The sequence below is a fragment of the Micromonospora sediminicola genome (assembly GCF_900089585.1).
GTDB lineage: Bacteria > Actinomycetota > Actinomycetes > Mycobacteriales > Micromonosporaceae > Micromonospora > Micromonospora sediminicola.
Genome location: NZ_FLRH01000003.1, coordinates 1,556,772 through 1,614,134 on the forward strand (window position 1 = coordinate 1,556,772; position 57,363 = coordinate 1,614,134).

General features: G+C 73.4%; 51 protein-coding genes, 1 tRNA gene and 1 pseudogene (2 of these 53 running past the window's edge). 40 read left to right on the plus strand and 13 right to left on the minus strand.

The features are described from left to right. Together GA0070622_RS07930 and fabG are read left to right on the plus strand one after the other, a co-directional pair. A protein-coding gene (locus GA0070622_RS07930; RefSeq protein ID WP_091571076.1) for an alpha-amylase family protein crosses the window boundary here: on the plus strand, positions 1-1,307 show its 3' portion. 346 nt of this gene lie to the left of the window's left edge; 1,307 of the gene's 1,653 nt are visible here — the last part of the coding sequence; its start codon lies beyond the left edge, outside the window; it ends in the stop codon at positions 1,305-1,307. A gap of 57 nt (positions 1,308-1,364) precedes the next feature. Next, a complete protein-coding gene (gene fabG, locus GA0070622_RS07935; RefSeq protein WP_091571079.1) occupies positions 1,365-2,123 on the plus strand; it encodes a 3-oxoacyl-ACP reductase FabG in 759 nt (252 codons plus the stop codon). Between the two features lie 22 nt (positions 2,124-2,145). Here fabG and GA0070622_RS07940 read toward each other — a convergent pair whose 3' ends face one another. Continuing rightward, on the minus strand, positions 2,146-2,562 hold the full coding sequence (locus GA0070622_RS07940; RefSeq protein ID WP_091571083.1) for a hypothetical protein: 417 nt from the start codon (positions 2,560-2,562) through the stop codon (positions 2,146-2,148). Further along, entirely contained in the window at positions 2,555-2,950 is a 396-nt protein-coding gene (locus GA0070622_RS07945; protein WP_091571086.1) for a hypothetical protein, read from the minus strand. Before GA0070622_RS07945 ends, GA0070622_RS07940 begins: the two co-directional genes overlap by 8 nt. A gap of 150 nt (positions 2,951-3,100) precedes the next feature. Between GA0070622_RS07945 and GA0070622_RS07950 the strand changes: the two genes are divergently transcribed. The 7 genes and pseudogenes from GA0070622_RS07950 to GA0070622_RS07975 all read left to right on the plus strand — a co-directional run bounded on the left by GA0070622_RS07950 (position 3,101) and on the right by GA0070622_RS07975 (position 9,174). Next, positions 3,101-3,997 (plus strand): Gfo/Idh/MocA family protein, encoded by an 897-nt coding sequence (locus GA0070622_RS07950; RefSeq protein ID WP_091571089.1) that lies wholly within the window; start codon positions 3,101-3,103, stop codon positions 3,995-3,997. A 44-nt stretch (positions 3,998-4,041) separates the two neighbouring features. Continuing rightward, positions 4,042-4,164: a hypothetical protein gene (locus GA0070622_RS33430; RefSeq protein WP_255292749.1), complete on the plus strand. Its 123-nt coding sequence runs from the start codon at positions 4,042-4,044 to the stop codon at positions 4,162-4,164. Positions 4,165-4,517: 353 nt separating this feature from the next. Further along, positions 4,518-5,303, plus strand: a pseudogene (gene erm / locus GA0070622_RS07955) (ErmE/ErmH/ErmO/ErmR family 23S rRNA (adenine(2058)-N(6))-methyltransferase); the annotation flags it as partial. Between the two features lie 100 nt (positions 5,304-5,403). Next, positions 5,404-6,033 carry an ECF RNA polymerase sigma factor SigK gene (sigK, locus tag GA0070622_RS07960; RefSeq protein WP_091571097.1) on the plus strand — a complete coding sequence of 210 codons (630 nt, stop codon included), beginning with the start codon at positions 5,404-5,406 and terminating at the stop codon, positions 6,031-6,033. Beyond that, positions 6,030-6,767: an anti-sigma factor gene (locus GA0070622_RS07965; protein ID WP_091571101.1), complete on the plus strand. Its 738-nt coding sequence runs from the start codon at positions 6,030-6,032 to the stop codon at positions 6,765-6,767. The genes sigK and GA0070622_RS07965 overlap by 4 nt, the downstream gene beginning before the upstream one ends. Before the next feature lie 86 nt (positions 6,768-6,853). Then, positions 6,854-7,489 (plus strand): fasciclin domain-containing protein, encoded by a 636-nt coding sequence (locus GA0070622_RS07970; protein ID WP_091571105.1) that lies wholly within the window; start codon positions 6,854-6,856, stop codon positions 7,487-7,489. 29 nt (positions 7,490-7,518) lie between these two features. After that, on the plus strand, positions 7,519-9,174 hold the full coding sequence (locus GA0070622_RS07975; protein WP_091571110.1) for a molybdopterin-dependent oxidoreductase: 1,656 nt from the start codon (positions 7,519-7,521) through the stop codon (positions 9,172-9,174). A gap of 15 nt (positions 9,175-9,189) precedes the next feature. Here GA0070622_RS07975 and GA0070622_RS07980 read toward each other — a convergent pair whose 3' ends face one another. After that, on the minus strand, positions 9,190-9,384 hold the full coding sequence (locus GA0070622_RS07980) for a DUF2795 domain-containing protein (RefSeq protein WP_091571113.1): 195 nt from the start codon (positions 9,382-9,384) through the stop codon (positions 9,190-9,192). A 79-nt stretch (positions 9,385-9,463) separates the two neighbouring features. Here GA0070622_RS07980 and GA0070622_RS07985 point away from each other — a divergent pair, with 79 nt between their 5' ends. Further along, positions 9,464-10,720 (plus strand): erythromycin esterase family protein, encoded by a 1,257-nt coding sequence (locus tag GA0070622_RS07985; protein WP_091571117.1) that lies wholly within the window; start codon positions 9,464-9,466, stop codon positions 10,718-10,720. 60 nt (positions 10,721-10,780) lie between these two features. On the opposite strand, the gene GA0070622_RS07990 is transcribed toward GA0070622_RS07985, so the two are convergent. From GA0070622_RS07990 to GA0070622_RS08000, 3 genes are all read right to left on the minus strand, one after another. Beyond that, positions 10,781-12,964, minus strand: a complete 2,184-nt coding sequence (locus GA0070622_RS07990; RefSeq protein ID WP_091571122.1) for an MMPL family transporter — start codon at positions 12,962-12,964, stop codon at positions 10,781-10,783. Between the two features lie 34 nt (positions 12,965-12,998). After that, a complete protein-coding gene (locus GA0070622_RS07995) occupies positions 12,999-13,544 on the minus strand; it encodes a TetR/AcrR family transcriptional regulator (protein WP_091577006.1) in 546 nt (181 codons plus the stop codon). Between the two features lie 91 nt (positions 13,545-13,635). After that, the gene (locus GA0070622_RS08000; RefSeq protein WP_218060569.1) at positions 13,636-14,229 is read right to left on the minus strand and encodes a PadR family transcriptional regulator; all 594 of its coding nucleotides are present in this window, start codon (positions 14,227-14,229) and stop codon (positions 13,636-13,638) included. A 55-nt stretch (positions 14,230-14,284) separates the two neighbouring features. Here GA0070622_RS08000 and GA0070622_RS08005 point away from each other — a divergent pair, with 55 nt between their 5' ends. Continuing rightward, entirely contained in the window at positions 14,285-15,463 is a 1,179-nt protein-coding gene (locus GA0070622_RS08005) for an FAD-dependent oxidoreductase (protein WP_091571126.1), read from the plus strand. Between the two features lies 1 nt (position 15,464). Here GA0070622_RS08005 and GA0070622_RS08010 read toward each other — a convergent pair whose 3' ends face one another. Then, the gene (locus GA0070622_RS08010; protein WP_091571130.1) at positions 15,465-15,866 is read right to left on the minus strand and encodes a winged helix-turn-helix transcriptional regulator; all 402 of its coding nucleotides are present in this window, start codon (positions 15,864-15,866) and stop codon (positions 15,465-15,467) included. 107 nt (positions 15,867-15,973) lie between these two features. On the opposite strand from GA0070622_RS08010, the gene GA0070622_RS08015 reads away from it, so the two are divergent. Then, positions 15,974-16,453, plus strand: a complete 480-nt coding sequence (locus GA0070622_RS08015) for a cupin domain-containing protein (RefSeq protein ID WP_091571134.1) — start codon at positions 15,974-15,976, stop codon at positions 16,451-16,453. A 56-nt stretch (positions 16,454-16,509) separates the two neighbouring features. Beyond that, positions 16,510-17,469, plus strand: a complete 960-nt coding sequence (gene ligD, locus GA0070622_RS08020; RefSeq protein WP_091571139.1) for a non-homologous end-joining DNA ligase — start codon at positions 16,510-16,512, stop codon at positions 17,467-17,469. Positions 17,470-17,514: 45 nt separating this feature from the next. Here ligD and GA0070622_RS08025 read toward each other — a convergent pair. Both GA0070622_RS08025 and GA0070622_RS08030 read right to left on the minus strand, forming a co-directional pair. Further along, positions 17,515-17,589: transfer RNA gene (locus GA0070622_RS08025), tRNA-Arg, on the minus strand. 74 nt (positions 17,590-17,663) lie between these two features. After that, positions 17,664-18,359, minus strand: coding sequence for a winged helix-turn-helix domain-containing protein (locus GA0070622_RS08030; protein ID WP_091571142.1), 696 nt, complete (start codon positions 18,357-18,359; stop codon positions 17,664-17,666). 1,052 nt (positions 18,360-19,411) lie between these two features. Between GA0070622_RS08030 and GA0070622_RS08035 the strand changes: the two genes are divergently transcribed. Next, on the plus strand, positions 19,412-19,963 hold the full coding sequence (locus GA0070622_RS08035) for a hypothetical protein (RefSeq protein ID WP_091571146.1): 552 nt from the start codon (positions 19,412-19,414) through the stop codon (positions 19,961-19,963). Between the two features lie 48 nt (positions 19,964-20,011). Here the strand turns inward: GA0070622_RS08035 and GA0070622_RS08040 are convergent, their stop codons facing one another. Beyond that, positions 20,012-20,686 (minus strand): DUF305 domain-containing protein, encoded by a 675-nt coding sequence (locus GA0070622_RS08040; RefSeq protein WP_091571150.1) that lies wholly within the window; start codon positions 20,684-20,686, stop codon positions 20,012-20,014. A 10-nt stretch (positions 20,687-20,696) separates the two neighbouring features. Then, the gene (locus tag GA0070622_RS08045) at positions 20,697-21,533 is read right to left on the minus strand and encodes a thioredoxin-like domain-containing protein (protein ID WP_091571154.1); all 837 of its coding nucleotides are present in this window, start codon (positions 21,531-21,533) and stop codon (positions 20,697-20,699) included. 99 nt (positions 21,534-21,632) lie between these two features. Between GA0070622_RS08045 and argS the strand changes: the two genes are divergently transcribed. From argS to prfA, 12 genes are all read left to right on the plus strand, one after another. Then, positions 21,633-23,297, plus strand: a complete 1,665-nt coding sequence (gene argS, locus GA0070622_RS08055; protein ID WP_091571157.1) for an arginine--tRNA ligase — start codon at positions 21,633-21,635, stop codon at positions 23,295-23,297. 6 nt (positions 23,298-23,303) lie between these two features. After that, entirely contained in the window at positions 23,304-24,689 is a 1,386-nt protein-coding gene (gene lysA, locus GA0070622_RS08060) for a diaminopimelate decarboxylase (protein WP_091571162.1), read from the plus strand. Continuing rightward, positions 24,686-25,990 carry a homoserine dehydrogenase gene (locus GA0070622_RS08065; protein WP_091571166.1) on the plus strand — a complete coding sequence of 435 codons (1,305 nt, stop codon included), beginning with the start codon at positions 24,686-24,688 and terminating at the stop codon, positions 25,988-25,990. Before lysA ends, GA0070622_RS08065 begins: the two co-directional genes overlap by 4 nt. Positions 25,991-26,105: 115 nt before the next feature. After that, positions 26,106-27,155, plus strand: a complete 1,050-nt coding sequence (gene thrC / locus GA0070622_RS08070) for a threonine synthase (RefSeq protein ID WP_091571171.1) — start codon at positions 26,106-26,108, stop codon at positions 27,153-27,155. A 153-nt stretch (positions 27,156-27,308) separates the two neighbouring features. Next, positions 27,309-30,563 (plus strand): efflux RND transporter permease subunit, encoded by a 3,255-nt coding sequence (locus GA0070622_RS08075; RefSeq protein ID WP_091571175.1) that lies wholly within the window; start codon positions 27,309-27,311, stop codon positions 30,561-30,563. Positions 30,564-30,702: 139 nt separating this feature from the next. Next, on the plus strand, positions 30,703-31,524 hold the full coding sequence (locus GA0070622_RS08080; protein WP_091571179.1) for a polysaccharide deacetylase family protein: 822 nt from the start codon (positions 30,703-30,705) through the stop codon (positions 31,522-31,524). 9 nt (positions 31,525-31,533) lie between these two features. Further along, on the plus strand, positions 31,534-32,778 hold the full coding sequence (locus GA0070622_RS08085) for an MFS transporter (RefSeq protein WP_091571184.1): 1,245 nt from the start codon (positions 31,534-31,536) through the stop codon (positions 32,776-32,778). Between the two features lie 63 nt (positions 32,779-32,841). Continuing rightward, positions 32,842-33,744 carry a homoserine kinase gene (gene thrB, locus GA0070622_RS08090; protein WP_091571187.1) on the plus strand — a complete coding sequence of 301 codons (903 nt, stop codon included), beginning with the start codon at positions 32,842-32,844 and terminating at the stop codon, positions 33,742-33,744. A 340-nt stretch (positions 33,745-34,084) separates the two neighbouring features. Next, positions 34,085-36,169, plus strand: a complete 2,085-nt coding sequence (gene rho / locus GA0070622_RS08095) for a transcription termination factor Rho (RefSeq protein ID WP_091571191.1) — start codon at positions 34,085-34,087, stop codon at positions 36,167-36,169. Positions 36,170-36,308: 139 nt separating this feature from the next. After that, positions 36,309-39,746: a phosphodiester glycosidase family protein gene (locus tag GA0070622_RS08100; RefSeq protein ID WP_091571194.1), complete on the plus strand. Its 3,438-nt coding sequence runs from the start codon at positions 36,309-36,311 to the stop codon at positions 39,744-39,746. Positions 39,747-40,097: 351 nt separating this feature from the next. Then, positions 40,098-40,322 (plus strand): 50S ribosomal protein L31, encoded by a 225-nt coding sequence (gene rpmE, locus GA0070622_RS08105; RefSeq protein ID WP_013288272.1) that lies wholly within the window; start codon positions 40,098-40,100, stop codon positions 40,320-40,322. Between the two features lie 90 nt (positions 40,323-40,412). Further along, positions 40,413-41,501 (plus strand): peptide chain release factor 1, encoded by a 1,089-nt coding sequence (gene prfA / locus GA0070622_RS08110; RefSeq protein ID WP_091571198.1) that lies wholly within the window; start codon positions 40,413-40,415, stop codon positions 41,499-41,501. A gap of 75 nt (positions 41,502-41,576) precedes the next feature. Here prfA and GA0070622_RS08115 read toward each other — a convergent pair whose 3' ends face one another. Next, the gene (locus GA0070622_RS08115) at positions 41,577-43,130 is read right to left on the minus strand and encodes a GGDEF domain-containing protein (protein ID WP_091571201.1); all 1,554 of its coding nucleotides are present in this window, start codon (positions 43,128-43,130) and stop codon (positions 41,577-41,579) included. Positions 43,131-43,203: 73 nt separating this feature from the next. Here GA0070622_RS08115 and prmC point away from each other — a divergent pair, with 73 nt between their 5' ends. The 4 genes from prmC to GA0070622_RS08135 all read left to right on the plus strand — a co-directional run bounded on the left by prmC (position 43,204) and on the right by GA0070622_RS08135 (position 47,631). After that, positions 43,204-44,151 carry a peptide chain release factor N(5)-glutamine methyltransferase gene (prmC, locus tag GA0070622_RS08120; RefSeq protein ID WP_176710431.1) on the plus strand — a complete coding sequence of 316 codons (948 nt, stop codon included), beginning with the start codon at positions 43,204-43,206 and terminating at the stop codon, positions 44,149-44,151. Next, on the plus strand, positions 44,151-44,795 hold the full coding sequence (locus GA0070622_RS08125; protein WP_091577011.1) for an L-threonylcarbamoyladenylate synthase: 645 nt from the start codon (positions 44,151-44,153) through the stop codon (positions 44,793-44,795). Before prmC ends, GA0070622_RS08125 begins: the two co-directional genes overlap by 1 nt. After that, entirely contained in the window at positions 44,796-45,407 is a 612-nt protein-coding gene (locus tag GA0070622_RS08130; protein ID WP_091571210.1) for an arsenate reductase/protein-tyrosine-phosphatase family protein, read from the plus strand. Between the two features lie 112 nt (positions 45,408-45,519). After that, positions 45,520-47,631: a transglycosylase domain-containing protein gene (locus tag GA0070622_RS08135; RefSeq protein WP_091571214.1), complete on the plus strand. Its 2,112-nt coding sequence runs from the start codon at positions 45,520-45,522 to the stop codon at positions 47,629-47,631. Positions 47,632-47,729: 98 nt separating this feature from the next. On the opposite strand, the gene GA0070622_RS08140 is transcribed toward GA0070622_RS08135, so the two are convergent. Next, entirely contained in the window at positions 47,730-49,196 is a 1,467-nt protein-coding gene (locus tag GA0070622_RS08140) for an SDR family oxidoreductase (RefSeq protein ID WP_091571217.1), read from the minus strand. A 35-nt stretch (positions 49,197-49,231) separates the two neighbouring features. On the opposite strand from GA0070622_RS08140, the gene GA0070622_RS08145 reads away from it, so the two are divergent. From GA0070622_RS08145 to atpD, 10 genes are all read left to right on the plus strand, one after another. Then, positions 49,232-50,521, plus strand: coding sequence for a serine hydroxymethyltransferase (locus tag GA0070622_RS08145; RefSeq protein WP_176710432.1), 1,290 nt, complete (start codon positions 49,232-49,234; stop codon positions 50,519-50,521). After that, positions 50,514-50,945: a hypothetical protein gene (locus GA0070622_RS08150; RefSeq protein ID WP_091571225.1), complete on the plus strand. Its 432-nt coding sequence runs from the start codon at positions 50,514-50,516 to the stop codon at positions 50,943-50,945. Before GA0070622_RS08145 ends, GA0070622_RS08150 begins: the two co-directional genes overlap by 8 nt. A gap of 174 nt (positions 50,946-51,119) precedes the next feature. Further along, positions 51,120-51,356, plus strand: coding sequence for an AtpZ/AtpI family protein (locus tag GA0070622_RS08155; protein WP_091577014.1), 237 nt, complete (start codon positions 51,120-51,122; stop codon positions 51,354-51,356). An 11-nt stretch (positions 51,357-51,367) separates the two neighbouring features. Next, complete coding sequence (gene atpB, locus GA0070622_RS08160; RefSeq protein ID WP_091571229.1) at positions 51,368-52,165, plus strand: F0F1 ATP synthase subunit A; 798 nt, start codon at positions 51,368-51,370, stop codon at positions 52,163-52,165. A gap of 70 nt (positions 52,166-52,235) precedes the next feature. Beyond that, on the plus strand, positions 52,236-52,469 hold the full coding sequence (locus GA0070622_RS08165; RefSeq protein ID WP_091571232.1) for an ATP synthase F0 subunit C: 234 nt from the start codon (positions 52,236-52,238) through the stop codon (positions 52,467-52,469). A 30-nt stretch (positions 52,470-52,499) separates the two neighbouring features. Continuing rightward, positions 52,500-53,039, plus strand: coding sequence for a F0F1 ATP synthase subunit B (locus GA0070622_RS08170; protein ID WP_091571235.1), 540 nt, complete (start codon positions 52,500-52,502; stop codon positions 53,037-53,039). After that, complete coding sequence (locus tag GA0070622_RS08175) at positions 53,039-53,860, plus strand: F0F1 ATP synthase subunit delta (RefSeq protein ID WP_091571239.1); 822 nt, start codon at positions 53,039-53,041, stop codon at positions 53,858-53,860. The genes GA0070622_RS08170 and GA0070622_RS08175 overlap by 1 nt, the downstream gene beginning before the upstream one ends. An 85-nt stretch (positions 53,861-53,945) precedes the next feature. After that, a complete protein-coding gene (gene atpA / locus GA0070622_RS08180; RefSeq protein ID WP_091571243.1) occupies positions 53,946-55,598 on the plus strand; it encodes a F0F1 ATP synthase subunit alpha in 1,653 nt (550 codons plus the stop codon). Between the two features lie 4 nt (positions 55,599-55,602). Beyond that, positions 55,603-56,532 (plus strand): F0F1 ATP synthase subunit gamma, encoded by a 930-nt coding sequence (locus tag GA0070622_RS08185; RefSeq protein ID WP_091571246.1) that lies wholly within the window; start codon positions 55,603-55,605, stop codon positions 56,530-56,532. Beyond that, positions 56,532-57,363, plus strand: the 5' portion of a protein-coding gene (atpD, locus tag GA0070622_RS08190; RefSeq protein ID WP_091571250.1) for a F0F1 ATP synthase subunit beta. 614 nt of this gene lie beyond the right edge of the window; the window shows 832 of its 1,446 coding nt (coding positions 1-832); the start codon lies at positions 56,532-56,534; its stop codon lies off the right edge, out of view. The genes GA0070622_RS08185 and atpD overlap by 1 nt, the downstream gene beginning before the upstream one ends.

A 57,363-nucleotide genomic window follows, 5' to 3' on the forward strand; every position in this document is an offset into this window, starting at 1 on the left:
CCTCACCGGACTCGCCCTACCGCGACTGGTACGTCTGGGCCGACCACGAGCCGGACGACCGGCACCAGGGCATGGTGTTCCCGGGCGAGCAGCACGAGACGTGGACCTACGACCGCACCGCCAAGGCCTGGTACTACCACCGCTTCTACAAGTTCCAGCCGGACCTCAACATCGAGAACCCGAAGGTCCGCGCGGAGATCAAGAAGATCACCTCGTTCTGGCTCCAGCTCGGCGTCTCCGGCTTCCGGATGGACGCCGTGCCGTTCATCATCGAGAAGACCGAGCCGGGCAACCCGAACGCGCCCAAGGACTTCGACTTCCTCACCGACCTGCGTCAGCACGTGCAGTGGCGCCGGGGTGACGCGGTCCTGCTGGCCGAGGCGAACGTCGAGCCGGACCAGTTGCCGGTCTACTTCGGCGACGGCAGCGGCTCGGGCAACCGGATCCACATGCTCTTCGACTTCATGCTCAACGGCCGGCTGATGCTCGCCCTCGCCCGGGAGGACCCGGAGGCGATCATCGACGCGCTGCGCGACACCCCGAAGCTGCCCACCGGCGGCCAGTGGGCGACGTTCCTGCGCAACCACGACGAGATCGACCTGTCCCGCCTCACCGCCGACCAGCGCAAGGACGTGCTGGCGAAGTTCGGGCCGGACGAGAACATGCAGCTCTACGGCCGGGGCATCCGCCGCCGCCTCGCCCCGATGCTCGGCAACGACCGGCGGCACATCGAACTGGCGTACGCGCTCCAGTTCTCGCTGCGCGGCACGCCGGTGCTGCGCTACGGCGAGGAGATCGGAATGGGGGAGGACCTGGCACTGGACGGCCGGGACGCGATCCGCACCCCGATGCAGTGGTCGTACAAGGAGAACGCCGGCTTCTCCACCGCCGAGCCGGAGAAGCTGGTCCGCCCGGTGATCGACAAGGGGGACTTCGGCTACCAGCAGGTCAACGTCACCGTCCAGCGCAAGGACCCGCGTTCGCTGCTGGGCTGGTTCGAGCGGATGATCCGCACGCTGCGGGAGGCGCCGGAGATCGGCTCCGGCAGCACCGCCCACATCGACGTGCCGATGCCGCCCGGCGTGCTCGCGCACCGCGCCGACGGGCGTACCGGGACCATGGTCTTCCTGCACAACCTCGGCACCGAGGACGTGGAGATCGACCTGAGCACGCTGGCCCCGGAGGCGGACCTGCCGATCGACGTGCTGACCGACCGCAACTACGAGGACGTCGGCAAGCTCGACCGGCTCAAGCTCGCCGGCCACGGCTACCGCTGGATCCGGCTCTGTCGGGGCCGGGACCTCTGATCGCGGCGCGCGCGGGTTAGGCTCCTTCGATCGACCCCAAGTTACCGGGAGGTAATCATGTCGGAGGAGCCCCGCGTCGCCATCGTGACCGGAGCCGCGCGCGGCATCGGCGCGGCCACCGCCCGCCGGCTGGCGGCCGACGGCATGGCTGTCGCCGTGGTCGACATCGACGAGTCCGCCACCAAGGAGACCGTTGACGCCATCGGCTCGGCCGGTGGCCGGGCCCTCGGCGTCGGCGCCGACGTCTCCGACCGGGCCCAGGTCGAGGCCGCCGTGGAACGGATCGCCGCCGAACTGGGCGCCCCGACCGTGCTCGTCAACAACGCCGGCGTGCTCCGGGACAACCTGCTGTTCAAGATGACCGACGTCGACTGGGACACGGTCATGGGCGTGCACCTGCGCGGCGCCTTCCTGTTCAGCCAGGCCGCGCAGAAGCACATGGTCGAGCGCAAGTGGGGCCGGATCGTCAACCTCTCCAGCACCTCGGCGCTGGGCAACCGGGGGCAGGCGAACTACTCGGCCGCCAAGGCCGGCCTCCAGGGCTTCACCAAGACGCTGGCGATCGAGCTGGGTCCGTTCGGGGTGACCGTCAACGCCGTCGCGCCGGGCTTCATCGTCACCGACATGACCGCGGCCACGGCAGCACGGATGAAGGTCGACTTCGAGGCGCTCCAGCAGCACGCCGCCGCCGAGATCCCGGTACGCCGTCCCGGCCGTCCGGAGGACGTCGCGCACACCATCTCGTTCCTGGCCAGCGAGGGCGCGTCGTTCGTCTCCGGCCAGGTCATCTACGTCGCCGGCGGCCCGAAGGACTGACCGCTGCCCGGCGCGGCCCCGCTCAGGCGGGGTCGCGCCGGGTGCGCCAGAGCCAGAACAGGCCGAGCGCCGGCAGCACCAGCGGGATGTAGCCGTAGCCGCTGCCGAAGTCCGACCACACCGTCTCGTCCGGGAACAGCTCGGGGTCGGCGATGCTCAGCACGCCGACCGCGAGGACCCCGACCAGCTCGACCGAGCAGCAGGCCAGCGCCACCCGGCGGCCGGCGTGCCCGGCGCGGGCCAGCCCGACCGCCGCCACGATGTAGATCAGCGCGGCCAGCGCGGAGAGCAGGTACGCCACCGGCGCCTCGTCGAACTTCGTGGCGATCTGCAGCCCGGCCCGTGAGGTCGCGGCGATGGCGAACAGGATGTAGACCGCGATCAGCAGCCGGCCCGGCCCCCGGTTGGTGGCGCGTTCCGGCGCCCGGGTCTCAGCCACCGACGACCTCCCAGGTCTGCTGCAGCCGGACCACGACGACCGGCGTCACCAGGCAGATCGCGCAGACGATCGCGGAGCCCCACCGGGTCGGCTCCATCCGGGCCAGCACCCAGGCCAGCGGCGGCAGGCAGACCAGCGTCACCAGATAGCCGAAGAACGCGCCCGGCTCGCCCGGCCGGTCGCCCCCGCCGAGCGCGACGAGCGCCACCACGGTCAGCGCGAGCAGCGCCACCTCCAGCACGGCCAGGCCGATGAACTGGAGCCGGTCCGGCGGCTGTCGGCGCACGGCGGCCACCAGGGCCCAGACCGCGACCACCAGCGAGAGCACGATCGGGATCGTGGCGAGGATCCCGTCCACCGGCGAGGCGGAGGCCGCGGCGCTGGTCATCGACGCTGTGTCGTTCACCGGCCCAGTCTACTAATCCGTGTAGTAGCGGCTCTCCCGCCGGGTCGGGGCGCGCCGGGCGGGTCGGGCGACTAGCGTGGATCACGGCCCCGGGCGTACGCCGGGGGCCGACGACGACGGCAGGGGGTCGGGGTGCGGTTCGGGTTGTTCGGCACCGGTCACTGGGCGGCGGAGACGCACGCCGCGGCCATCGACGCGCATCCGCGGGCGCGACTGGCCGGCGTGTGGGGGCGCAACCCGGCGAAGGCGGAGGAGCTGGCCACCCGGCACGGCGTGCCGGCCTTCACCGAGGTCGACGCGTTGCTCGACGCCTGCGACGCGGTCGCCGTGGCGCTCCCGCCCGACGTGCAGGCCGACATCGCCGTCCGGGCCGCCACCGCCGGGCGGCACCTGCTGCTGGACAAGCCGCTCGCGCTCGGCCTGGCCGACGCCGACCGGGTGGTCGCCGCCGCCCAGGCGTCGGGGGTGGCCTCGGTGGTCTTCTTCACCCAGCGCTTCCACCCGAACGTCACCGGCTTCCTCGCCTCGACCGCCGCCGCCGGCGGCTGGCAGCACGCGCGGGCCACCATGTTCGCCTCGATCTACCAGCCCGGGAACCCGTACGGCGACTCGCAGTGGCGGCGGGACCGGGGTGCGCTCTGGGACATCGGCCCGCACGCGCTGTCGCTGATCCTGCCGGTGCTCGGTCGGGTCACCCGGGTCGCCGCGATGGACGGGCCGAGTGGTCTGGTGCACCTGCTGCTCACCCACGACGGCGGCGCGACCAGCTCGCTCTCGCTCACCCTGGACGCGCCGGCCGAGGCGGTCGCCCGGGACTTCGTCTTCTTCGGCGAGAACGGCACCGAGACCGTCCCGCCCGGTGACGGCAGCGTGCTCCAGGCGTTCGGCACCGCGCTGGACCAGCTGCTGGAGGAGGTCGACGCGGGCACCCGGGACCACCGCTGCGACGTGCGCTTCGGTCGCGAGGTGGTGGCGGTGCTCGACGCGGCGGAGACCGCCCGGGCCCAGGGCCGCACGGTCGACCTCTGAAAATCCCGTCGCGGGCGGGACGACCCGCCGTTAGCCTGGCCGGCATGTTCACGCATGCCCTGATCGACGTGGCCGCCGCGCCGGCCGCGTGGGGGCTCCTCCTGGTCGCCCGCCCGCGGGTCCGGCGCCCGGCCCTGGCCGGCCGGGACGCCCACCGCCGCGCCTGACCCCACCACCGGCCCCCCGAGCCCTCCCCGGCTCGGGCACCTGCCGGTCCCGCCACCTCGGCGAGGTGGCGGCGTCAGGCCCGTCCGATCGCGCCACCTCGCCGAGGTGACGGCGTCAGGCGGTCACGGACCACCCCACCTCGCCGAGCTGGCGTGGTGGTCCGGCCGGTCCGCGTCCCGACCACTCTCCAGGGTCGTCCGAGTCCCGATCCGCTCGGACCGCCCGACCGATCCACGCCGGCTCGACCTGAGCCGACGGCCTCCGGCACGTCCGCGAGGCCCGCCAGCTCCGACGTGGACACCCGCGCAGCGGTCCGTACCCGTCGCCGTCCGGCGACAGACAGGACGAACCCGTGGCGCCCCGCCGACCCACCGCACGCGACCGGTCCCGTCGCGTACTGTCCCAGAACTTCCTCGCCGACCCGGCCGCCGTCGCGCGGATGGTCCGGGCGGTCCGGCCCGAACCGGACGACCTGCTGCTGGAGGTGGGCGCCGGACGTGGACAGCTGACCCGGCCGCTCGCCGCGCGCTGCGGCCGGCTGGTCGCCTACGAGGTCGACCCGACCGTGCTGCCGGAACTGGCGGCGACCTGCGCGCCGCTGCCGCACGTCGAGATCCGGGCGGCCGACTTCCTGGCCGCGTCCCCGCCCGACCAGCCGTTCTCGGTCGCCGGCAACATCCCCTGGTCACTGACCGCGGCGGTGGTCCGGTGGTGTCTCGCCGCGCCCGGACTGCGGGCCGCGACCCTGCTCACCCAGCTCGACTACGCCCGCAAGCGCGCCGGTGACCACGGCCGGTGGAGCCGGCTGACGGTGTCCACCTGGCCGGAGCACCACTGGCGGCTGGCCGGGCGGGTACCTCGGAACGCGTTCCGGCCGGTGCCGGCCGTGGACGGTGGCATCCTGCGCCTGGAGCGCCGCACCGTGCCGCTGCTCGCGCCGGACGCGCTGCCCGCGTACCGGCGGATGGTGGAGCTGGGGTTCGGCGGCGTCGGCGGCTCGCTCGCGGCGTCGCTGCGCACCGCTCATCCCGGCCGTCGGGTGGACGGGGCGCTGCGCGCCGCCCGGGTCGCGCCGGACACCCCGGTCGGGCTGGTCTGGCCCGAGCAGTGGTTGGTGCTGTTCCGGCTGCTGCACGCGAGCGACAGCGGCCGGAGCGGGAAACCCCGCCCATCCGGGACGGCCCCGGCTCCGAATGCCTACCGTGCTGGCAGACGGAGCGGACGGAAGGCGGGACCGGATGACCCACGGCGACAGCGCCGGTGACGTGCCGGGGCGGTCGAGGCTGCACGCGCTGTCCCCGGCCGCCCCGGACCCGGGGGTCGAGGCCGACGACCTGTTGCGGGCGGTGGCGCGCGGCGACGAGGCCGCGTTCGAACGGCTCTACGGCATCGTCTCGCCCCGGGTCTACGGCCTGGCCCGGCGGGTGCTGCGGGATCCGGCCCAGGCCGAGGAGGTGGCCCAGGAGGTGCTGGTGGAGGTGTGGCGCACCGCCGCGCGCTTCGACCCGGCCCGGGGCTCGGCGACCGCCTGGGTCCTCACCATCGCCCACCGCCGCGCGGTGGACCGGGTGCGGTCGGAACAGGCGGGTGCCGAACGCGCCCGTCGGGTCGCCGCCGGTTCCCGGGAGACGCCGTACGACGAGGTGGCCGAGGAGGCGGCGGCGCGGCTGGAGCGGCAGCAGGTGCGGCGCTGCCTGGACGTGCTGACCGAGGTGCAGCGCGAGGCGATCACGCTGGCCTACTACGGCGGACACAGCTACCGCGAGGTGGCCGGCCTGCTGGATGCCGCGCTGCCGACCGTCAAGACCCGCATGCGGGACGGGCTGATCCGTCTCCGCGACTGCCTGGGAGTGGAGCTGAGCCGATGACCGACATCCACGCGCTCGCTGGGGCGTACGTGCTCGACGCGGTGGACGACGTCGAGCGGGCCGCGTTCACCCGGCACCTGGAGAACTGCGAGAGCTGCGCGCTGGAACTGGCCGAACTGCGCGAGACGGTCGCGCGGCTGGCCGACCCGACCTGGTCGGTGCCGCCGCCCACGTTGCGCGCGGCGGTGCTGGCGGAGATCCGGCGCACCCCGCAGGAGCGGCCCGGCCGGGCGGGTCGCGCGGAGCCGCCCCGGGCCGGGACCTGGCGGCGCCGGCTGGCCGTCGCGGCCGCCGCCGTGCTGCTGGCCGGCGGCGCGGGCGCGGCCACCTGGGTGGCCCAGGAGCAGCGGGTACGCGACGCGCGCACCGAGGCCGGCGCGGCCCGGGACGAGGCGGGCCGGATCCGGGCGGTGCTGGCCGCCCCGGACGCGGTCGTCCGCGGCGCCACCGCGCCGGCCGGTGGCCGGGTGGCAGTGGTCGCGTCGGCGAGCCGGGACGAGGGGGTGGCGCTGCTGGAGGGGCTGGCAGCGCCGGCGCCGGGGCGGGCCTACCAGCTCTGGCTGATCGAGGGCGCCACCGCCACCTCGGCCGGGGTGCTGCCGTCCGGGCAGGGCGCCGGCACCCGGCTGCTGGTGGGCGTACGCGGCAAGGGGTCCTTCGGGGTGACCGAGGAGCCGGCGGGCGGGTCGACGCGGCCGAGCACGACGCCGCTGGTGGCGTTCGCGCTCACCTGATCTTTTCCGTACCGGACCCATCCGCGCGGCGATCCGCGCCGAATCCCTTCCAGACCGACAGTTCACCACTTGAAGGGATTCACCCGATGCGCCCTGTGAAGCTCACCGCCGTCGCCCTCGCCGCCATGCTCGGCCTCGGACTCGCCGCCTGCGGCGGGGACGGCGAGGACAGCGGCGCCGCCGCGCCGGCCGGCAGCGCCCCGATGAGTTCCGCGCCGGCCAGCAGCGCCCCGGCGATGGCCGACGGTCAGTTCGGACCCGGCTGTGCCGCGGTGCCGACCGACGCGTCGAACCCCGGCAGTTTCGCGGCCATGGCCAAGGTGCCGGTGGCGACCGCGGCGTCCGGCAACCCGGTGCTGAGCACGCTGGTCACCGCCGTCAAGCAGGCCGGACTGGTCGACTCGCTGAACAGCGCCCCCGGGGTGACGGTCTTCGCGCCGACCAACGACGCCTTCGGCAAGCTGCCCAAGGCCGATCTGGACAAGGTCCTCGCCGACAAGAAGATGCTCACCGACGTGCTGACCTACCACGTGGTGGAGGGGCGACTCAGCCCGGACCAGCTCGCCGGCACGCACAAGACGCTCCAGGGCGGCGAGGTGACGGTCGCCGGCAGCGGTACCGAGTTCACCGTGAACGGCGCCTCGACGGTCGTCTGCGGCAACGTGCAGACCGCCAACGCCACCGTCTACATCGTCGACTCCGTGCTGATGCCGAAGTCCTGACCCGGACCGGCCGGTGAGGGGAGGAACCGATGATCCGCCGCACCTCGGCGGCCGCCGGGACGGGGCTGCTCGCGGCGGCCGCCGGGGTGGCGGTCGCGGAACTGCTCGCCACCGCCGTCCGGCCACAGGCGGCACCCCTGGTCGCGGTCGGCGGCGCCGTCGTGGACGGCGCGCCGACCCCGGTCAAGGAGTGGGCGGTGCGCACCCTCGGCACCTACGACAAGCCGCTGCTCCTGGGCGGGATCGCGGTGGCGGTGATCGTGCTGGCCGCGCTGACCGGCGTCGCCGCCCGCCGTCGCCCGACGCTGGGCCTGCTCGGTCCGGCGGTGCTCGGGATCGCCGGCGCCGCCGCCGCCCTGAGCCGCCCCGACGCCCGCCCGGCCGACGCCCTGCCGGCCCTGGCCGGCGCCGCCGTGGCCGCCGCCCTCCTGCGCTGGCTGCCGCTGCCCGGCCTGCCGGCCGCCCCGGGCGCCGCACCCGACCCCGTGGGGGTGGGCCGGGCGGCGTCCGGGGCCGACGCGTCCGGTGCGGGCGCGTCCGGGGCCGACGCGTCCGGGGCCGACGCGGCCGGTTCGGGCGCGGCCGGTTCGGACCCGACCGGTGCGGGCGCGGTCCGTTCCCGCCGCCGGGCGGCGACGCGGCGGGCGGTGCTGCGCAACTCCGCGCTGGTGGCGGTCGGGACCGCCCTGGCCGGGGCCGGCACGGTCGCGCTGCGCCGGCTGAACCTGGCCGACGCCACCCGCGCCCGGGACGCCGTCCGGCTACCCGCCCCGGCCTCGCCGGCCCGTCCGCTGCCCGCCGGGGTGGGGCCGGGGTTCCGCACCCCGACCGCGGACTTCTACCGGGTGGACACCGCGCTGACCGTGCCGCGGCTGGACGTGGACGCCTGGCGACTGCGGCTGCACGGAATGGTGGAGCGGCCGGTCGAGCTGACCTTCGCCGACCTGCTCGACCGAGGGCTGATCGAGCGCGACGTCACGCTGAGCTGTGTGTCCAACGAGGTCGGTGGCCCGTACGTGGGGACCACCCGGTGGCTCGGCGCGCCGCTGGCCCCGCTGCTGCGCGCCGCCGGCATCCGGGCCGGCGCGGACCAGCTGGTGGCCCGCTCCGACGAGGGGATGACCATCGGTACGCCGATCGCCACCCTCCTCGACGGACGGGACGCCATGCTCGCGGTGGGCATGGACGGCGCACCGCTGCCGTTCGCGCACGGCTTCCCGGTCCGGATGCTCACCCCCGGCCTGTACGGCTACGCCGGGGCGTGCAAATGGGTCACCGAGCTGGAGGTGACCACCTTCGACGCGTTCGACGCGTACTGGGTGCGGCGGGGCTGGGCCCGGGAGGCGCCGGTGAAGACGGCGTCGCGGATCGACCGGCCCGCGCCGTTCGCCCGACTTCCCGCCGGTCCGGTAACTGTGGCCGGCGTGGCGTGGGCCCAGCACCGGGGCATCGCGGCGGTGGAGGTCTCGGTGGACGACGGCCCGTGGCGGACGGCGGAGCTGCTGCCCACCGCCTCCTCCGACACCTGGGTCCAGTGGCGGTTCGCCTGGTCCGCCCCGGCCGGCCCGCACCGCCTGCGGGTACGCGCCACCGACGGCACCGGCGCGCCGCAGCCCGAGGACCGCCGCCCACCGTTCCCCGACGGCGCCACCGGCCACCACACCGTCGCGGTCACGGTGCGGTGAGAGGCGGGCTCCCGCTCAACGGGTCACGACGACGAGCGCCTCGCCCAGCTCCGCCGGCGTGCCGAACTCCTCGGCCGGCAGCGTCCGCAGCGTCTGGAGCGTCTCGGTGCTGGCGCCGTTCTCCTGGGCCCACCGGACCAGGTCCTCCCGGGAGACCGGGTAGTCGAGCCCGGCCAGGAACTCCTGCAACTGCGCGCCGCTGACGGTCATGCCGCGCGGCTACCCGCTGGGCGGGGTGGCATGCCCCGGGACGCCGGTTTGCCCCGACCGGTCCCGGGTAGCCGCGGGCATGCTGGTACAGCGGCTCGGCGCGCCGAGCGACTTCGACCCGTTGCTGGAACGCGTCCGGGACGCCCGCATCGTGATGATCGGCGAGGCGACGCACGGCACCTACGACTACTACCGGTTGCGGGAGCAGGTGACCCGGCGCCTCATCGCCGAGCAGGGGTTCGACTTCGTGGCGGTGGAGGGGGACTGGCCGGACTGCGACCGGGTGCACCGGTCCGTGGTGGGTGCGCCGGGCGGACTGGCCGACCCGCTGGTCGCGCTGGAACGGTTCGAACGCTGGCCCACCTGGATGTGGGCGAACGCCGAGGTGGCCCGCTTCTGCCGCTGGCTGCGGGCCTGGAACCTGGAGCGGTCGGAGGGGGAACGGGCGGGATTCCACGGCCTCGACGTCTACTCCCTCTGGGAATCGATGCAGGCCATCTTCGACTACCTGGGCGAGGAGGACCCGGCGTCGCTGGAGGCGGCCCAGGAGGCCTACCGCTGCTTCGAGCCGTACGGCAAGCAGGTCGAGGAGTACGGGATGGCCAGCCGGTTCGTCTCCGCACGCTGCGAGGAGGAGGTGGTCCGGCTGCTGGCGCGTACCCGGGAACAGGCCGCCGCGGACGGCCCGGACCGCTTCTCGGCCTGGCAGAACGCGGAGGTGGTGGCCGGCGCGGAGCGCTACTACCGGGCCATGGTCGGCGGCGGGCCGGAGTCGTGGAACGTCCGGGACATCCACATGGCGGACACGCTGGACCGGCTGCTCGACCGCTACGGCCCGGACGCGCGCGGCGTCGTCTGGGCCCACAACACGCACGTCGGGGACGCCCGGGCCACCGAGATGGCGGCGGACGGCATGGTGAACATCGGTCAGCTCGCGCGGGAACGGCACGGCCGGGACGCGGTGGCGCTGATCGGCTTCGGCAGCTACCGGGGCACCGTGGTCGCCGCCCCGCGCTGGGGTTCGCCGGCCGAGACGATGGTGGTGCCGCCGGCCCGCGAGGGGTCGGTCGAGCGCCGGCTGCACGAGCTGATGCCGGACCGGGCGGTGCTGGTCTTCGGCGGGGAGGACCAGCCGGAGTGGGTGACCGGCGAGGTCGACCACCGGGCCATCGGCGTGGTGTACGACCCGAGCTTCGAGTCCTGGGGCAACTACGTGCCGACCCGGCTCGGTGAGCGGTACGACGCGTTCGTCTGGTGCGACGAGACGACCGCGCTGCACCCGCTGCCGGCGCTGGTGACGCCGGGCGAGATGGAGACGTACCCGGCCGGTGTGTGAGGTGGGGCGTTAGGAGGGGCCCCCTGTTATGCGCCAGGCGTTAACAGGGGGCCCCTCCTTTCACCTCACCTCGGCGGGCTCGCGCTCGGCGAGGTGGGCGCGCAGGCCCTCGCCCTCGACGTCCACGTTGGGCAGGATCCGGTTCAGCCAGCGCGGCAGCCACCAGGCGGCGTTGTTCAGCAGCGACATGACCGCCGGGACGATGGTCATCCGGACCACGAACGCGTCGATGGCGACGCCGATCGCGAGCGCGAAGCCCATCGACTTGATGATCGGGTCCTCCAGGAAGACGAAGCCGCCGAACACCGAGATCATGATGAGCGCGGCGGCGGTGACCACCCGGGCGCCGTGCCCCATCCCGTTGATGGTGGCCTGGCGCGCGGTGTCGCCGTGCACGTAGTCCTCGCGCATCCGCGAGACCAGGAAGACCTCGTAGTCCATGGCCAGGCCGAACAGGATGCCGATGAGCAGGATCGGCAGGAAGCTGACCAGCGGGGCCGGGGTGTCCAGACCGACCAGGTCGGCCAGGTGGCCCTGCTGGAACACCGCGACCGTGATGCCGAACGTGGCCGCCACGGTGAGCAGGAAGCCCAGCGCCGCCTTCACCGGCACCAGGATCGACCGGAACACCAGCATCAGCAGCAGCACGGACAGGCCCACCACCAGCAGCAGGTAGACCGGCAGCGCGTCGGAGAGCTTCTCCGACACGTCGATGCCGATCGCGGTGACGCCGGTGAGCAGCACCTCCGCGTTCTGGATGCCGCCGACCTGCTCGCGGATGTCGTGCACGACCGTCTCGGTCGCCTCGTCGGTCGGCCCGGTCTTCGGGATCACGCCCAGCAGCGCGGTACGGCCGGACGGGTCGAGCTGCGGCGGGGCCACCGCCAGCACCCCGTCGGTCTTCTGGATCAGCGCGGTGACCTGCGGCACGGCCGCCTGGGTGGCCTGCGGGGAGTCGGCCGTCACGACGACCGCGAGCCGGCCGGTGAAGCCGGGGCCGAAGCCCTCCTGGATCAGGTCGTTGCTGACCCGGGCCGGGGTGCCCTCGGCGGCGGCGGACGCGTCCGGCAGGGCCAGGCGCATGTCCTGGGCGGGGATCGCGAGCAGCCCGAGGCCGAGCAGGCCGACCAGGATCACCGGGATGCGGAACCGGGTCACCCAGTGCGCCCAGCGGAACCCGAAGCCGGACCGGTCCTCCGAGCCGGTGCCCGGATCCGCGACCGCCTCCCGGTTGCGCAGCTTGCGCGGCAGCACCTTGCGGCCGGCGAAGCCGAGCAGCGCCGGGGCCAGGGTGATCGCCACCAGCACGGCCACGGTGACGGTGCCGGCGGCGGCCAGGCCCATCACGGTGAGGAACGGGATGCCCACCACGGCCAGGCCGGCCAGGGCCACCACGACGGTCGCGCCGGCGAAGACCACGGCGGAGCCGGCGGTGCCGACCGCCCGGCCGACGGCCTCCTCGGGGGAGAGCCCGTCGAGCAGGTTCTGCCGGTGCCGGGAGGTGATGAAGAGCGAGTAGTCGATGCCCACCGCGAGGCCGAGCATCAACGCCAGGATCGGGGCGGTGCTGGTCAGCTCGACCGCGCCGCTGAGCGCGAACAGGCCGGCCATGCCGACGCCGACGCCGATCAGCGCGTTCAGCATGGTCATCCCGGCCGCGACCAGCGAGCCGAACGTAATGATCAGGACGACCGCCGCGACCAGCACGCCGATGGCCTCCGTCGAGCCGACCTCCGGCTCGGCGTTGAGCACCTCGCCACCGGGGGCGACCTGCCAGCCCTGCGCCTCGGCCTGCGCGCCGACCTTCTCGTACGCGTCGCGCTGCTCGGCCGTGACGTCGTCCGCCCGGCCGGCGAACTGCACCTGGATCAGCGCATACCGGCCGTCGGGCGTGAGCGCCCGGGCCTGGTACGGGTCGACCGCGCCGACCACGCCGGGCAGCGTGGCCGCCTCCTGGGTGAGCTGTCCGACCACCGCCTGACCGGCCGGGGTGGTGAGCGCGCCGTCCTGGGGCGCCTTCACCGCGATGGTGCCGGTCGCGCCGCTGGCCGCGGGGAAGCGGTCGGCGAGCAGGTCGATCGCCTTCTGCGACTCGGTGCCCGGCATGGTGAAGTTGCTCGCCGTCGGGCCCTTCAGCGTGGCCGCGGCCAGGCCGAGACCGACGAGTACGACGAGCCAGACGACGGCGACGAGTCGCCGTCGGCGCAGGGATGCCCGGCCGAGCCGGTACAGCAGGGTCGCCATGGACCTTCCTTCGTCCTCGGGTTGGACAGTGCAATCAGGTGGTGGGTTCGAGCGCGCGGTGCGCCACGGCGAGCAGCGCGGGTCGCAGCTCCTCGTCGGGGATGTCCAGGAACTCGCCGCAGGTCTCGGCGATGCCGGCGAGGACGACCAGCGCGGCGACCCGGGCCGCCGGCCGGTCGGAGAAGCCGGCGAAGGCGGCGACCAGCCGTTCGGAGATCTGCTGGATGTGCGCGAACGCCGGCTGCTGGAGCAGGTCCGGGAACTCGCCCCGGAGCAGCGCGATCTCCCGGCGGAAGCGGACCGCCAGGTCGACGAAGCCCTCCGCGGCGACCCGCTGGGCGTCCGCGCCGGTGCGCCCGGCGAGGCGGGCGTCGAGTTCCTCCAGCATCACGATGGCCGGGGCCATCAGCTCGCAGAGCAGGGCGTCCTTGCTGGCGAAGTGATAGAGCACGGTGGCCTTGGAGCAGCCCACCTCGCGGGCGATGTCCTGCAACGAGGTGCCCTTGTAGCCGGTGACGGCGAACCGACGGGCCGCCGCGGTGAGCAGCTCGTCGTGGGTGGCGGGGGTCGCGCGTGCCATGTCCTCCAGCATGCCTGACCGATCGGTCAGCACCTGACCGATCGGTCAGACGGAAGACGTGGTCTTCGCCACAGCGCCGCGTCGCCGCAGGTCAGGTGGCCGGCGCTCCGGTCCGGTCGGCGAGCCAGTCGCCCGACCAGGTGAGCGCGCCCGACCGCAGGTCGGCCACCAGGCCGCGTACCCAGTCCCGTTCGGTGCGGAGCAGGGCGAGCTGGTACTCGTCCTCGACCAGGAAGAGTCGGGGCAGGTCGACCGCGCCCAGCGCCGCCTCGCGTTCGCGCAGCCGCGCCTCGATCGCGTCGGCCCGCTGGTCGAGCCGCCGGGCCGCCTCCTCCGGCGGCAGGATGGGCAGGAAGGACAGCGCGGCGGGGAACTCGGGGAACTCCCGCGCGGGGGTGGCGAGCGCCTCGGCGAGCCAGGCGTCGAGGGCGCGGCGACCGGCCGGGGTGAGCGCGTACACGGTCCGTTCCGGCCGGCCCTCCGCGCGCGTCGTCTCCGCCACCCGGATCAGCTCGTCCCGGCGCAGCCGCTCGATGGCCTGGTAGATGCTGTTGCGCTGCGCGACGTTGACCACGTCCTGCTTCTCCCGCTCCCGGACGAGCTGCTGCATCCGGTACGCGTGCATCGGCTCCTCGACCAGGAGGGCCAGCACCATCATCGCCAGCGGCGAGCGACGAGCCGTCATGTGCCCACCCTAGGTGACCCTGTTCTCTGTTAGTCATTCTATGTATAGTCATCACATGACTAAAGCGCTCGTCGTCGGTGCGGGACTGGCCGGTCCCGTCGCCGCCATGGCACTCCTGCGCGCCGGGATCGACGCGGTCGTCCACGAGGCGTACGAGCGGGACGCCGTCGGGGTGGGCGCGTTCCTCACGCTCTCGGTCAACGGGCTGGACGCGCTGCGCGCCGTCGGGCTCGACGACCTGGTCGCCGGGCTCGGGCATCCCACGCCGCGGATGGTCATGCACAACCACCGGGGGCGCCGGCTCGCCGCGTTCGACGCGGCGGGCAGCCGCACGGTCGGCCGCTCCGACCTCTACCGCGCGCTGCGGGACGAGGCGCTGAGCCGGGGCGTCGAGTTCGTCCACGGATCCCGGCTGACCGGTGCCACGCCGACCGGGGGCGGGGTGACCGCCCGGTTCGCCGACGGTCGTACCGACCACGGCGACCTGCTGGTCGGCGCCGACGGACTGCGGTCCCGGGTCCGCACGCTCATCGACCCGGCCGCCCCCGCGCCGCGCCGGGTGCCACTGCTCAACGCCGGCGGGTTCGCCCGCGGGCTGCGCCTGCCCGACGAGCGCGGCACCATGCAGATGATGTTCGGCCGACGCTGCTTCTTCTGCTGGATCGTGGTGGGGGAGGACGAGGTGTGGTGGTTCGCCAACCCGCCGCAGCCGGAAGAGCAGAGCCGCGAGCAGCTCGCCGCGGTCGGCCAGGAGGAGGCCCGCTCCCGGCTGCACGCGCTGCTCGCCGACGACCCCGGGCCGGCGGCGGCGATCCTCGACCACACCTCGCGGATCGAGTACGGCTGGCCCACGTACGACCTGCCCTCGGTGCCGGTCTGGCACCGGGACCGCATGGTCGTGATCGGCGACGCCGCGCACACCGCCGCGCCCTCCTCGGGGCAGGGCGCGGCGATGGCCTTCGAGGATGCCGTCCAGCTCGCCCGCTGCCTGCGCGACCTGCCGGACGTGCCGGCCGCGTTCGCGGCGTACGAGCGGCTGCGCCGCGCTCGGGTGGAGCGGGTGGTCGCGCAGGGGCGGCGGACCAGCACCGCCAAGGTGGCCGGCCCGGTCGGACGCCTGGTCCGGGACCTGGGCATGCCGGTGTTCGCCCGCCTCCTGGCGCGCAACGGCGGCGCCGCGCAGGCCTGGCTCTTCGACCACCACATCGAGTGGGCCGAGCGGGTCCGGGCCTGACTCAGCCTGCCGGCGTGCCGTGCTCCCGGTCGTACGCCGTCCGGGCCGCGCTGATCGCCTCCCGGTGCCGCTCGGCCCAGCGGGTGAGGGCGACCAGCGACTCGTACAGCTCCCGGGCCATCGGGGTGGCGGTGTACTCGACCTTCGGCGGCACGGTGGGGTGCACGTGCCGGACGAGCAGGCCGTCGCGCTCCAGGTTGCGCAGGGTCAGCGTGAGCATCCGCCGGCTGATCCCCTCCACCCGCCGCTCCAGCTCGGTGAAGCGGACCGGACCGGTCGAGGCGGCGATCAGGATGCCGATGCTCCACTTGCCGCCGACCCGGTCCAACGCCTCCCGCACGGTGCAGGCCCGGGCCTGGTCCGCCGCGCCGGGCCCACACCGGTTCGCCTGTTCCTCACGCACGCCCTCATCGTCACAGGCCGGAGGCCCGGTGACAAAGCGCGCGGGACGGGGCGGCGGCCCGAGGGAAACGGACGTACGGTCGGGATTCCACCGGCAGAGGAGGGACCGTGACGTATCCACCGCCGCGTTACACCGGGGACCGGGGCGAGACGACCGCGACGTTCCGAACGGCCGGGCACCCGCCGGAGCTGGTCCACACCGGCGGCGGCTCGGCCGGCTACCTCGCCACCGGGGCGACCACCAACGGCCAGTTCGGGCTCTACCGTTGGGAGATGGGTCCGCAACCGTCGGGCCCGGCCCCGCACTTCCACCGGTCCATCTCGGAGTCCTTCTTCATCCTCGCCGGCACCGTGCGCATCTACGACGGCCGCCGCTGGATCGACGCGGAGCCCGGCGACTTCGTGCACGTCCCCGAGGGCGGGGTGCACGCGTTCCGCAACGAGTCCGGCGAGCCCGCGTCGATGCTGCTGCACTTCGCCCCCGGCGCGCCCCGGGAAGGCTACTTCGAAGGGCTGCGCGACCTCGCCGACCGCAGCGAGGAGGAACGGGCCGAGTTCTTCCTGCGACACGACACGTTCTGGGTCTGACCGCCGGCGACCGTGTCGGGGTTGCCGAGACGGGCCCGGCCCGGGAAGGTGGGCGGATGGCCGCCGCTGACGAGACCCGGGCCGGGGTGTCGCTGACCAACCTGGACCAGCCGCTGTTCGACGGGGCGGGCGCGACCAAGCGTGACCTGGTCGACTACCTCGACGCGGTGCACGGGCGGATCCTGCCGGAGCTGCGGGACCGGCCGCTGTCGGTGCTGCGGGTGCGGCCCGGGCAGGAGCCGTTCATGCAGAAGAACCTGCCGAAGTACACGCCGGACTGGGTGCGCCGCACCGACGTCTGGGCGGAGGCGTCGCACCGGCGCATCGCGTACGCCCTCTGTGACGACCGGCGGACGCTGCTCTGGTTCGCCAACCAGCGGGCGGTGGAATACCACCCGACGCTGGCCCACGCCGGTCAGCCCGAGCACCCCACCCATCTGGTGCTCGACCTGGACCCGCCGGAGGGCGACTCCTACCCGGCGGCGGTCCGGGTCGCGCTGCTGGTGCGGCAGGCGCTCACCGACGCCGGCCTGGCCGGCGCGGTGAAGACCAGCGGGGCCAAGGGCCTGCACGTGATCGTGCCGGTGGATCCGGCCACCACGGCCGAGGAGGCCGCCGCCGCGACCCGGGCGCTCGCGGCCCGCACCGAACGGCTCGACCCGGCGCTGGCCACCACCGCGTTCATCGTGGCCGACCGCAGCGGCCGCGTCTTCGTCGACTCCACCCGGGCGTACGGGGCGACGGTGGTGGCCGCCTACAGCCCTCGGATCCGGCCCGGCACGCCGGTGTCGTACCCGGTCGGTTGGGCCGACCTGGAGTCGGCGACGCCGGCCGACTTCACCGTGCGGACCGTGCCCGGCCTGCTGGGGGAGCGGGACCCGTGGGCGGAGGCGCTGCCCGCCCCGCAGCGGCTGCCGGCCGACCTGGTCGCCGAGGGGCGCACCATCCCGGTGGCCCGGGTCCAGGCGATGCACGAGGGCAAGCGGCGGGCGAAGGCGCGGCGCGAGGCGGGCTGACCACACGCGAAAGCCCGGGCACTCTGGCCCGGGCCTCGACGTGTCTGGTGCCCCCGGCAGGATTCGAACCTGCGCCCCCGCCTCCGGAGGGCGGTGCTCTATCCCCTGAGCTACGGGGGCTCAGCGACCCGAGAAGAGTAGCAAACCCCTCCCCGGATCACCGAATCGGTATCCCGCGAGTCGATCTTCGCCGGTCAGGCGGCGGCGACGGCGCGACCGCAGCTCGGCAGCGGGTGCAGCACGATCCGACGGGGCAGCCGCCGGGGCCACTCGTTGCGCGGCCAGGAGCCGTCCACGATGAGGTGCACCGTACGCTCCTCGGCCCCGCTCAACCGCAGGACGAAGTCCCGGGGCAGCGGCGGGTCCACCGAGGGCGTGGTGACCATGAACCGTACCCGTCCCCGGGACGACACCGCCGACACGACGTCCGCGGCCGGCATGGTGCCCCGCAGGCGCACCCGGCCGATCCAGTAGACCTCCGCGGCGTGCTCCTGGGCCGCCCGGGTGATCGCCGGGTACTCGCTGCGTACCCAGCGTTCGACCGCGCCGACGCAGAGACCGCAGGCGCGCTCGCGCGGTTCGCGCGGCCCCAGACCCCAGGCCCGCAGGTACGCCCCGACGAGGCCGGTGTCCATGCTCAGCCCGAACCGACGCTCGACGAGAGTGGTCAGGCTCTGGCGCGTCCAGAGCTCCTCGTCGATGCCGAACTCGTCGGGGTGGACCCCCCGCAGTACGTCGATCAGTTCGAGTTCCTGTTCGCGGCTGAGCGTTCCCGGCTCGCCCTGCCGCAGTCCGCGACGGACGGCTGCCACCGCCCCGTCACCGCCGATGGTGTGGCGTCGGCACCAGCTGGTCACCGACCGCCCTGCGTCTCTGAGTGCAACCCCCACGTCCTGCGCAACGAGCCCGAATCGCAACTGGTCACGATATGTATGGAGAAACTTCTCAGAGCACCACAATGACCTGTTAACCCCAAAACGTTACAAAGCGGCATATCCGACATACCGCGCGCGTCGTTCCCGGTGATCAAGGGGTTTGTGTCGGCGCCGAGGGCCTCAGCCGACCCAACTTCCTTGGTCACCCCGCTGCCCGGCATGCACGGCGGGCAGCGGGCAGCCGGTTGGTGGGCGGCCGCAATGCACCTGGGTTGTTCCACCGGCGAGGTTGGCGGTCGGTGGTGAAGCGGGGCTGGTGTCTCCCGGCCGGGACACACCCGTGGCGTTCCACTCGTGGGGCTGCCGTGCGCTGGGTGAAACGGGATGGGTGTCTCCCGGGCCGGGATGCACCCATGGCGTTCCACTGGCCGGGTTGGCATTCGCTGGGTGGCGCGTCATGGGTGTCTCCCGGACCGGGATGCACCCATGACGTTCCACCGACGGGGCTGGCGGGCGCTGGGTGGAACGTCATGGGTGTCTCCATGGCCGGGATACACCCACGGCGTTCCACCGACGGGGTTGGCGGCCGCTGGGTGGATCGTCATGGGTGTCTCCGCGGCCGGGATGCCCCCATGGTGTTCCACTGGCCGGGTTGGCGGCCGCTGGGTGGAACGTCACGGGTGTCTGCGGGTGTCCGGATGCACCCGGGGGGCTTTCACCCGGGCGCCTGGGATGCGAGTGGGGTGTCCGGTTCGGTGGTGGTGGGCGGCACCCCGGGCGCGGAATCGGCGTGGGCGGGGCGGCGTTGTAGACGGGTGAACGACCGAGCAGGCGAACACCCCCGAGCCGCCCCCGCCCCCGGCGGAATGACGGCAGGCCGCCGGTCGTTACACATCATGCCGGCGCCGCGTGCAGCCCCCCCGCCCCGCGAGCCAGCCGGACATCCCCGGCCCCGTGAGCTGGCCCCCCGGTTCCACGAGCGTGCCGGATCCCCCTTCAAGACTTCTCGAGCGCCTGACGGTGCCCACACCCCCCCGGGTGTGTTGACCCCCGAATGGAGCCCCCTGATGAACACGATCCTGCGCAAGAGCATCCTCGGTATCGCTGGTCTGGCCTTCACCGGTGGCGTGTTCGCCGGTCCGGTCGCCGCCCACACCGACACCCCCGCCCACGCCGCCGCCAAGCCCGTCGCGGTCGCGTCCGTGCAGGGCGAGCAGTCGACCATCACCCTGAACGACGAGCAGACCGCCAACGCCAAGGCGATCATCGCCGCCACGAAGAAGGCCGGCCTGCCCGAGCGGGCCGCGGTCATCTCGATCGCCACCGCCCTGCAGGAGTCGAAGCTGGAAAACCTCGGCCACCTCGGCGACCGCAACGACCACGACTCGCTGGGCCTGTTCCAGCAGCGCCCCTCCTCCGGTTGGGGCACGCCGGAGCAGATCACCGACCCCGAGTACTCCACCCTGGCCTTCCTCAAGGGCCTGAAGCAGGTCGACGGCTGGGACAAGATGCCCCTGACCGACGCCGCCCAGACCGTCCAGGTCTCCGCCTACCCGGACGCCTACGCGCAGTGGGAGAAGCAGGCCACCGACATCGTGAACCAGCACTGGACCAAGTGACACCGAAGGCCGGCACCCCGAAACCGGGGTGCCGGCCTTTCGCGTCTGTTACGGGGTGCCGCCCAGGCGCTTCAGCGCGGCGCTGAGGTTGGTCAGGTCGTTCTGCTGCGTGTTCTTCATGGTCTGGGCGACCGCGAGCACGTCGTCGTCGTGCCCCTCGGCCAGGATGCCGTCGATCATGTGCACGCCGCCGATGTGGTGCCGGATCATCATGTTCAGGAAGAGCAGGTCGAACTCGCGTCCGGTCGCCGCCTTCAGCTTCGCCATCTCCTCGGGGGTGGCCATGCCGGGCATCAGCCCGTTCTTCACCAGCCCGGCCCCGTCCGGCATCCACGCCATCGCCGGCTGGTCACCGGTCGGGTCCAGCTTCCAGGAGCGCAGCCACGTCTGCATGGTGCCGATCTCGCCCTGCTGGCCGGTGGCGATGTCGACGCCGACCTGGCGGACCTCCGCGTCCTGCCCCTGGCGGAACGCCAGCAGGCCCATGGCCACCGCCTGGTTGTGGTGCGCGGTCATGTCCCGGGCGAAACCGGCCTCGGCCGAGTTGTCCCCCGGGCGGGTGAGCGTCGGCGTGAGCAGGCCGCCGGCGTACCCGAGCAGGAGCCCGACCACGATGGCGGCGGCCACGGCAAGCAGGCCGTAGCGGCGTACCGCCGGCCGGCCGCCCTCGTCGGTGGCCGGTGCCTCGTCGAGCTCGCTGTCGGTGGTCACCGGAGCGGTCATCGCGGCGTCCTTACTGGGTCGGCTGCTCGGGCATGTTGTTCTGCAGGTTGTCCCGCGGGGTGGTGCCGGTGGCGGTGACGCCCTGGTCGCAGAGGGCGTTCGGGCCCTCGATCGAGGCGTTCACCCGCAGCGTCTTGATGAAGTCGTCGATCCGGCTGTCGTCGGCGTTGTCGACCTTGAGCTGGAAGCCCCAGGCCTGCAACGAGATCGGCTTGTCCAGCCCCTCGTACGGGCTGAGCATCAGCTTCTCCTTGCCCTGCACCTTGCTCTTGAGCTTCTCCACCTGGTCGGCGGGCAGGTCCGGGCGGTAGGTGATCCAGACGGTGCCGTGCTCCAGGCTGTGCACCGCGTGCTCGTTGGCGATCGGGGCGTCGTAGACGTCGCCCATGCAGTTCTGCCAGGCCTGGTTGTGCGGGCCGGCGACCGGCGGGGAGACGTCGTACTTGATCGCGCCGGGCTGGTGGTTGCCGCCCTTGACCAGGTCCTTGTCCTTCTTGCGGAAGTCGACCATGCCGTTGATGGCGTCCGCCCGCTTCTGCCACGGCTGGGCGCCCTGGTAGACGGCCCAGGCGCCGATGCCGATGATGCCGACGGCCAGCACGCCGACCGCGACGAACAGGGCGATCGGACCCCACGAGCGACCCTGGCTCACCTTCACCGGGGTGACCGGCTTGCGGCCCTTGCCCCCGGCGCCCGGCCGTGGCGTGCCCTTGCCGCCCCCGGCCTTGCCCGCGCCGGCCTTCGCGGCGGGCTTGTCGCCGGCCGCCGGACGGCCTGCGGCCGGCTTCTTGCCGGTGCTGACCACGGTGGGACGGCGCTCCGGGCCGCCCGGGGTGCTGATGCTCATCGTGCCTCGTCAGGTCGGTCGGTCAGGGGGACCGCGGGGCCGGTTCACATGCTGGGTCGCCTCCGCGGTGCCCGAGTCTACCCCCGATAACATGGTTCAGTGACTCCCGCAGAACTCGCCGAGGTCGTCCTCGCCGCAGCCCACGCCGTCTTCGACGAGCGGGGCCTGGACCGTGCCGCGCTGCCCGCGCAGACCACCGTCGAGCGACCCCGTAACCCCGATCACGGCGACTACGCCTCGACGCTGGCGTTGCAGCTCAGCAAGAAGGTGGGCGTCCCCCCGCGGGAGCTGGCGTCGGCCCTGGCCGACCAGCTGGGCCGGGCGCCGGGGGTCAAGTCGGTGGAGATCGCCGGCCCGGGTTTCCTGAACATCCGGCTCGACGCGGGCGCCGCCGGCCAGCTGGCCAAGGTGATCGTCGAGGCCGGCCCGGCGTACGGGCGCTCCGACACCCTGGCCGGGCAGCGGATCAACCTGGAGTTCGTCTCGGCCAACCCGACCGGCCCGGTGCACATCGGCGGGGTCCGCTGGGCGGCCGTCGGTGACGCGCTCAGCCGCCTGCTCCGGGCCACCGGGGCCGACGTCGGCACCGAATACTATTTCAACGACGCCGGCTCGCAGATCGACCGGTTCGCCCGCTCGCTGCTGGCCGCGGCCAAGGGCGAGCCGGCGCCGGAGGACGGCTACGGCGGCGCGTACATCGCCGAGATCGCGGCGGAGGTCGTCAAGCGCCGGCCTGACGTGCTGGACCTGCCCGAGGACGCCGCCCAGGAGGTGTTCCGGGTCGAGGGCGTCCAGCTGATGTTCAGCGAGATCAAGTCCTCGCTGCGCGACTTCGGGGTGGAGTTCGACACCTACTTCAACGAGAAGGACCTGCACGACCGGGGCGAGCTGGAGAAGGCGCTGCTCCGGCTGCGTGAGCAGGGGCACGTCTTCGAGTCCGAGGGCGCCACCTGGCTGCGCACCACCGACTTCGGTGACGACAAGGACCGGGTGCTGCGCAAGTCCAACGGTGAGTGGACCTACTTCGCCGCCGACTGCGCCTACTACCTGGACAAGCGGGAGCGCGGCTTCGAGCGGGTCGTGATCATGCTGGGCGCCGACCACCACGGCTACATCGGCCGGATGAAGGCGATGGCCGCCTGCTTCGGCGACGACCCGGCGCGCAATCTGGAGATCCTCATCGGCCAGCTGGTCAACCTGCTCCGCGACGGCGCACCGGTGCGGATGAGCAAGCGGGCCGGCACCGTGGTCACCCTGGAGGACCTGGTCGACGCGATCGGCGTGGACGCCTCCCGCTACGCGTTGGCCCGTTACTCCAGCGACTCGCCGATCGACATCGACGTGGAACTGTGGACCCGGGCCACCCGCGACAACCCGGTCTACTACGTCCAGTACGTGGCCGCCCGGACCGCCAGCGTCGGCCGCAACGCGGCCGAGGCGGGGCTGACCCGGGGTGACGCCGCCGACTTCCGGGCCGAGCTGCTCGTGCACGAGAAGGAGAACGACCTGCTCAAGGCGCTCGCCGAGTTTCCGGCCGTGGTCGCCTCGGCGGCCGAGCTGCGCGGGCCGCACCTGGTGGCCCGCTACCTGGAGCGGCTCGCCGGGGCCTACCACCGGTTCTACGACAACTGCCGGATCCTGCCGCGCGGCGACGAGGAGGTCACCGACCTGCACCGGGCCCGGCTCTGGCTCAACGACGCCACCCGGACGGTCATCGCCAACGGCCTCCACCTGCTCGGCGTCTCCGCCCCGGAGAGGATGTAACCCCGCATGCGAGCGCACGAAGCCGGTGCCCTGCACGGCGACATCGGCAACCGCAGTCCGGCCTGGTTGCGTACCCCGGTCGACGTCAACGCCCTGGTGCCGCAGCTCTGGCCGCGTCACGTGGCGCGCGGCCCGGCCGGCGCGCTGACGGTCGCGGGCCTGGACGTCCGCGACCTCGCCGCCGAGTTCGGCACCCCGGCGTACGTGCTGGACGAGGACGACCTGCGCGAGCGCTGCCGCGAGTTCCGCGCCGCGTTCCCGGACGCGGACGTCTACTACGCCGGCAAGGCGTTCCTCTGCCGCGCCGTGGTCCGGATGATCGCCGAGGAGGGCATGTTCCTCGACGTCTGCACCGGCGGGGAGCTGGCCACCGCGCTCTCGGCCGGGATGCCGGCGGAGCGGATCGGCTTCCACGGCAACAACAAGTCGGTGGCCGAGCTGACCCGGGCGGTGGACGCCGGGGTCGGCCGGATCATCGTCGACTCGTTCGCCGAGATCGACCGGCTCTCCGAGCTGGCCCGCGAGCGCGGGGTACGCCCGCGGGTGCTGGTCCGGGTCACGGTCGGCGTGGAGGCGCACACCCACGAGTTCATCGCCACCGCGCACGAGGACCAGAAGTTCGGCTTCTCCCTCGCCGGCGGCGCGGCGGCCGCGGCCGCCTTCAAGATCCTCGACGAGGACGTGCTGGAGCTGCGGGGGCTGCACTCGCACATCGGCTCGCAGATCTTCGACGCCAGCGGCTTCGAGGTCTCCGCCCGCCGCGTGCTCGCGCTGCAGGCGCAGATCCGCGACGCCCGCGGCGTGGAGCTGCCGGAGCTGGACCTGGGCGGCGGCTTCGGTATCGCGTACACCACGCAGGACGACCCGGCGTCGCCGCACGACCTGGCCAAGCGGCTGCGCAAGATCGTCGACGGCGAGTGCGCGGCGGAGAACCTGGCCGTGCCGCACCTGTCGGTCGAGCCGGGCCGCGCCATCGTCGGGCCCGCCGTGTTCACGCTCTACCAGGTGGGCACGGTCAAGGACGTCGACGGCATCCGCACCTACGTGAGCGTCGACGGGGGGATGAGCGACAACATCCGGACCGCGCTCTACGACGCCTCCTACTCGGCCACGGTGGCGAACCGCACGTCGGCGGCGGAGCCGATGCTCGCCCGCGTGGTGGGAAAGCACTGTGAGTCCGGGGACATCGTGGTGAAGGATGAATTCCTGCCCGCCGACGTGCAGCCCGGAGATCTTGTCGCGGTGCCCGGCACCGGGGCCTACTGCCGGAGCATGGCCAGCAACTACAACCATGTCCCGCGGCCCCCGGTCGTCGCGGTCCGCGACGGTCGGGCCCGGCTGATCGTCCGCCGGGAGACCGAAGACGACCTGCTCGCATTGGATGTGGGATGACCTCACCGGTTCGCTTGGCGCTGCTCGGCTGCGGCACGGTCGGCAGCGACGTCGTGCGGCTGCTGCACGAGCAGTCCGCCGATCTCGCCGCCCGGATCGGCGCCCCGCTGGAGATCGCCGGCATCGCCGTACGCCGGCTCGGCCGGGACCGGGGTGACCTGCCGGTCGACCCGGCGCTGTTCACCACCGACCCGCTCGGGCTGGTCAAGCGGGACGACGTGGACGTGGTGGTCGAGGTCGTCGGCGGCATCGAGCCGGCCCGGGGCTGGCTGGTCGAGGCGCTGCGCGCGGGCAAGAGCGTGGTGACCGCCAACAAGGCGCTGCTCGCCGAGGACGGCGCCACGCTGCACGACGCCGCCGCCGAGGGCGGCGCGGACCTCTACTACGAGGCCAGCGTCGCGGGGGCGATCCCGCTGCTGCGCCCGTTGCGCGAGTCGCTGCACGGCGACCGGATCACCCGGGTCACCGGCATCGTGAACGGCACCACCAACTTCATCCTCTCCGCCATGGACGCCACCGGCGCCGGCTTCGCCGAGGCGTTGGAGGAGGCCACCGAGCTGGGGTACGCGGAAGCCGACCCGACGGCCGACGTGGAGGGCTTCGACGCCGCCGCCAAGGCCGCCATCCTCGCCTCGCTGGCGTTCCACACCCGGGTCACCGCCGCCGACGTGCACCGCGAGGGCATCACCGAGGTGACCGCCGCGGACGTGGCCAGCGCGAAGGCCATGGGCTGCACGATCAAGCTGCTCTGCATCGCCGCCCGGGGCGTCGACGAGGCAGGCCGGGAGACGGTGAACGTCCGGGTGCACCCGGCGATGATCCCGCTGACCCACCCGCTGGCCGGCGTCGGCGACGCCTTCAACGCGGTCTTCGTCGAGGCGGACGCGGCCGGTCAGCTCATGTTCTACGGTCGGGGGGCGGGCGGCGCGCCGACCGCCAGCGCGGTGCTCGGCGACGTGGTCGCGGTGGCCCGCAACCGTCTCGCCGGGGTGCACGCGGCCAGCGAGTCGGCGTACGCGGACCTGTCGGTGCGGCCGATGGGCGAGGCGCTCACCCGCTACCACATCAGCCTCGACGTGGCCGACCGGCCGGGTGTGCTGGCGGCGGTGGCCGGGGTGTTCGCCCGGCACGAGGTCTCCATCGCGACCGTGCGGCAGGGGCCGGCCGGGGGCGACGCCGAGCTGGTGATCGTCACCCACGTGGCGCCGGACGCGGCGCTCGCCGCCACCGTCCGCGAGCTGCGCGGGTTGGACATCGTCCGCTCGGTGGCCAGCGTGCTGCGGGTCGAGGGCGGCGCGTAACCCGGGCGTCCCGCCTGATGGTTAGGACGGGGTGTGCCGGTGACCGGTCGGGGAGGCTGGTCCACGCTGTTGGCGGGTCCCGGTCGGCCGGGGTCGGAGAGGCGAGGAGCGCGACATGTGGCGGGGACTCATCGAGGCGTACCGGGACCGTCTGCCGGTCACCGACGCCACTCCCGTCGTCACCCTGCACGAGGGGAACACGCCGCTGCTGCCGGCGCCGGTGCTCTCCGCCCGGGTCGGCGCGGACGTGTGGCTCAAGGTCGAGGGGGCGAACCCGACCGGCTCGTTCAAGGACCGTGGCATGACCCTCGCCGTCTCCAAGGCCGTCGAGGCGGGGGACAAGGCGATCATCTGCGCCTCCACCGGCAACACCAGCGCCTCGGCCGCCGCGTACGCGGCCCGGGCCGGGATCACCTGCGCGGTGCTGGTGCCCCAGGGCAAGATCGCGCTGGGCAAGCTGGCCCAGGCGCTGGTGCACGGCGCCAAGCTGCTCCAGGTGCAGGGCAACTTCGACGACTGCCTGGGCCTGGCCGGCAAGCTCGCCCAGGACTTCCCGGTCGCGCTGGTCAACTCCGTCAACATCGACCGGCTGCACGGGCAGAAGACGGCCGCCTTCGAGATCGTCGAGGCGCTCGGCGACGCGCCGGACATCCACTGCCTGCCGGTGGGCAACGCCGGCAACATCTCCGCCTACTGGATGGGCTACTCGGAGGACCTGCGCGACGGCAACGCCACGAAGGCACCCAGGATGTACGGGTTCCAGGCGGCCGGCGCGGCCCCGATCGTCACCGGCCAGGTGGTGCCCGAGCCGTCGACCATCGCCACCGCCATCCGGATCGGCAACCCGGCGAGCTGGACCAAGGCCATCGACGCGCGGGACGCCTCGGACGGTCTGATCTCGGCGGTCACCGACCGGGAGATCCTGTCGGCCTACCGGCTGCTGGCCCGTGAGGTCGGGGTCTTCGTCGAGCTGGGCAGCGCGGCCAGCGTGGCCGGCCTGCTCCAGCAGGCCGCCGCCGGCCGGGTGCCGGCCGGGTCGCGGGTGGTCTGCACGGTCACCGGCCACGGCCTGAAGGACCCGGAGTGGGCCATCTCGACGGCTCCCGCCCCGGTCACCATCGCCAACGACGCCCTCGCCGCCGCCCGCTCCCTCGACCTCGCCTGAGTCGTCCGTAGACCGGCCGGCGGCGGCGTCGACCGGCGGCGTCGAGCGCGGCGCCGGGTCCCTCCGGCGCCCCGGGCCGGCTGCTGGGAGCGTGATCGCGTACGGCAGACTCAGGGCACCCCGTAGACCCCTCTTCAGGAGTGAGTAACGCCCATGTCGCTGCTCGCCAGATTCAGTCTCGCCAACCGGGGCCTGATCGCCCTCATCGCGTTGGTGACCACGGCGTTCGGGGCGTTCGCCGTGCCGTCGCTGAAGCAGCAGCTGCTGCCGTCGCTGGAGTTCCCCGCCGCGTTCATCGTGGCCCCCTACCCGGGCGCCGCCCCGGAGATCGTCGAGTCCCAGGTCGCCGAGCCGATCGAGAACAGCCTGCAGGGCATCCCGGGGCTGGAGAAGGTCACCTCGACCTCCCGGGAGGGCGCGGCCACGGTCCAGGTGCAGTACGAGTTCGGCACCGATCTGGACGACGTGGTCAACAAGATGGAGATCGCGCTCAACCGGATCGACGCCCAGCTCCCGGAGGGCGTCGACCCGCAGGTGATCGCCGGCAGCACGGACGACCTGCCCGCCGTGGTGGTCGCGGCGACCGGTGACGGGGACGAGCGGGCGCTGGCCGAGAAGCTGCGCGCCACCGTCGTACCGGAGCTGGAGGGGCTGGACGGGGTGCGCGCGGTGGACGTCACCGGCGCCCGCGACCAGGTGGTGACCGTCACGCCGGATCCGGTGAAGCTGGCCGCCGCCAAGGTGGCGCCGACCGCGATCGCGCAGGCGCTGAAGACCAACGGGGTGGCCGTGCCGGCCGGGGCGCTGGCCGACGGTGACCGATCGCTGCCGGTGCAGGTCGGCACGCCGATCCGCACCGTGGACGACCTGCGGGGCATCGTGCTCACCACGGCGCCAGCGGCGCCGGTGCGCCTCGGCGACGTGGCCCGGGTGGAGCAGCAGCTCGCCCCGGCGACGTCCTTCACCCGCACCAACGGCAAGCCGAGCCTCGGGATCGCGGTCACCGCCAGCCCGGACGGCAACGCGGTCGGCATCTCGCACGACATCCGGGACCGGCTGGACGAGTTGGAGGCCGCCTCCGGCGCCGAGCTGACCGTGGTGTTCGACCAGGCCCCGTTCGTCGAGCGGTCCATCGAGAGCCTCACCACCGAGGGGCTGCTGGGCCTGCTGATGGCCGTCGTGGTGATCCTGGTCTTCCTGCTCTCGGTGCGGTCCACGGTGGTCACCGCGGTCTCCATCCCGATCTCGGTCCTGGTCGCGCTGATCGTGCTCTGGGCCGGCGACTATTCGCTCAACCTGCTGACCCTCGGCGCGCTGACCATCGCGGTCGGCCGGGTGGTGGACGACTCGATCGTGGTGCTGGAGAACATCAAACGGCACCTGGAGTACGGCGAGGAGAAGCGGGCGGCGATCCTGACCGCGGTCCGCGAGGTGGCCGGCGCGGTGACCGCGTCCACGCTCACCACGGTCGCGGTGTTCGCGCCGATCGCCCTGGTCGGCGGCTTCGTCGGGCAGCTGTTCGCGCCGTTCGCGATCACCGTGACGGTGGCCCTGCTTGCCTCGCTGCTGGTGTCGCTGACCGTCATCCCGGTGCTGGCCTACTGGTTCCTGCGCCCGCGGCGCGGGGCCGACGACGCCGCCCGCGCGGCCGCCGAGGAGAAGGAGCTGCGCAGCCCGTTGCAGCGGGCGTACCTGCCGGTGATCGGCTTCGCCACCCGCTCCCGCAAGAGCCGGTGGGCCACCGTGGCGGTCGGCCTGCTGGTGCTGCTGGGCACGTTCGGTCTGGCGCAGAAGCTGGAGACCAACTTCCTGGACGACTCCGGCCAGGACACGCTGGCGATCCGGCAGGAGATGCCGGCCGGCACCGGACTCGCCGGCACCGACCGGGCCGCCGCCCGAGTCGAGGAGGTGCTGAAGCGTACGTCGGGGGTGGAGACCTACCAGGTCAGCGCCGGCGGCGGGGACAACCCGTGGGCGGGGGGCGGCAGCGACAGCGCCTCCTGGTCGTTGGCGCTCTCCGACGACACCGACGCCACGGCCGTGCGGCAGGTGCTGCGCAAGGAGTTCGACGCGCTCGGCCCGGAGGTCGGCGAGCTGACCTTCGGCGGTGGCCAGAACGCCTCCGCCAACCAGGTCGAGGTGGTGGTGCAGGCCGCCGACCAGGAGACGCTGACCCGGGCGGCGGAGGAGGTCCGCGCCGCGATGGCCGACACCCCCGGCGTGGAGGACGTCACCAGCGGCCTGGCCACCCGGGTGCCCCGGGTGGAGGTGACAGTGGACCGGGCCGCCGCGGCCCGCGCCGGTCTCACCGAGGCGGCCGTGGGGCAGCTCGTCGCGCAGACGTACCGGGGCGCGCCGCTCGGCCAGGTCACGCTGGACGGCGCCGCGCAGGACGTGGTGCTGAGCACCGGGGCCCGGCCGCCGGTGAACGTGGCCGAGCTGCGGGCGCTGCGGGTGGGCCCGGTGACGCTGGACGCGATCGCCGACGTCAACCAGGTCGACGGCCCGCAGCAGGTCACCCGGATCGACGGTGAGCGCAGCGTCTCGGTCACCGGCACCGCCACCGGCTCGAACCTCGGCGCGACCACCCAGGAGCTGCAGAAGCGACTGGACGCGCTGGACGTGCCGGGTGCCACGTACGTGATCGGCGGGGTGAGCGCCGACCAGGCGGACGCGTTCGCGGACCTCGGCCTGGCCGTGCTGGCCGCCATCGCGATCGTCTTCCTGATCATGGTGGCGACGTTCCGGAGCCTGACCCAGGCGCTGATCCTGCTGATCTCGGTGCCGTTCGCGGCGACCGGGGCGATCGCGCTGCTGCTGGCCACCGGGACGCCGCTGGGCGTGCCGGCGCTGATCGGCGTGCTCATGCTGGTCGGCATCGTGGTGACCAACGCGATCGTGCTGCTCGACCTGATCAACCAGTACCGGGCGCAGGGCATGGGTGTCACCGAGGCCGTGGTCGAGGGCGGCCGGCGTCGGCTGCGGCCGATCCTGATGACCGCGGTGGCCACCATCTTCGCGCTGCTGCCGATGGCGTTCGGGCTGACCGGCGAGGGTGGCTTCATCTCGAAGCCGCTGGCCGTCGTGGTGATCGGCGGCCTGCTCAGCTCGACGCTGCTGACGCTGGTCCTGGTGCCGACGCTCTACACCATGGTGGAGCGGACCAAGGGTTCGCTGCGGGCCCGCCGGGACCGCCGCCGGGGTGCTCCGGAGCAGGTCGAGGCGGCCGAGCCGGCCGAGGCGCCCGCCCCGGAGCCGGTCCCGGTGGGCGTCGGCGGCGGGGAGCGCCCGGCCGAGGTGGCCGTGCCGCCGGCCCGGCCGTCGGGCGCGCTGATCGACGGTACGGACCAGTTCGAGGTGCTCCGCCTGCCCAAGAGCCGGCAGTCCCCGCTGCCCCCGACCGAGTGAGAGGAGGGGCCCCCGCTCGACACCTTCCGGATGAGCGGGGGCCCCATCCACGCGTGTCCGCCGCCGCGCGGGGCACATGGTGAGCCACCTCGGACGGTACGCTCAGTGAGCTGGTGCCTACTCGGGGTGCGGGGGCGTGATGGTCGACGGCGGGGGCCGGTGGGGTCGGCGCACGCTGCTGCGCCGGTCCGCGCTGCTGCTCGGCGGAGCCGCGCTCGGCTCCGCCGCGACGCTGGAGAGCGCCCGGGTGGCCGACCGCCGACTGCCGCTCGCGGGCGGCCCGGCCAGTGCCACCCTGGGCAACCGCCGGCAGGACGTCGGCTCGGGCGGGGTGCAGGTCGTCTGGGGCGTCCGCACCGACACGTCCCTGGTCGCGCTGACGTTCGACGACGGGCCGCGACCACAGTGGACGCCGATGGTGCTGGACACGTTGGCCGAGCACCGGGTGCCGGCCACGTTCTTCCTGGTCGGCGAGCGGGCCCGGCGGCACGCCGCGCTGGTGCGGGGGCGGATGGGCGGGCACGAGGTGGGCAACCACAGCTGGGCCCACCACGACCTCGCCCGGATGGACGCCACCAGGGCCCACGACGACCTGAGCCGCAGCCACGACGCGATCACCGCGGCCACCGGGGCGGCCCCCCGGCTGCTCCGTCCACCCTGGGGGCACCTGGGCGGGTCGGTGCTGCACGCGGCCGCGCGGCTGGACTACCGGCTGGTGCTCTGGACGCTCCAGATGGTCGAGAGCGAGTTCCCGCACGACCCGGCCGGGCACGCCCGGCGGATCGTCGCCGACGTCCGGCCCGGCACCATCCTGCTCGGCCACGACGTCGGTGACGAGCGGCGGCTGGTCGCCCTCCGCGGCCTGCCCGACATGATCACCGGGCTGAAGGCCCGGGGCTACACCTTCGTCACCGTCTCCGACCTGCTGCGTCGCGCTGCCGCTCCGGGGGCGGCCCGATAGGGTGCCGGCGTGTCGCCCACCCTCTCGGTCCTCGTCCGCAACCGCGACTTCCGCAACCTGTTCCTCGCCGAGCTCGTCGTGTTCGGCGCGGACTGGTTCGTCATGGTGCCGCTGCTGGTGCTGCTGCCGCAGCTGACCGGCAGCGGCGTCTGGGGCGCGCTGGTGCTGGCGGTGGACACCGGCGCCACCGCGCTGCTGCTCCCGTACGCCGGCACCGTGGCCGACCGGTTCGACCGCCGCAAGGTCATGATGGTGGCCAACCTGGCCGCGCTCGCCGGCATCCTGCTGCTGCTCGGCGTCCGCGACGCCGGGACGGCCTGGCTGGCGCTGGTGTCGATCGCGATCGTGGCAGTGGCCAAAGCGTTCTACTCGCCGGCCGCCCAGGCGGCCCTGCCCAACGTGCTCGATCCGGCGGACCTGGCCGCCGGCAACGCGGTCGCCGGCTCGGCCTGGGGCACGATGACCGTGGTCGGCGCCTCGCTCGGCGGCATCCTGAGCGCCGCCGCCGGCCCGTACGCCAGTTTCTGGGTGGCCGCCGCGGCGCTGGCCGGGGCGGCGGGCCTGGCGGCGCTGATCCGTCGGCCGCTCCAGGCGCCCCGCGACCCGGCGGCGACAGTGCCGCGCACCTGGGCGGCGATCCGCGAGGCGCTGGGCTACATCGCGCACCGGCCGCGCGTGCTCGCGCTGGTCACGGTGAAGTCGGCGGTCGGTCTGGGCAACGGCGTGCTGACCGTCTTCCCGCTGCTGGCCGGCGTCTACGGGGTCGGGGCGGTCGGCGCGGGCCTGCTCTTCGCCGCCCGGGGCGCCGGCGCGCTGGTCGGCCCGATCCTGATGCGCCGGGTGCTCAGCAACCGGGCCTGGCTGCTCACCGGCCTGGCGCTGTCGATGTCGCTGTACGGCCTGGCCTACCTGGGCGCCTCGGCGGTGTCCTGGTTCCCGCTGGTCCTGGTCCTGGTCTTCCTCGCCCACCTCGGCGGCGGCAGCAACTGGGTGCTGTCCAACTACGCCCTGCAGGGCGAGGTGCCGGACCAGCTGCGGGGCCGGGTCTTCGCCACCGACATGATGCTGGCGACGCTGGCCATCGCGGTCAGCCAGCTGGTGGTGGCGCTGGTCGTGGACCGGGTGGACGAGCGGACCGTGCTGGCCGGCTGCGGCCTGGTGACCGTCGTCTACGCGATCGGCTGGCGGTTCGCGACGCGTCGCCTCTCGCTCGCCGACCCGGTGCCGGCGCAGGCGCCGGGCGGCGCCGGGTGACCCGCGGGTCCCACGCTGCGGGCGATCCGGCCGGCTGTCGGTGGCACGCCCTAGCATGAGCCGGTGCCGACCACTCTCACCTCCGGCCCGGTCCGGGTCCGGGTGCCCGCGACCAGCGCCAATCTCGGCCCCGGGTTCGACGCGCTCGGGCTGGCGCTCGGTCGCTACGACGACGTCACCGCCGAGGTGACCGACGGCGGCGTGCGGGTGACGGTCACCGGCGAGGGCGCCGGGGAGTTGCCGGCGGACGAGCGGCACCTGGTGGTGACCGCCATGCGGGCCGCCTTCGACGTGCTCGGCGCGCAGCCGGCCGGCCTGGCGCTGGAGTGCGTCAACCGGATCCCGCAGGCCCGTGGCCTCGGCTCGTCCTCGGCCGCCATCGTGGCCGGGGTGCTGGCGGCCCGTGCGCTGGTGGCCGACGGTGGGCAGCGGCTCGGTGACGACGCGGCGCTGCGGCTGGCGGCGGAGCTGGAGGGGCACCCCGACAACGTCGCGCCGTGCCTGCTCGGTGGCTTCACCATCGCCTGGACGGAGCCGTCCGGCGCCCGGGCGGTCTCGCTGCCGGTGGCGTCGGCCGTCCGCCCGACCGTCTTCGTGCCCGCCGAGCGGGGCCTGACCGCGGAGGCCCGGGCCGCGCTGCCGACCACCGTGCCGCACACCGACGCGGCGTCCAACGCGGGTCGGGCGGCCCTGCTGGTGCACGCGTTGACCGCCGACCCGGCCCTGCTGCTGCCGGCCACCGTCGACCGCCTGCACCAGGACCAGCGGGCGCCGGGGATGCCGGCCACCGCCGCGCTGGTGAGCGCGTTGCGTGGGGCCGGTGTGGCGGCCGTGGTCAGTGGGGCCGGTCCGACCGTGCTGGCGTTGTCCGAGGTCCCGGCGGGATTCGACCCGGGAACACAATGGCGCCGCTGGGAGTTGCCGATAGATGTCAGCGGGGCCCGGGTTTCCCGGGGTAGACTTTGACACGCCGAGCGGGACCCTGTTGCCGCAGGTCGGAAGAGTTGATTACGCTCTAGACCGAGCACAGCCGCGAAGCATGCGATCTTCCTGCGGTTCGGCGCACCCCCGAAGCTCTCGGCGGTCAGCCCGTCACCCCTGCCCAAGGCCCACGCCGCACCGCAGTTTCCACAGGTCGCCGCAGACGGCGAGACCTGCTCACCGATGTTTGGTGAGTCGGGAAACCGACCGGCTGCTGTGTTACAGACTCCCGCGACGCGTCCTTGCGAGGCGGGTGCACCGAGGCCGCCCGGCCACCTGGTTCCACGACTCCGGGCAGCCCCGGCCTATCGAGGGAAGGAATCCATTGAGCGACACCACCGACGTGACGTCGGATGTTTCCAACGTCGCTGGCGATGCCACCACCGCCGCCCCCACGCGCCGTCGGCGCAGCGGCACCGGCCTGTCGGCGATGCTGCTGCCGGAGCTCCAGAGCCTGGCCGCGTCGCTCGGCATCTCCGGTACGGCTCGCATGCGCAAGGGCGAGCTGATCAGTGCCATCACCGAGCGGCAGGGCGGCGCCGCCGCCGGAACCCCTCGACCGCGGGCCGAGGTCGCGGCCGCGGCCGCTCCCGCCCGCGAGGAGGTGCACGCCGAGGTCCGTGAGGAGCGGGCCGAGGCGCGTCCCACCGAGCAGGCGCCCACCGCCGAGGCGACCGAGGGTCGTACCCGTGGCCGTCGCAGCCGGGCCACCGCCGCCACCGCCGAGACGCGGCCGGCCGAGACGCGTGCCGAGGAGGCTCCCCCCGCCGAGACCGGCGAGCGGGCCGAGCGCGGCGAGCGTGGTGACCGGGCCGAGCGTGGTGACCGGGCTGAGCGTGGCGAGCGCAGCGACGGCCGGGGCCGCGAGCGCAACGGCGAGCGGGCCGACCGCACCGAGCGGACCGACCGCACCGAGCGGACCGACCGCACCGAGCGGGGCGACCGCAACGACCGGGGCGAGCGGGCCGAGCGCAACGACCGGGGCGAGCGGGCCGAGCGGGGCGAGCGCAGCGACCGGGGCGAGCGCGGCGACCGCAATGATCGGGGCGACCGCAACGATCGGGGCGACCGCGCCGAGCGCAACGACCGTGACCGCAACGACCGTGACCGCAACGACCGGGGTCAGCGCGCGGAGCGGGGCGACGACGGTGACGACGACGGCGAGGGCGGCGGCCGGCGGGGCCGGCGCAGCCGGTTCCGGGACCGTCGACGCGGCCGTGGCGAGCGGGGCGAGGTCGGCGACAACGGCGGCGGCCGCGAGCCGCAGGTCGGCGAGGACGACGTGCTCGTCCCGGTCGCCGGCATCATCGACGTGCTCGACAACTACGCCTTCGTCCGGACCACCGGCTACCTGGCCGGCCCGAACGACGTGTACGTCTCGATGTCCCAGATCAAGAAGTACGGCCTGCGCCGCGGTGACGCCATCACCGGCGCCGTGCGGGCCGCGCGGGACGGCGAGCAGCGGCGCGACAAGTACAACCCGCTGGTCCGGCTGGACACCATCAACGGCATGGAGCCGGACGAGGCGAAGCGCCGGCCGGAGTTCTACAAGCTCACCCCGCTCTACCCGCAGGAGCGACTGCGGCTGGAGACCGAGCCGCACATCCTGACCACCCGGGTGATCGACCTGGTCATGCCGATCGGCAAGGGCCAGCGGGCGCTCATCGTGTCGCCGCCGAAGGCCGGTAAGACGATGGTGCTGCAGGCGATCGCGAACGCGATCACCCGCAACAACCCGGAGTGCCACCTGATGGTGGTGCTGGTCGACGAGCGGCCGGAAGAGGTCACCGACATGCAGCGGTCGGTGAAGGGCGAGGTCATCGCGGCCACGTTCGACCGTCCGCCGCAGGACCACACCACGGTGGCGGAGCTGGCGATCGAGCGGGCGAAGCGCCTGGTCGAGCTGGGGCACGACGTGGTCGTGCTGCTCGACTCGGTGACCCGGCTCGGTCGGTCGTACAACCTGGCGGCGCCTGCCAGCGGCCGGATCATGTCGGGTGGTATCGACTCCACCGCGCTCTACCCGCCGAAGCGCTTCCTCGGCGCCGCCCGCAACATCGAGAACGGCGGCTCGCTGACCATCCTCGCCACCGCGCTGGTGGAGACCGGGTCCATGGCGGACACGGTCATCTTCGAGGAGTTCAAGGGCACCGGCAACGCCGAGCTGAAGCTGGACCGGAAGATCGCCGACAAGCGGGTCTTCCCGGCGATCGACATCAACCCCTCCGGTACGCGCAAGGAGGAGGTCCTGCTCGCGCCGGAGGAGCTGGCGATCATCCACAAGCTCCGCAAGGTGCTGCACTCGCTGGACTCGCAGGCGGCGCTCGACCTCCTGCTGGACCGGCTCAAGCAGTCCCGCACCAACATCGAGTTCCTGATGCAGATCGCGAAGTCCACTCCGGGCGAGTGACCTGACGGATCCGACGACGAGGGGCACGGCCGACGGCCGTGCCCCTCGTTCGCGTACCGGCTCCGACGGCGTGAAGTTTTTCTACGGTTAAGCCGTGGGGTATTGAAACTTCTGTTCATGGTCGGGTTGACTGTCGTCCATGCGAATCCGCAGACGATCCGCCCGTTTCGCCGGCGTCCTGCTGCTGACGCCCCTGCTCACGCTCGCCGCGCCGGTGTCACCGCCCGCCGCCGTGGCCGCGCCACCGGTGTCCACTTCGGCCGAGGACGCACCTGCCGCGTCGTCCCGACCCGATTCCGCCATCGCGTTGGCCGGCGTGGAACCGGCCGGCGGCCTGGAGACCACCAAGACCACCCGGCCGGTCGCGCCCGGCCTCGACCTGACCTCCTTCGACCGGTACGACGCGGCCGGCTGGTTGCGCGCCGACGCGCTCACCGCCGACCTGTCCGGCGGGCTGACCGTCGACTACGTGAACTCCGGCGCGGTGACCCGGGACGAGCCGCTGCGCGCCGCGGTGGACCGCTCCCGGGCGGTGGCGGCGGTGAACGGCGACTTCTTCGACATCAACAACTCGGGCGCGGCGCAGGGCGTCGGCATCCGCTCCGGTGAGCTGGTGCAGTCGCCGATCGCCGGGCACCCGAACGCCGTGGGGATCAGCGCCCAGGGCATCGGCCGGGTCGTCCAGGTCGGCTTCGAGGGCACCGCCGCGCTGCCCGCCGGCCCGGTGTCGCTGACCCAGTTCAACAACATGGTGCAGCGCGACGGCGTTGGCGTCTTCACCCCGCTCTGGGGCTCGTACCCCCGGCAGCGCGCGGTGGACGGCGCGACGCGGGTGGTCGAGGTGACGCTGACCGGCGGCCGGGTGGCCGCCGTGGCCACCGCGGCGGGGGAGGGCCCGATCCCGGCCGGCAGCACCGTGCTGCTCGGGCGGGAGGCCGGCGCCGACGCGCTCGCCGCGCTGCGCCCCGGCGACGCGGTGGACCTGTCCTGGCGCCCGCGCTCCTCCGACGGCGGCGACCTGCGGGCCGCCGTGGGCGGCGGCAGCGTGCTGGTCCGCGACGGCGTGGTGCAGACCGTCGCCGACCAGTCGCTGGCCCCGCGTACCTCGGTGGGCTTCTCCGCCGACGGCCGAAAGATGATCATGTTGACCGTGGACGGGCGGCAGGTGGACAGCCGCGGCGTCACCCAGACCGAGATGGGCCGGATGATGGCCGAGCTGGGCGCGGCGAACGCGCTCAACCTCGACGGCGGCGGCTCCTCCACCCTGCTGGCCCGCGAGCCGGGCGCGCCGGCGGTCCAGGTGGAGAACAGCCCGTCCGACGGCAGCGAGCGCCCGGTGCCCAACGGCCTGGCCGTCTACGCGCCGAAGGGCAGCGGCCGGCTCACCGGCTACTGGCTGGAGACCGCCAGCGACCCGACCGCCGCGCCGGGCGTCGCCCCGGTGCGGGGTGGGCGGCCGGACCGCGTCTTCCCCGGCCTCACCCGCCGGCTCACCGCCGCCGGCTACGACGAGACGTACGGCCCGGCCGCCGGCGAGCCGCGCTGGCGCGCCACCCACGGCCGGGTCGACGGCGACGGCGTGTTCCGGGCCACCGTCCCCGGCCGGAGCACCGTCACCGCCTCCCGGGGCCGGGCCCGGGGCACGATCGAGCTGACCGTGCTCGGCCCGCTGGAGCGGATCGACGGCACCGTCGACCGGGTGGGCCTCGACCGGGCCGGCGACACCGGCCTGTTCGGCGTGGTCGGCTACGACGCGGAGGGGAACACCGCGCCGATCGAGCCCGACGACCTGACGTTGGAGTACGACCACGCCCTGCTCTCGATCACCCCCACGAGCGACGGCAACCTGGCCGTGAAGGCGCTCGGCGGGTCCGGCTCGGCGCTGGTCACCGCCCGCGTCGGCGCGCGCAGCACGGTGCTGCCGGTGACCGTCGGGCTGACCGACGTGCCGGTGGCCGGCTTCGACGACGCCGCGTCCTGGACGTTCAGCCAGGCCCGCGCCTCCGGGTCGGTCGCCCCGGCCGAGGGGCACACCGGCACCGGCCTGCGGATGTCGTACGACTTCAGCCAGTCGACCGGCACCCGGGCCGCGTACGCCGACCCGCCGGCCTGGATCGACGTGCCCGGCCAGCCGCAGGCGTTCGGAATGTGGATCAAGGCCAACGGCACCGGCGAGTGGCCGAGCCTGCACCTGCACGACGCGCAGGACACCCAGTTCGTGCTCCGCGGCCCCTACCTGGACTGGACCGGCTGGAAGTACGTCGAGTTCGCGGTGCCGCCCGGGGTGCAGTACCCGGTGCGGGTGCGCCGGTTCTACGTGGCCGAGACCGACCCGGCCAAGCAGTACCGCAGCGAGGTGGTCATCGACGACCTGGTGGCCCGGGTGCCGCCGGACGTGCAGGCGCCGCCGGAGCCGAACCGGACCGACCGGGTGGTGCTGCGCGACGGCACGGTGGACGGCGCGCCCTGGCGCTTCGCGGTGCTCTCCGACGCCCAGTTCGTCGCCGCCGACCCGGACAGCGAGCTGGTCGCCCAGGCCCGCCGCACGCTGCGCGAGGTCCGCGCCGCCCGACCGGACTTCCTGATCATCGACGGCGACTTCGTGGACACCGCGTACCCGGCGGACTTCGCGTTGGCCAAGCGGATCCTGGACGAGGAGCTGGGCGGCCAGGTGCCCTACTACTACGTGCCGGGCAACCACGAGATCATGGGCGCGCCGATCGACAACTTCCGGAGCGTGTTCGGGGACACCTCGCGCGTCTTCGACCACGCCGGGACCCGTTTCGTCACCCTGTCCACGGCCACCGGGTCGCTGCGCGGGGGCGGGTTCGACCAGGTGGAGCTGCTGCGCCGGACGCTCGACGCGGCGGCCGCCGACCGGTCGGTCGGCTCGGTCGCGGTGTTCTTCCACCACCCGCCGCGTGATCCCAGCCCGGCCAAGGCCAGCCAGCTCGGCGACCGGAAGGAGGCCGCTCTGGTCGAGCAGTGGCTGGCCGACTTCCAGCACCGCACCGGCAAGGGCGCGCTGGTGGTGAACGGGCACGTCGGCACGTTCCACGCCGACCGGGTGGACGGGGTGCCGTACGTGATCAACGGCAACGCGGGCAAGGATCCCTCCACCCCGGCCGGGCTCGGCGGGTTCACCGGCTGGACCGAGTTCGGGGTGGACCCGGTGACGCCCCGGGAGGCCGAGCGGGCCCGCCGGGACCCGCTGGCGGAGGGGCCGCGCTGGGTGGCGGCGGAGACGCACGCCCACGTCGACCGGCTCGACCTGACCGCGCCGGCCGAGGTGCGGGTGGGGACCCCGGTGGCCGTCGCCGCCACGCTCACCCAGCCCGGCGGCCGGCAGGTGCCGGTGGCCGCGCCGGTCAGCGCGGACTGGTCCGGCTCGCCGAACCTGCACATCGGCAGCGCGGTGGGCGTCCGTCCCTGGCACGCCGCCCGCTTCGACCCGGTGACCGGCAAGCTGACCGCGCTGCGCCCCGGCGTCCAGGTCCAGCTGACGGTGACGGTGAACGGAGTGAAGGCCGAGGCGCAGGTGACCACCGTCGCCGCGGCCCGGCCCCCCGCGGCCTGACCCCAGGGCCGGGGCTCCTCGACCTGGGGGAGGAGCCCCGGCACCGGCTCGTCGATCATGAAGTTGGCCGGGACAAAAGCGACAGGAAATGCGGCCAACTTCATGATCGACCGGCTCGGCGCGGGTGGGCGCGGGTGGGTCGGGGAGGGTCGGGGGGCGTGGGTGGTGTGGGGGTGGGAATGCGGTGGGGCGGGCGGGCGTTGTGGCAGCCGGACCTGCTGTGTCGAGTGGGCGACGCCCATGGCACACTGGTCAATCGGCCACCGGTTCCGGTTCACGCCCGAGCCCGTCGCGGACGACGGGGAGCACCGACGGCGACCCGGCGACCACCGACGAAAGGACCGAGGCGACATGAAGCCCAACATCCACCCGGAGTACGTGACCACCGAGGTCCGCTGCTCCTGCGGCAACACGTTCACGACCCGCAGCACCGCCAAGGGCGGCGCCATCAGCGTCGAGACCTGCAGCGCCTGCCACCCGTTCTACACCGGTAAGCAGCGCGTGCTGGACACCGCCGGTCGGGTCGCGAAGTTCCAGCAGAAGTACGCCAAGGTTCAGGCCAAGAAGGCCAAGTAGCTCCGTCGACGACGCCCGTGTCCGGCTCCGTGCCGGGCACGGGCGTTCGTCCGTTTTCCGCCCGGCGTCTTCCGAAGGAGCATCCGCAGCATGAGCAGTGAGCGCCTGGCCGCCCTCCTCGACGAGTACGCCGAGCTGGAGAAGCGGCTCGCCGACCCGGCCATCCACGCCGACCAGGGCGCCGCCCGGCGGGTCGGCCGCCGGTACGCCGAGCTGGTGCCGCTGCACAAGGCGGCCGGCGAGCTGGAGCAGGCCCGGGCCGACCTGGCCGCGGCCCGTGAGCTGGCCGCCGAGGACGCGGCGTTCGCCGCCGAGGCGGAGACCATCGCGGCCTCGCTGCCGGCGCTGGAGGAGCGGTTGGCGGAGCTGCTCATCCCGCGCGACCCGCACGACGCCAAGGACGTGATCGTCGAGATCAAGGCCGGCGAGGGCGGCGAGGAGTCCGCGCTGTTCGCCGGCGACCTGCTGCGGATGTACACCCGCTACGCCGAGCGGCGCGGCTGGGTCACCGAGGTGATCGACGCCCAGGACTCCGACCTCGGCGGCGTCAAGGACGTCTCGCTGGCGATCAAGACCAAGGGTGTGCCGGACGGCGGCAACGGCGTCTGGTCCCGGCTCAAGTGGGAGGGCGGCGTGCACCGGGTGCAGCGGGTCCCGGTCACCGAGTCGCAGGGGCGGATCCACACCAGCGCCGCCGGTGTGCTGGTGCTGCCCGAGGCGGAGGACGTCGACGTCACCATCGACCCGAACGAGCTGCGGATCGACGTGTTCCGCTCGTCCGGCCCCGGCGGCCAATCGGTCAACACCACCGACTCGGCGGTCCGGATCACCCACGTGCCGACCGGCATCGTGGTGTCCTGCCAGAACGAGAAGTCGCAGTTGCAGAACCGGGAGCAGGCCATGCGGATCCTGCGCGCCCGGCTGCTCGCCGCGGCCCAGGAGCAGGCCGACGCGGCGGCCTCCGACGCGCGCAAGGCGCAGGTCCGCACCGTGGACCGGTCGGAGCGGATCCGCACCTACAACTTCCCGCAGAACCGGATCACCGACCACCGGATCGGCTACACCGCGTACAACCTCGACCTGGCGTTGGCCGGCGAGCTGGACGGGGTGCTCGACGCGCTGGCCGAGGCGGACCGCGCGGCCCGGCTGGCCGGAGAGACCGAGCTGGCCCGCCGCTGACCCGGCCCGCTGGAGTTTGTCAACAAGGGGCCCCGCCTCTACCGGAGGCGTTGACAGGGGGCCCCGCCTTGCGCCTCAGCTGGCGCGGAGCCGGTCCTTGGCGCGCAGCATCGCCCGGTCGGCCAGCTCGAACGCGGTGCCGAGCGCCTCGCGGACGCTGACCGTGGTGCTGCCGTCGACCTCGGCGAAGCCGATCGTCACGCCGACCGGGGTGCCCGGGACCAGCGACTCCCAGTCCTCGGTGCGGACGGCCGCCTCGATCCGCCGCGCCACCTCGACCGCCTCCGCCATGCCGGTGTCCGGGAGCACCACGACGAACTCGTCCCCGCCGTAGCGGGCGACGAAGTCGCCCCGCCGCATCACCCGGTTGATCACGCCGGCGATCCGTTGCAGCACCAGGTCGCCGGAGTGGTGGCCGTGCCGGGTGTTGACCGCCTTGAACCCGTCGAGGTCGCACACGCCGATCACCACCCGCTCGCCCCGGGACACCACCGCGCCGAGGTAGCGCTCCAACCGCCGCCGGTTGGGCAGGCCGGTGAGCGGGTCGGTGAGCGCCTCGCCCTCGTACCGGGCCGCCTCGCGGCGCATCTCCTCGTGGTCGATCCGGGCGGCGATGCCGTCGATGTAGACGTCCCGCAGGCGGTCGCTGCGCCGCGCGGCCAGCCGGAACGCGTGCCGGTCGGCCCGGTGTGCGCCGGCGTGGTCGCCGGCCCGGGCCAGCGCGACGCTGCGCAGCCGGGGCGCCTCGGCCGCGCCCAGCGTCTCGTCGGAGACCCGCAGCGCGTCCAGCCGGGTGACCGCCTCGATCGGCCGGCCGGCGGCGACCGCCAGGCAGACCTGTCCGAGCTGGCGCAGGTCGCGCGCGCGGGCGCTGTCGCCGCCGTGGCCGAGCAGGCGGTTCGGGTCGGCGTCCCCGGCCGACTCCACCCGGTCGCCGAGCGCGGCCCGCCGGGCGGCGGCGTAGCCGTAGGCGGCGAGGCTGCTGGGGCGCAGGTTGCCGGCCCGCCCGCCGCGCAGGAACCGGGCCAGGTCGCCGGCCACGTCGCGGAGCACCCGCAGGCATCCGTCGCTGTCGCCGTTGTGGTCCAGGGCCACCGCGTTGCGCAGCCGGATCCCCGGCGCGGCGAACGTCTCCTCCGGGATGCCCGCGCTCAGCCCGACCTCGCGGGCCCGCTCGATCGCGCCGAGGGCGTGGCCGTGGAAGCTGAGGTACGAGTACGCCATCGCCAGGTCGTGCCAGCCCCAGGCGGTGTCCCGGTCCGGGGTGTCGTCGGCGCCCAGCGCCCGGGCGGCCCGGACCAGGTGCATGACGCACCGGTCGAGCGCGCCCTGGTGGTGGGCGGCGAGCGCGGCGAGGGCGTTGAGGTGCCCGTGCAGGTAGGGCTCGGCGAGGTCCCGCACGGCGGCGGAGGCGTCCTCGATGGCCCTGGTGAACTCGGCCGTCCGACCGAGATTGATCAGCGCGGAGAGGCGTTGCACCAACGCGTCGGCGCGCGCGTACGGGTCGTCGGTGGTGCGGATCACCCGGTCGAGCAGCACGCAGGCCTCCGCCGAGCGGCTGACCTCCTGCAACGCCCGGGCACGTCGGAGGGCGTCAACCTGGTCCTCGACCTGGTCGAGCCAGCCCACTCGCGACCTCCCTGCCGTGTGCGCCCGGACGCACCCGTTCGTGAGGTGACCCGCGACGCTTCATGATTATTGCGTGAGCACACTCCCGCAACACCCGTCCGAAGGGACAGAACGCGAACGGGCCTCGCTGGTGGTGGCCCGGGTCGCCCGGGCGCTGGCCGCGGCCGGGGTCGAGGCGCCCCGCGCGGAGGCCGAGCAGTTGGCCGCGTACGTGCTGGCGGTGCCGCGCGGCCGGCTGGCGCTGGCCGACGGGTTCGGTCCGGCCCAGCGCGACCGCCTGGACGCGCTGGTCGCCCGGCGGGTGGCCCGGGAACCGTTGCAGCACCTGGTCGGCGCGGCCGGGTTCCGGCACCTGGAGCTGGCGGTCGGGCCGGGGGTGTTCGTGCCCCGGCCGGAGACCGAGCTGCTCGCCGGTTGGGGGATCGACCGCGCCCGCCGGCTCGCCGCGCCGCTCGTGGTCGACCTGTGCAGCGGCTCGGGCGCGATCGCCCTCGCGGTGGCGCAGGAGGTGCCGGCGGCCCGGGTGGTGGCGGTGGAACGGTCCCCGGCCGCGCTGGCCTGGCTGCGTCGTAACGCCGCCGCCCGCGCCGGGGCGGGGGACCGGCCGGTCGAGGTGGTGGTCGCCGACGTCACCGACCCGGAGTTGCTGGCCGACCTGGAGGGCCGGGTCGACGTGCTGCTCTGCAACCCGCCGTACGTGCCCCGGTCGGTGGTGGTGCCGCCGGAGGTGGCCGGTCACGACCCGGACGAGGCGGTGTTCGGCGGCGCGGACGGGCTGGACGTGATCCGCCCGGTGGTGGCCCGGGCCGCCGCGCTGCTGAGCCCGGGCGGCGGGATCGGCGTCGAGCACGACGACACGCACGCCGCGGCGGTGCCGGCGCTGCTCGCCGGCGACGGCCGCTACGAGCGCGTGGCGGAGCACCGGGACCTGGCCGGGCGGCCCCGCTGGGCGACGGCGTCCCGCCGGGCGGACGGCCGACACGCCGACCCCGGCGCGGCGTGGCAGACTGACTCCTCGTGATGCTCTACGACTGTCGGTCGCCCGCCGACCGGGACCGCGGCATCGCCGCTGCCATCGAGGCGGTCAAGAACGGGGAACTGGTCGTCCTGCCGACCGACACGGTCTACGGGATCGGGGCGGACGCCTTCACCCCGTACGCGGTGAAGGCCCTGGCGGACACCAAGGGCGGCGCCCGGCAGGCGCCGCCGGTGCTGATCGGCTCCCGGCACACGCTCGACGGCCTGGTGTTCTCGCTGCCGCAGGCGGCCCGCGACCTGGTCGAGGCGTTCTGGCCGGGCGCGCTGACGATCGTGGTGGAGCACTCGCCGAGCCTGGCCTGGGACCTGGGCGACACCAGCGGCACGGTGGCGGTGCGGATGCCGCTGCACCCGGTCGCGCTGGAGGTGCTGCGGGAGACCGGGCCGATGGCGGTGGCCTCGGCCAACAAGATCGGCCAGCCCGCCGCGCTCACCGCGGAGGAGGCCCGCGACCAGCTCGGCTACGGCGTGCGGGCCTATCTGGAGGCCGGGCCGGCGGTGGACCCGGTGCCGAGCACCATCGTCGACCTCACCGGCGAGGTGCCGCGGGTGCTGCGGCAGGGCGCGGTGACGCTGCCCAAGCTGCGCGACGTGGTGCCGGACATCCTCGACGAGCGGGGGGTCTGAGTGCCGCCCTTCACCGTCCTGCACGTCTGCATGGGCAACATCTGCCGTTCCCCGATGGCCGAGCGGCTGCTGCTGCTCGCGGTCCGGGAGCGGCTGGGCCGCCTCGATGTCGACCCGGCCGGTTCGGACGCGCTGGTGCACAGCCACAGCGCCGGCACCGGTGGCTGGCACGCGGGCGAGGAGATGAACCCGCCCGCCGCCCGGCAGGTGACCGCGCGCGGCGGTGACGTGGCCGGGTTCGCCGCGCGCCGGCTCCGCTCGGACCTCATCGACGCCGCCGACCTGGTGCTCACCGCCACCGCCGACCAGCAGGAGTACGTGGTGGCGCTGCGCCCGGACGCCGCCGGGCGCACGTTCGTGCTGGGCGAATTCGGCCGGCTGCTCGGCGGCCTCGACCGGTCCGCCCTGCCGCCGGCCGAGCCGACCCCGGACGCCGTGCACGCCCGTGGGGTGGCGCTGGTGGCGGCGGTCGACGTGCTCCGCCGGGGCGCCGCCGCGCTGCCCACCGACGATCTGGACGACCCGTGGGGTCGGGGCGACCAGTGCTTCAGCCGGGTCGCCGACGAGATCGAGGAGACGGTCCAACCGCTGGCCGCCGCGCTGCTGCCCTGACGTTCATCCTTTCTCGCGAACTTCCTGCGCATTTCACCGAAGATGGCGGTGAAAGCGGCGATTCCGGTCATTCTTGACGGGTCCGTACGGCCGGCTCCTGCGGGGAGAGCTGATGAACCGGGCCCATCTCGACAAGCTGTTCACCGTTCTGCTCGCCGGCGTGCTCGCCGGACTGGCCCTGGCCGCCGCGGCGCTGCCGGCCGCGCTGGTCCTCGGGTTGGGCGTGAAGAACCTGATGCCGTACACCACGCTGCCGGAGGCGCTCAGGGCGCCGCAGCCGGCGCAGCGATCCAACCTCTACGCCAACGACGGCCAGACGCTGATCACCTCGTTCTACGTCGAGGACCGGGTGGACGTGCCGGTCGCCGAGGTGGCGCCGGTGATGCGGGACGCCATCGTGGCCGCCGAGGACGTGCGCTTCTACGAGCACCACGGCGTCGACGTGCGCGGCGTGGTGCGGGCGTTCACGGCCAACCGCCGGGAGGGCACCCGGCAGGGCGCCTCCACGCTGACCATGCAGTACGTGCGCAACGCGCTGGCCGGTGACCCCCGGCTGACCGAGGAGCAGCGGGCCGCGGCCACCGAGATCACCGTCGGCCGCAAGATCCGCGAGATGCGGTACGCGCTGACGCTGGAACGGCAGGTCGGCAAGGACGAGATCCTCGGGCGGTACCTGAACATCGCGTACTTCGGCGCGGGCGCGTACGGCATCGCCGCCGCCAGCAAGCGCTACTTCTCCACCACCCCGGACCGGCTCACGCTGGCGCAGGCCGCGCTGCTCGCCGGGCTGGTCCGCTCGCCGGCGAGCGACGACCCGATCAACGGCGACGCCGACGCGGCGGTGGCCCGCCGGGCGTACGTGCTGGACCGGATGGTGGAGACCGGCCGGGTGAGCGCGGCGGACGCCGCCGCGGCGAAGGCCACGGAACTGGCCCTCGACCCCAAGAGCACCCCGAACGACTGCGCCGCCGTGCCGGCCGCCCACAACGACTGGGGCTTCTTCTGCGACTGGTTCACCCAGTGGTGGAACGCCCAGCCGGCATTCGGCAAGACCGTGGACGAGCGCCAGCGCACGCTGCGCCGGGGCGGGTGGTCCATCGTGTCCTCGCTCGACCCGGACGTGCAGGGCAAGACCAGCGAGCAGGTGCGCGCGATCTACCCGGAGACGATCCAGCGCGCCGCGCCCACCGCGGTGGTGCAGCCGGGCACCGGGCGGGTCCTGGCCATGGCGGTCAACCGCTCCTACGGCGTGGCCGAGAACCCGGCCGGGCAGCAGAACTACCCGAACACGGTCAACCAGCTGGTGGCCGGCGGCGGTGGCATCACCGGCTACCAGGCCGGCTCGACGTTCAAGCTGTTCGCGCTGCTGGCCGCGCTGGAGTCCGGGCTGCCGCTGGACACCGAGTTCGACGCCCCCCGGGTCTACGTCACGAAGTACCCGATCGACGGCGGCCCGGCCAGCTGTGGCGGCCGGTGGTGCCCGGAGAACGCCAACACCTACTGGATGGACGGCGACCGGGACATGTGGGACGCCTTCGGTCGCTCGGTGAACACCTACTTCGCCTGGCTGACCGAGCGGGTCGGCGCGGACCGGGTGGTCGAGATGGCCGAGCGGCTGGGCATCGTGTTCCGCGCCCCCGAGGACGCGCGGATGGCCCGCGACGGGGCGAAGAACTGGGGGCCGTTCACGCTCGGCGTCTCCGCCACCACGCCGCTGGACCTGGCCAACGCGTACGCCACCGTGGCCGCCGAGGGCACCTGGTGCCGGCCCACCCCGGTCACCTCCATCACCGACCCGTCCGGCCGTAAGGTGGCCGCCGGGGACACCGACTGCCGGCAGGTGCTGGACACCGAGGTGGCCCGCGCGGCCGCCGACGCCAGCCGCTGCCCGGTCGGCGACCAGTCGATGTATCGCAAGTGCGACGGCGGCACGGCCGAGGAACTGGCCCCCGGCCTGCGCCGCCCGCTCGCCGGCAAGACCGGCAGTTCGGAGCGGAACGCCACCGAGACGGTCGTCGCGTTCACCCCGCAGCTCTCCGTGGCGACCATCGCCGCCAACCCGGACGACCCCCGGGACGCGGTCGGCGGCGGCGTGCAGAAGCGGCAGATCGCCGCCGTCGGCCGCATCCTCGCCTGGGCCCTGCGCGACCAGCCGGTCGAGGACTTCGTCCCTCCGGGCCAGCCCGTCGCGTTCGAACACACCAGCCCCCGCACCGGCAACTGACCCGACCCGACCTCGTTGATCTTGCAGTTGCTGCCCGGGCGAAAGCGGCACAAGCCGCGAAACGCGGGCCGCAACTGCAAGATCGCGGGGGTGGGGGGTTACGGGGGGGTCTGTTCGGCGCCTCGGGCTATGTTGCGGGCCATGCCGCCGAAGACGACGGCGTGGAACGGGGCGACCGAGGCCCAGTAGAGGTGGCCGGGGAGGCCGTGCGGGAGGAAGACCGCACGCTGGACGTAGCGGCTGCGGCCTTCGCCGGTCGACTCGGCGCGCATCTCCAGCCACGCCCGGCCGGGCAGTCGCATCTCGGCCCGCAGCCGCAGCAGCTCACCCGGGACGATCTCCTCGACCCGCCAGAAGTCGAGCGCCTCGCCGACCTGGAGCCGGTGCGGGTCGCGCCGTCCCCGGCGCAGCCCGACGCCGCCGACCAGCCGGTCCAGCCAGCCCCGCACCGACCAGGCCAGCGGGAACGAGTACCAGCCGTGCTCGCCGCCGACGCCCTCGATGACCCGCCACAGCGCCGCCGGCGGCGCGTCCACGGCCCTCTCCCGCAGGTCGGTGTAGGTCGTGCCGCCGGACCAGTGCGGGTCCGAGGGCAGCGGCTCGGCCGGCGCGTCCGGCCCACTCGCGTTCGACCAGCGCGTCTCCACCTGCGCGTCGCGCACCTTCGCCAGCGCCAGCGCGACCGCCTGGTCGAAGCCGGTCAACCCCTCCGGCGGGTCCGGCACGTAGCGGGCGATGTCGTGCTCGTGCGCCACCGCCTCGTGGACCAGGCTCTCCACCAGCGGCCGGGCGATCGCGTTCGGCACCGGCGTGATCAGGCCGACCCAGTGCGAGGAGAGCGACGGGGTGAGCGGCCGCACCGGCAGGATGAGCCGGCGTCGCAGCCCGGCCACCCGGGCGTAGCGCTGCATCATCTGCGCGAACGTCAGCACGTCCGGGCCGCCGATGTCGAAGCCCCGGTTCACGTCCGGCGGCAGGGAGGCGCAGCCGACCAGGTAGCGCAGCACGTCCCGGACCGCGATCGGCTGGATCCGGTTGCGCACCCAGCGCGGGGTGACCATCGCCGGCAGCCGCTCGGTCAGGTGGCGCAGCATCTCGAACGAGGCCGAGCCGGACCCGATGATCACCGCCGCGCGCAGCACCACGGTGGGCACGCCGCTGTCCAGCAGGATCCGGCCGACCTCCGCCCGGGACCGCAGGTGCGCCGAGGGCAGCCCCTCCCGTTCCGCCGGCTCCGGCCCGCCGAGGTAGACGATCCGCCGTACGCCGGCGGCGCGCGCCGCCTCGGCGAAGTTCGTCGCCGCCTCCCGGTCGGCCGCCTCGAAGCCGCGCTGGCCCAGCGAGTGGACCAGGTAGTACGCGACGTCCACGCCCTCGAACGCGGCCGGCAGCGTCTCCGGCCGGCTCAGGTCGCCCTCGGCGATCTCCGCCTCGGCCGCCCAGGGCACGTCGCGCAGCCGCCCCGCCTTGCGGGCCAGGCAGCGCACGGTGTGCCCCTCGGCCAGCAGCCGGGGCGCCAGGCGCCCGCCGATGTAGCCGGTCGCACCGGTGACGAGGCATCTCACGGCATCCAGTGTGCGGCTCCGTAGACTCCTTCGCTGTGGAGAACGCGAGGGACACCTTCTGGGGACCGGACTTCCAGCAGCTCAGCGCCGTCGACCCGGAGATCGCCGAGGTGGTGTTGGGTGAGCTGGACCGGCTGCGTGGCGGCCTGCAACTGATCGCCAGCGAGAACCTCACCTCGCCGGCGGTGCTGGCCGCGCTCGGCTCCACGCTCACCAACAAGTACGCCGAGGGCTACCCCGGCCGGCGCTACTACGGCGGCTGCGCCGAGGTGGACCGCGCCGAGGAGCTCGCCGTCTCCCGGGCGAAGGAGCTGTTCGGCGCCGAGCACGCCAACGTCCAGCCGCACTCCGGGGCGAGCGCCAACCTGGCCGCGTACGCCGCCCTGGTGCAGCCGGGCGACACGGTGCTCGCCATGGACCTGCCGCACGGCGGTCACCTGACCCACGGCAGCCGGGTGAACTTCTCCGGCAAGTGGTTCCACCCGGTCGGCTACCCGGTGCGGCCGGACACCGAGACCATCGACTACGACGAGGTGCGCGACCTGGCCCGGGCGCACCGGCCGAAGCTGATCATCTGCGGCGCGACCGCGTACCCCCGCCTGATCGACTTCGCCCGCTTCCGCGAGATCGCCGACGAGGTCGACGCGTACCTGATGGTGGACGCCGCCCACTTCATCGGCCTGGTGGCCGGCGGCGCGATCCCGTCGCCGGTGCCGCACGCCGACGTGGTCACCGCGACCACCCACAAGGTGCTGCGCGGCCCGCGCGGCGGCATGATCCTGTGCCGGGAGTCGCTGGCCGCCCGGATCGACAAGGGGGTCTTCCCGTTCACCCAGGGCGGCCCGCTGATGCACGCGGTCGCCGCCAAGGCGGTCGCGCTGCGCGAGGCCGCGCAGCCGGAGTTCCGCACGTACGCCGCCCAGGTGGTCGGCAACGCCCGCGCGCTGGCCGACGGGCTGGCCGCCGAGGGCCTGCGCCCGGTCTCCGGCGGCACCGACACCCACCTGGCCCTGCTCGACCTGCGCGAGGCCGGCGTGACCGGCGCCCAGGCCGAGGCGCGCTGCGACGCCGCCGGCGTCACGCTCAACAAGAATGCGATCCCGTACGACCCGCAGCCGCCGATGGTCGCCTCCGGCATCCGGGTGGGCACCCCGAGCGTCACCACGCAGGGCATGCGCGAGGGGGAGATGCGGCGGATAGCGGCGTTGGTCGGCCGGGCGGTGCGGACCGATCCGGAGGCGCCCGGTGGCGCCGACGAGCTGGCCCGGATCGCCGCCGACGTGACCGAGCTGGTCACCGCGTTCCCGGCGTACCCCCGTGGCTGAGCCGGGGACGCGCGCGGCGGAGGCGGTCGCGGACCGGGGCTGGCGACTGCGTCATCTGCCCGTGCTGCTGGCCGCGGTGGCGGTCGTGGCCGCGGTGGCGGCGGTGGCCGGCGGGGTGTGGCGCGGCGCGGACGGCGCGCTCGGCGCGGCGGCCGGGGTGGCCGTCACGGCGGCCAGTTACACGCTGACGACGGTCGTGCTGGCCTGGGCGGACGCCCGGGACCCGCAGCTCGTGCTGCCGTTCGGGCTGGGCCTCTACGTGGCCAAGATGACCGCGCTGGGCGGGGTGATGGTGCTCGTCGCCTCGACCGGCTGGCCCGGGCTGATCCCGTTCTGCGTCGGCGTCGCGGCGGGTGTCGTGGTCTGGACCGGAGTGCACATCTGGTGGTTGGCCACCGTCCACGCGCGACGGCACGCGCGCTGACTCGTCCCACCCTTCGGGCGACGCGCCGGTGTGTCCGCGATCGGTCATTCTCTCAGTGGCGGGGGAGGAGTACGGTGCCTCCAGACGACTTCGCCCGCCCGTGTCCCACACAACCAGGTTGTGCGGGGGGTGAGGCACAACCTCTTCTGCTCGACTGATATCGTTCGCCCCGTCATGGCCGGTGACCAGAAACCCCCCAACACTGGCGGCCCGGGCGACGTTCCGTCCGGTGCCGGTCAGGGTTGGACCGCGCTCTCATACCTCATCGGAGGCATGCTCGTCTGGGGTTTCATCGGCTGGTTGGTCGACCGTTGGCTCGATACCGGCGGCATCGCCACCGGCATCGGGGTCGTGCTCGGCATGGCCGGGGGCATCATCCTGGTCGTCCGCCGGCTGGGCACGCCTACATAGGAAGGGACGCGGTGTTCGGACAGGCGAACGTCCTGGCTCAGGGCCAGGCGGAATTCCCACCGAGCGTGGGGGACTTCTACCTGCCCAGCATCCTGCCCTGGGGTGCGGAGAACTCGTACTGGTTCACCAAGATCACGGCGATGGTGTGGGTCGCCGTCGGTATCTTGATCATCTTCTTCCTGGTCAGCTACCGGAACCCGCAGCTGGTTCCCACCAAGAAGCAGTGGTTCGCCGAATCCATCTACGGCTTCGTGCGCAACAACATCGCGGTGGACATGATCGGGCACGCGGGGGTGCGGTTCGCGCCGTACTTCACCACGCTCTTCTGCTTCATCCTGCTGACGAACTTCTTCGCGATCGTGCCGTTCTTCCAGATCTCGCCGAACTCGCACATCGCCTTCCCGGCCTTCCTCGCCGTGATCAGCTACGTGATGTTCAACTACGTCGGCATCCGGCACCACGGCTTCGTGAAGTACTTCAAGAACTCTCTGGTTCCGCCGGCGCCCTGGTTCATCCTGCCGCTGCTGATCCCGATCGAGCTCTTCTCGACCTTCATCGTCCGGCCGTTCTCGCTGGCCGTCCGTCTCTTCGCGAACATGTTCGCCGGCCACATGCTCCTGCTGGTCTTCACGCTCGGCGGGTTCGCCATGATCAGCGCCAACGCCTGGCTGGCGCCGGTCTCGGTGCTGTCCTGGACGATGACGATCGCGCTGACCTTCCTCGAGTTCCTGGTGATCTGTCTGCAGGCGTACGTCTTCACGGTGCTGACCGCCAGCTACGTGCAGGGCGCCCTCGCCGACGAGCACTGATCCGATCTTCCGCACCAACCGTTGTCGTCCCGCGTGAGAGTCACGCGTGATAACCAGGAGGAACCAACCAATGGACATCTACGCCGCGGTAGAGGGCAGCACCGCCGCCATCGGCTACGGTCTCGCGGCCATCGGCCCGGGCATCGGCGTGGGCCTGGTCTTCTCGGCCTACATCCAGTCGACCGCCCGTCAGCCGGAGTCGTCCCGGATGACCCTGCCGTACGTCTGGATCGGCTTCGCCGTCATCGAGGCCCTGGCGCTGCTGGGCATCGCGTTCGGCTTCATCTGGCAGGGCCAGCTCTAATCCAGCCCCCCTTCGACCGGGAGGTCTTCCATGTTCTTCCTCGCCGCTGAGGGTGGTGAGACGACCCACAACCCGATCATCCCTGTCTGGGAGGAGATCGTGGTCGGCGGGATCGCCTTCATCGTGCTCTGCTTCGTGCTGATGAAGTTCGTCTTCCCGCGCATGGAGCAGACGTTCCAGGCCCGGGTCGACGCGATCGAGGGTGGCATCAAGCGCGCCGAGGCCGCCCAGGCCGAGGCCAACCAGCTGCTCGAGCAGTACCGGGCGCAGCTCGCGGAGGCGCGTACCGACGCCGCCAAGATCCGTGACGACGCGCGGGCCGACGCCGAGGGCATCCGTCAGGACATCCTCGCCAAGGCGCGCGAGGAGTCCGACCGGGTCATCGCCGCAGGCAAGGAGCAGCTCGCCGCCGAGCGGGCCACCATCGTGCGCGAGCTGCGCACCGAGGTCGGCACCATCGCGGTGGACCTGGCCAGCAAGATCGTCGGTGAGTCGCTGGCCGACGAGGCGCGTCGCAAGGGCACCGTCGACCGGTTCCTGAGCGGTCTCGAGAGCACGGGGGCCCGCTGATGCAGGCCGCCAGCCGGGAGTCGTACTCCGCCGGGGCCGAGCGCCTCGACGCGTACGTCCGCGGCGCGGAGCCGTCGGCGGTGGCCTCCACCGCCGACGACATCCTCTCCGTCGCCGCTCTGCTGCGGCGCGAGCCGCGGCTGCGCCGGGCGCTGTCCGACCCGGCCCGTCCGGGCGCGGACCGTGCCGGGTTGCTCGGCGACATGCTGCGCGGCCGGATCGGCGCGGAGGCGCTCGACCTGGTCGCCGCGCTGGTCTCCGGTCGTTGGTCGGCCCCGTCCGAGCTGCTCGACGGCGTCGAGCGGCTCGGCGTGGAGGCGCTCCTGGCGAGCGCCGACTCCGCCGGCGAGCTGGGCGAGGTCGAGGACGAGCTGTTCCGCTTCGGGCAGGTCGTCTCCGGCTCCACCGAGCTGTCCAACGCGCTCTCCGACCCGATGGCCCCGGCCGAGCGGCGGGCCGGCCTGACCGGCCAGCTGCTCGACGGCAAGGCCCGCCCGGTCACCGTCCGCCTCGTCGAGGCCGCGCTCGCCGGCTTCGGGGGACGCTCCTTCATCGGGGCGCTCACCCGGCTGGTCGAGCTGGCCGCCGACCGGCGGGACCGGCAGGTCGCGTACGTGACCGTGGCGGCCCCGCTGACCGACGAGGAGGAGCGACGCCTCGGTGCCCGCCTCTCCGAGATGTACGGTCGGGAGGTGTCCGTCAAGCAGACGGTCGACCCCGACGTGCTCGGCGGGGTGCGCGTACGGGTCGGCTCCGACCTGTACGACGGCACCGTCCTGCGCCGCCTCAACGAGACCCGCAACGCGCTCGCGAAGCGCTGACCAGCGTCTTAGCAGCCCTGATTCGACGCCATCGGACCGGTCGGTACTAGGTATCCCGGGCCCCTGAACTTTAAGGAAGCAGAGGATGGCCGAGCTGACCATCTCGACGGAGGAGATCCGCGGCGCCCTGGAGCGCTACGTCTCCTCCTACACGGCCGACGTCTCCCGTGAGGAGGTCGGCACCGTCGCCGACGCCGGCGACGGCATCGCCCACGTCGAGGGTCTGCCCTCGACCATGACCAACGAGCTCCTGGAGTTCGAGGACGGCACGCTCGGCGTGGCCCTGAACCTCGACGTCCGGGAGATCGGTGTCGTCGTCCTCGGTGACTTCGGCGGGATCGAAGAGGGCCAGCGCGTCAAGCGCACCGGCCGGGTGCTCTCCGTGCCGGTCGGTGACGCGTTCCTCGGCCGCGTGGTCAACGCGCTCGGCGAGCCGATCGACGCCCTCGGCGACATCGCCAACGAGGGCTACCGCGAGCTGGAGCTGCAGGCCCCGAACGTGATGGCCCGGCAGTCCGTCTTCGAGCCGCTGCAGACCGGCATCAAGGCCATCGACGCGATGACCCCGGTCGGCCGTGGCCAGCGTCAGCTGATCATCGGTGACCGGAAGACCGGCAAGACCACGGTCGCGCTGGACGCCATCCTGAACCAGCGGGACAACTGGCGCTCCGGCGACCCGACGAAGCAGGTCCGCTGCATCTACGTCGCGATCGGCCAGAAGGCCTCCACCATCGCCTCCATCAAGGGGACGCTGGAGGAGGCCGGCGCGATGGAATACACCACCATCGTCGCCTCCCCGGCCTCCGACCCGGCCGGCTTCAAGTACCTCGCGCCCTACACCGGCTCGTCCATCGGACAGCACTGGATGTACGGCGGCAAGCACGTCCTGATCGTCTTCGACGACCTGAGCAAGCAGGCCGAGGCGTACCGGGCCGTGTCGCTGCTGCTGCGCCGCCCGCCGGGCCGTGAGGCCTACCCGGGTGACGTCTTCTACCTGCACTCCCGCCTGCTGGAGCGCTGCGCGAAGCTCTCCGACGAGCTGGGCGGCGGCTCGATGACCGGCCTGCCGATCATCGAGACCAAGGCGAACGACATCTCGGCGTTCATCCCGACCAACGTCATCTCGATCACCGACGGTCAGATCTTCCTCGAGACCGACCTGTTCAACCAGGGCGTCCGGCCGGCCATCAACGTCGGTACCTCGGTCTCCCGGGTCGGCGGCGCCGCGCAGGTGAAGCCGATGAAGAAGGTCGCCGGCTCGCTGCGGCTCAACCTGGCCCAGTTCCGTGAGCTGGAGGCGTTCGCCGCCTTCGCCTCCGACCTGGACCGCGCCTCGCAGAACCAGCTCGCCCGTGGTTCCCGCCTGGTCGAGCTTCTCAAGCAGCCGAACTACTCGCCGTACCCGGTCAACGAGCAGGTCGTCTCCGTCTGGGCCGGCACCGAGGGCAAGCTGGACGACGTCCCGGTCGGCGAGGTCCGCCGCTTCGAGTCGGAGTTCCTCCAGTACCTCCGGCACAAGCACGAGGGCGTGCTGGCCGCGATCGCGGACAACAAGTGGGGCGACGACATCATCGCTTCGCTGGACTCGGCCATCAGCGAGTTCAAGCAGGTCTTCCTGGGCAAGGAGGACGAGGTCCGGGTCAACGACGCGCCGGCGCAGCCGCTGGAGGGTGAGCAGACCCGCGAGACGGTCACCCGCTTCCGCGACGGCAGCACCGACCGCCCGGCCGAGAGCTGATCCGATGGCCGCCCAGGTACGCGTTCTCCGGCAGCGGATCCGTTCCGCCAAGGGGATGAAGAAGATCACCAAGGCGATGGAGCTCGTCGCGACGAGCCGCATCGCCAAGGCCCAGGCCAAGGTGGCGGCCTCGCTGCCGTACGCCGAGGCGATCACCGGCGTGCTGACGGCGCTGGCCTCGAACGCGCGGATCGACCACCCGCTGCTCACCCCGCGCGAGCGGGTGCGGCGGGCGGGCGTCCTGCTGGTCACGTCCGACCGGGGTCTGGCCGGCGGGTACAGCTCGAACGCGATCCGGACCGCCGAGTCGCTGATCGCCCGCCTCCGCGCCGACGGCAAGGAGCCGGTGCTCTACGTCATCGGTCGCAAGGGGGTGGCGTTCTACCGGTTCCGCAACCGGGAGATCGCCGCCAGCTGGACCGGTTTCTCGGAGCAGCCGTCGTTCGAGGACGCCCGCGAGGTCGGTGAGACGCTGATCAAGGCGTTCACCGCCGGCGCGGACGACACCGACGGCGACGCGGGCGCGGACGGGATCCTCGGGGTCGACGAGCTGCACATCGTCTACACCGAGTTCAAGTCCCTGATGACCCAGAACCCGGTGACCCGGATCGTCGGCCCGATGCAGGTCGAGGACCGCCCGCGGTCCGAGGGCCTGCTGCCGGCGTACGAGTTCGAGCCGGAGCCGGAGTCGCTGCTCGACGCCCTACTGCCGAAGTACATCAACACGCGGATCTACGCGGCGTTGCTGGAGTCGGCGGCGAGCGAGTCGGCCGCCCGTCGGCGGGCGATGAAGAGCGCCACGGACAACGCCGAAGAGATGATCGAGAAGTACACGCGCGAGATGAACTCGGCCCGTCAGGCCGGGATCACCCAGGAGATCAGTGAGATCGTCGGCGGCGCGAACGCGCTGGCCGCGTCGGGAAGTGAAGTGTGATGACTGTATCCGCAGTTGAGACCAAGACGGCCACGGGTCGCGTGGTCCGGGTCATCGGCCCGGTCGTCGACGCCGAGTTCCCGCGTGACGCCATGCCGGAGCTGTTCAACGCCCTGCACGTCGACGTGACGCTCTCCGGTGGTGAGAAGACGCTGACCCTGGAGGTCGCCCAGCACCTGGGTGACAACCTGGTCCGCGCCATCTCGATGCAGCCGACCGACGGACTGGTTCGCGGCACCGACGTGCGGGACACCGGCGCCCCGATCAGCGTGCCGGTCGGCGACGCGGTCAAGGGCCACGTGTTCAACGCGATCGGCGAGTGCCTCAACCTCACCGAGGGCGAGACGATCAACGCCGACGACCGGTGGGGCATCCACCGCAAGGCCCCGGCCTTCGCGGACCTGGAGCCGAAGACCGAGATGCTGGAGACCGGCATCAAGGTCATCGACCTGCTCGCCCCGTACGTCAAGGGCGGCAAGATCGGCCTGTTCGGCGGTGCCGGCGTGGGCAAGACGGTGCTCATCCAGGAGATGATCACCCGGGTGGCCCGGAACTTCGGTGGTACCTCGGTCTTCGCCGGCGTGGGTGAGCGCACCCGCGAGGGCAACGACCTCATCGCCGAGATGACCGAGTCCGGCGTCATCGACAAGACCGCGCTGGTCTACGGCCAGATGGACGAGCCGCCGGGCACCCGGCTGCGGGTCGCGCTCTCCGCGCTCACCATGGCGGAGTACTTCCGTGACGTGAAGAAGCAGGAGGTGCTGCTCTTCATCGACAACATCTTCCGCTTCACCCAGGCCGGTTCCGAGGTCTCCACGCTGCTCGGCCGCA

Coding starts and splice junctions, on each gene's coding strand:
- sigK (WP_091571097.1), top strand. CDS start 5,404: ATGACCCACGGCGACAGCGCCGGTGACGTGCCGGGGCGGTCGAGGCTG.
- GA0070622_RS08040 (WP_091571150.1), bottom strand. CDS start 20,686: ATGACCGCTCCGGTGACCACCGACAGCGAGCTCGACGAGGCACCGGCC.
- GA0070622_RS07945 (WP_091571086.1), bottom strand. CDS start 2,950: ATGACCAGCGCCGCGGCCTCCGCCTCGCCGGTGGACGGGATCCTCGCC.
- GA0070622_RS33430 (WP_255292749.1), top strand. CDS start 4,042: ATGTTCACGCATGCCCTGATCGACGTGGCCGCCGCGCCGGCCGCGTGG.
- GA0070622_RS08135 (WP_091571214.1), top strand. CDS start 45,520: ATGAACCGGGCCCATCTCGACAAGCTGTTCACCGTTCTGCTCGCCGGC.
- GA0070622_RS07990 (WP_091571122.1), bottom strand. CDS start 12,964: ATGGCGACCCTGCTGTACCGGCTCGGCCGGGCATCCCTGCGCCGACGG.
- GA0070622_RS07965 (WP_091571101.1), top strand. CDS start 6,030: ATGACCGACATCCACGCGCTCGCTGGGGCGTACGTGCTCGACGCGGTG.
- GA0070622_RS08170 (WP_091571235.1), top strand. CDS start 52,500: ATGTTCTTCCTCGCCGCTGAGGGTGGTGAGACGACCCACAACCCGATC.
- fabG (WP_091571079.1), top strand. CDS start 1,365: ATGTCGGAGGAGCCCCGCGTCGCCATCGTGACCGGAGCCGCGCGCGGC.
- GA0070622_RS08005 (WP_091571126.1), top strand. CDS start 14,285: ATGACTAAAGCGCTCGTCGTCGGTGCGGGACTGGCCGGTCCCGTCGCC.
- GA0070622_RS08075 (WP_091571175.1), top strand. CDS start 27,309: ATGTCGCTGCTCGCCAGATTCAGTCTCGCCAACCGGGGCCTGATCGCC.
- GA0070622_RS08125 (WP_091577011.1), top strand. CDS start 44,151: ATGCTCTACGACTGTCGGTCGCCCGCCGACCGGGACCGCGGCATCGCC.
- GA0070622_RS08100 (WP_091571194.1), top strand. CDS start 36,309: ATGCGAATCCGCAGACGATCCGCCCGTTTCGCCGGCGTCCTGCTGCTG.
- GA0070622_RS08035 (WP_091571146.1), top strand. CDS start 19,412: ATGAACACGATCCTGCGCAAGAGCATCCTCGGTATCGCTGGTCTGGCC.
- GA0070622_RS07980 (WP_091571113.1), bottom strand. CDS start 9,384: ATGACCGTCAGCGGCGCGCAGTTGCAGGAGTTCCTGGCCGGGCTCGAC.
- GA0070622_RS08000 (WP_218060569.1), bottom strand. CDS start 14,229: ATGACGGCTCGTCGCTCGCCGCTGGCGATGATGGTGCTGGCCCTCCTG.
- GA0070622_RS08045 (WP_091571154.1), bottom strand. CDS start 21,533: ATGAGCATCAGCACCCCGGGCGGCCCGGAGCGCCGTCCCACCGTGGTC.
- lysA (WP_091571162.1), top strand. CDS start 23,304: ATGCGAGCGCACGAAGCCGGTGCCCTGCACGGCGACATCGGCAACCGC.
- GA0070622_RS07985 (WP_091571117.1), top strand. CDS start 9,464: ATGCTGGTACAGCGGCTCGGCGCGCCGAGCGACTTCGACCCGTTGCTG.
- prfA (WP_091571198.1), top strand. CDS start 40,413: ATGAGCAGTGAGCGCCTGGCCGCCCTCCTCGACGAGTACGCCGAGCTG.
- GA0070622_RS08185 (WP_091571246.1), top strand. CDS start 55,603: ATGGCCGCCCAGGTACGCGTTCTCCGGCAGCGGATCCGTTCCGCCAAG.
- GA0070622_RS08155 (WP_091577014.1), top strand. CDS start 51,120: ATGGCCGGTGACCAGAAACCCCCCAACACTGGCGGCCCGGGCGACGTT.
- GA0070622_RS07995 (WP_091577006.1), bottom strand. CDS start 13,544: ATGGCACGCGCGACCCCCGCCACCCACGACGAGCTGCTCACCGCGGCG.
- GA0070622_RS08165 (WP_091571232.1), top strand. CDS start 52,236: ATGGACATCTACGCCGCGGTAGAGGGCAGCACCGCCGCCATCGGCTAC.
- rpmE (WP_013288272.1), top strand. CDS start 40,098: ATGAAGCCCAACATCCACCCGGAGTACGTGACCACCGAGGTCCGCTGC.
- GA0070622_RS08080 (WP_091571179.1), top strand. CDS start 30,703: ATGGTCGACGGCGGGGGCCGGTGGGGTCGGCGCACGCTGCTGCGCCGG.
- thrC (WP_091571171.1), top strand. CDS start 26,106: ATGTGGCGGGGACTCATCGAGGCGTACCGGGACCGTCTGCCGGTCACC.
- GA0070622_RS08065 (WP_091571166.1), top strand. CDS start 24,686: ATGACCTCACCGGTTCGCTTGGCGCTGCTCGGCTGCGGCACGGTCGGC.
- ligD (WP_091571139.1), top strand. CDS start 16,510: ATGGCCGCCGCTGACGAGACCCGGGCCGGGGTGTCGCTGACCAACCTG.
- atpA (WP_091571243.1), top strand. CDS start 53,946: ATGGCCGAGCTGACCATCTCGACGGAGGAGATCCGCGGCGCCCTGGAG.
- GA0070622_RS07975 (WP_091571110.1), top strand. CDS start 7,519: ATGATCCGCCGCACCTCGGCGGCCGCCGGGACGGGGCTGCTCGCGGCG.
- GA0070622_RS08175 (WP_091571239.1), top strand. CDS start 53,039: ATGCAGGCCGCCAGCCGGGAGTCGTACTCCGCCGGGGCCGAGCGCCTC.
- GA0070622_RS07970 (WP_091571105.1), top strand. CDS start 6,854: ATGCGCCCTGTGAAGCTCACCGCCGTCGCCCTCGCCGCCATGCTCGGC.